Genomic DNA, 56,808 nt, shown 5'->3' on the forward strand with positions numbered 1-56,808 from the left:
ACCCATCAAGGTCGCCGTCGTGGATGACCATCCTTTGTTTCGTGAGGGCGTCACCCGCAGCCTCTCGGAAGTCAGCGATTTTGTCGTGGTTGGAGAGGGCGCCAACACAGGTGACGCGACCATGATCGCTTCCAATGCCCGTCCGGATGTATTGCTTCTCGATGTATCAATGCCCGGAAACGGGCTTTCCGTTATCGACGAAATCCTTTCCCTGAGCCCGGATACCAGGATCCTCATTCTCACGGCCTCGGAGGAAGTGGACACGCTGGTCGCAGCACTTCAGCGTGGAGCCAAGGGTTATGTCCTCAAAGGCGTCGGCGCGCGCAGCCTGGCCGAAGCAATTCGCACCGTCTTCAAGGGAACCCGCTACGTGTCGCCGACAATGTCGGCCAAGGTCATGGAATATTCCTTGAGCGGCCAGACATCGGACAAGGACACGCTCACCCCGAGGGAGCGCGAGGTGATGGACCTTGTCGCCCAGGGCCTTTCAAACAAGCATATAGGCTTGCGCCTCGATTTGCAGGAAAAGACGGTCAAGCATCACATGACACAGATCCTGACAAAGCTCGGCGTCACGAACAGGACGGAAGCCGCCTTGCGATGGCACGAAAAACACTAGCGCAGCAGCTGCGTGAGCCGCCGGCTGTCGGATGATGTCGCGCGGCGGTTGACGATTGTGCGCCCTTTCGAATCGCGCATGATGTAGCGTCCGCCACGAAGGGTTTCGGTTATCCCGTTCTTGTGACGGATATCGATGGAGCCGCCGGCATCTTCGGTTGCGCGTGTTCCTGTTCCTGCAGGCGTATTGCCCGTACTGCCGGACCCGCTCGTACCGGATCGGCTGTTCCCGCCGCCACTGTTGCCGTTTCCGCTCCCGCCGCCATTGCCATTGCCGCCGCCGTTGCCGTTACCGCCCCCCTTTCCGTTGCCTCCTCCGTTGCCTTTGCCATTGCCGTTCTCATTCTTGGCGAATGCTGCCTGGCTAGCGATCGAAGGGAACAACCCCGTAATCTCCACCTTCAGCGGCGCAAGCGTCGCAACGGCAAGAACACTTGTGCCGACGCTCTTCAGAAAATTGCGCTTGGAGATCATCCTTGCCTCGTGATTAGTCCTGACTAAGGAGGAAGGAGATTGACCGCTTGTTCTGGAATTGCAAGACGGTCAGACATAGGTACCAATTTCTATCGGACTTTGGTCCCTATTCACCCATAGAGCTCGCGGCCCAGCAGAAGTCCCAGCGACATCTGTCCGCCAGCCAAATCAACAGACATCCGAAGTATTTTAACCAGCGCGTTACCTCGGTCACGTTAAAATTAGGTGATCATGATATACCCTGACCACTCGCAGGTTTGAGGGAGGTATTTATGATCGAAAATTCGGAATGGCAGAAATGCAATGCTCCATTTTTTTCGCGCCCCACGATTGATGGAGAAAAAACCCGTTGGTTTATTGAGACTTGGCGCCGGCGTACAGTGTCAGGATGGGAGTACCGTCAGGAGCTTGAACATTACGAAGACGCGATCCCTCCATTCTGGGAGGACGATGGCATCTTTTACAACAAGCGGTAGTGCCGCAATCAAATGGGCCACCCCTCAAACACAGAACTTGACATAGGTCGGCCGTCGCGATGTCACCGATTGTGCGGGTCCGCCTTCATCTAATGCGTCGCCGTAAGGCTGCGCCGGGTTTCGGGCGGATCAGGAGAGCGGAGAAATACACTGACGTCGCGGCCCGTTGAAGGGCTGATAGCTGTTATCGGAGGTCCGATAGGAACTATAGCGGGCGGCGCACCATGCGCTGTGCGGATCGGGTGGCGCGCCAGCCGCCGGCAATCCCGCCGAACGCTCCGCCTCTCCGATCACGCAGGGCCTGCGGGGACCGCCGCTATAGGGCTGGTAGGTATTGTCAGACACATTGTAGGAACGGTAGCGCTGTTGGCACAGGCTGAGATGTCGGCCGTCGGCCATCCATTCCTGCTTCGGCTGCTCTATTGCCCCCGTCACGGTCGGATCTGGGGGCGCGATGGCTGCTACGCCAACCAGATTGGCGGGTGTTGAAGGCGAAGCTTCGGTTGCGGCCTGAAGTGGCGGAAGGCGCTCGTAATCCTGCTTCTTGGGATCGACGCGCGTGGGCGTCGTCGTCCAGAGCGGTGCATCAAGATTGGCGAAATGATGTGGCCTGGCTTCGTCGGACCCGCGAGACGCAATTGCGAGACCGCCAGCCACGACGGCCCCCGCCAGAGCCAGGCAGATGGACGGTACAGCAAGCGACTTCATCACGCGATCTCCCATTCCCGATCCCTATAGAAATCGGAAACGCCGGGTTTCAGTTCCGCGGACGGGACGAAAATCGTGTTTTTTTCTTGTTCGCCTGAAATGGTGGAACGGACTGATAGGATAGGAATTTATTGCCATCGCCCCTATTTTGACGGATAGCTGTTTTGTCCGGCGATCCGGTCGTGCCGCAGATTGCAGCCAGAAAGAGGAAGCATGTCGCAGAGAGCAGGCAGCGCCGACCTTCCCCTTCACGGAGGGCGCGTGCCACCGTGGCTGGGCAACCGCATGACGACGCTCGGCGCACTGATTGCCGAAGCAATCGTCCACCACTACGGACGCGAAGAATTCCTGCGCCGGCTCGCCCATCCCTTCTGGTTTCAGTCCTTCGGCGCGGTCATGGGCATGGACTGGCATTCTTCCGGCATCACGACAAGCGTGCTGGGCGCGCTGAAACGGGGACTGAAACCACGTTCGAAGGAACTTGGTCTCCATGTCTGCGGCGGACGAGGCGCGCAATCGCGCAAGACACCGGATGAGCTGGTCGCGATCGGCGATCGCGTCGGGATTGACGGTGCCGGCCTTGCCAAGACGAGCCGCCTGGTCGCCAAGGTGGACAGTGCCGCGGTTCAGGATGGTTTCGACCTCTATCTCCACGGCTTCATCGTCGCTGACGACGGCCATTGGGTGATTGTCCAGCAGGGCATGAATGGCGACAAGCGACAGGCGCGGCGCTATCACTGGCTTTCGGAAGGACTGGAAAGTTTCGTCAATTCCCCGCATGCGGCCATCGAAGGCCGCTCGCAGGGCGAGATCGTCAACCTGGCCGATCGGCGCGCGGAGAAATCCCGCCGCGGTCAACTCGATCTTCTCGCAACGCTTGGGCCGGAGCCGGAGCCGGCAGAACAGCCGATGTTGCCGCATCTCATCATGCCCGCACATCACGATGTGCGCGAGAGCGATATCAACATGAAGCGGCTGCACGGCAATCTTGCCGCGGCCGCCGATCGCGGGCCGGTCGATTTCGAAGATCTGCTTCTCGTGCCCGGTGTGGGTGCCCGTACGGTCAAGGCACTGGCGCTCGTTGCCGAGGTCGTGCACGGGGCGCCCTGTCGCTTTTCCGATCCCGCCCGGTTTCCCATCGCCCACGGCGGCAAGGACAGGCATCCCTTCCCCGTGCCACTGAAAGTCTATGACGAAACCATCAGCGTGATGAAATCGGCCGTCTTGAAGGGAAAGCTTGGCCGCGAGGAAGAATTGCAGGCATTGCGCCGGCTCGACGATCAGTCTCGCTCCATGGAGCGCTATGTCACCGGCCCGGACCTTAAGGAAATCGTCGCCGGCGAATTTCGGCAATCCTCCGATTTCGGCGGCCGCAGCGTCTTCGGCTGGGAGCTTCCGCCGGAGCCGACAAAGCGACGAGACAACTAGCCGATCAGCAGCTTGACCCAGGACTCGACGTCGTCGCCGCTGCTCATCTCCGGACGTACCAACCCGTCAATCATGAATGTCGGCGAGACATGAATGCCGTTCTGACGGGCATATTTGCAGTGCCATTTGATTTCGCGGTCGAGATCGGCAATGGCGAAGGCTTCTTTCAACGCGACACCGCTGTAGCGTTCCAGGCGTTCGACGAGCTGGTTCGGCGTAACATCCATGTTGGGACCACCCGCATGCCGTTCGAACTCGAACTCCTCGCGATGGGCAGCGACGGCCGCCATGACCTTCTTCGCAGTCTCCTTGCCGCCTTCCAGCGTGGATGCTGCCAGGATGCAGCGCACGACGACGCCGGAAAACAAGTGCCAAGGCTGGGATTGCAGGCGGATTTTGATGGTGATCTTGTCTTCACCGGCCAGTTCCAGCAGCGTGCCCAGCTTGTTGAACGTCCGGACGGAATAGGGACAGGTCGGCTCCAGGAAAGCCTCGAACACGCGCGCTCCCACACCCCAAACGAGCGGATCTGCGTGACAGGAAGTGGTCGTCATGTTTGCATCCTTCTGTTCCGGAACTTGTCGTCAGCCGGCTTTACCAGCGATGCAGGTGATACGGCTTTCCTATTGCAAATGAAAGACGGGATCGGCAGCTCGCTTGCATTGCCTCTCACAGGGTCGCCGCCGATCTCGCGGCCTGCTCATAGTAACCCGACAGAGCCCTCAAATGGGAAGCTATTCCGGAGAGATCGTCCTGAGAAAGGCCGGAGACTTTCGTCGCCTCCACCAGCAGCCGTTCGCGGATTTCCGAATAGCGGGCCAGCGCTTCCAGGCCCCTGTCAGTGACCTGGATCACTTTTTCCTTGCCGGATTTCCCTGTCTTGACCAGCCCGGCCGCATCGAGCTTCTTCACCGCATAATTGGCGACATGCGTGTCTTCGATGTCGAGAACGAGGCAGAGATCGGACAATGTTTTCGGCCGGTCGCGATGGCGCACCGAGTGGATGATCAAGATCTCGATCGGCGACAGGCTCGGCACGCCGGCCGCCGCCATGCAGCGCACGATCCAGCGATTGAAGGCGTGAGAGAAGAGGATCGATCCGTATTCGAGCTCCGAGAGGGCCGGCGAACTGCCGAGCGCCAGATGGGCAGACGACACGATCAGATCGCGGCCGGCCCTTTGTTCTTTTGCCTTGTCCATCGAACTCTCCCAATCCCTATTCTCAAGCGTTTCGCGGCCCGTATCCGCCCCCTGTCGGGGTCACAACCGTGAAGGCTTCGCCGGCTTCCAGCACCGTATGGGCAGCACCGATCAGTTCATCGATCGTGCCGTCATTGCGGCGCACATAGTTGCGGCCGGTCTGCCCGTCTTCGCCTCCCTTCAGCCCGAAGGGGGCGATGCGGCGATGACCGGACAGAATGGCAAATTCCAATCTCTCAAGCGCGCGGATCGTGCGCTGCGTGCCATTGCCGGCGTGCCACTGACCCCGCCCACCGGAATTCGGCCGGATATGGAAATCCTCGAGCACGACAGGGAAACGGCTCTCCAGGATTTCCGGATCGGTGAGGCGAGAATTGGTCATGTGCGTATGCACAGCATCGGCGCCATTGAAGCCGGGGCCTGCCGGCGCACCGGAGCAGATGGTTTCGTAGTATTGATACTTTTCGTTGCCGAAGGTCAGGTTGTTCATCGTGCCCTGAGCTGCGGCCATGGCGCCGACGGCGCCGATCAGGCAATTGGTCACGGCCTGGCTGACCTCGACATTGCCGGCGACGACGGCTGCCGGATAGGCCGGCGTCAGCATCGTGCCATCGGGAATGACGATGCGGATCGGCCGCAGGCAGCCGGCATTCATTGGAATATCCGCTTCGACGAGCACGCGGAAAACATAGAGTACGGCAGCGCGCGTCACCGGCGCCGGCGCATTGAAATTGTCGGGTCGCTGGGCAGACGTGCCGGTAAAATCGACCGTCGCTTCACGCTTTTTGCGGTCGATGGAGATCTTGACGACGATCTTGCAGCCCTGATCCATCTCATAGGAGAACTCGCCGTCCGGCAGGCGGTCGAGCACGCGGCGCACGCTTTCAGCAGCATTGTCCTGCACATGGCCCATATAGGCATCGACCACGTCCTCGCCGAAGAGCGTGATCATCTTCTTCAGTTCCGCCACGCCCTTTTCATTGGCGGCAACCTGCGCCTTCAGGTCGTTGACGTTCTGTGCCAGCGTGCGCACCGGATAGCGCGCACCGGTCAAGAGATCGGCAAGGGCGTCCTCACGGAACGTGCCGCGATCGAGCAGCTTGAAATTGTCGATATAGACGCCTTCCTCCTCGATATGCGTCGCGAGCGGCGACATCGAGCCCGGCGAGATGCCGCCAATATCGGCATGGTGTCCGCGGCTTGCCACCCAGAAACGGATGCGCGTGCCGGCATCGTCGAAGACGGGCGTGCAGACGGTCAGGTCAGGCAGATGCGTGCCGCCATTGTAGGGCGCATTGATCAGGAAGACGTCGCCCGGATGAATGACCGGATTTTCACGGATGGCGGTCGCAACAGACGCATCCATGGAGCCGAGATGAACCGGCATGTGCGGCGCATTGGCGACGAGATTGCCGTCCGCATCGAAGACCGCGCAGGAGAAATCCAGTCGTTCCTTGATGTTGACGGAATAGGCGGTGTTCTGCAGCGTCACGCCCATCTGTTCGGCAATCGACATGAAGAGATTGTTGAAGATCTCCAGCATGACGGGATCGGCCTTGGTGCCGATCGCCGCGCGTTCCGGCAGCGCCTTGATGCGGGTGAGCACGATATGATCGCGCGCCGTCAGCTTCGCCTGCCAGCCGTCTTCCACGACGATGGTCTGGTTCGGCTCGATAATGATGGCCGGCCCGGTCACGGTCTGGCCGGGAAGGATGCGATCGCGCAGGACGACTGCCGCATCATGGCTTTCGCCCTGCGAATGGAACTGGGTTCGCCGGACGGGCGAAGCCTCGCCCTCCCCCGCTTCGCCGCGATCGACGTCGATTTCGGCGGCCGCGCCGCCGATGCACTCGACCTCGACGGCCTCGACAACCAGCGGCTTGTTCTCGGCGACGAAGCCGAAGCGGCGCCTGTGCAGCAGCTCGAATTCCCGGCGAAGGCGCGTAGCATCGTCGTTTTGAGGGAACAATGCCTCGACGGCCAGCAGCGTATCAGTGCCGGCATAGCGGATATGGGCGCGCAATACCGTCTTGATCTTCCCGGCCTCGACGCCCTGCGCCGTCAGCTCCGGCTGGCATTCGCCCTGCAATTCCCTGCCAAGCGCGGCAATCGCTGCGGGTGCAGCCACGTCGAGCGGCACGCCGAGCGCTTTCTGGCGGGTGGAGCGGATATCGGCAAGGCCCATGCCGTAGGCCGACAGCAGGCCGGACATCGGATGCAGGAGGATGCTTTTCATACCGAGCGCATCTGCCACGAGGCACGCATGCTGGCCTCCGGCGCCGCCGAAGCAGTTCAGCGCATAACGCGTCACGTCATAACCGCGCTGGACGGAAATCTTCTTGATCGCCTCGACCATGTTGGCGACGGCAATGCGGATGAACCCGTCAGCCACTTCTTCCGGGCGGCGGCCGTCACCGATCTCGGCTGCCAGTTCGGCAAATTTCTGCCGCACCGTTTCGACATCGAGCGGCTGATCCTGGTTCGGGCCAAAGATCGCCGGAAAGAAATCGGGCAGCAACTTGCCGGCCATGACGTTGGCATCGGTCACCGCAAGCGGTCCGCCGTTGCGATAGCAGGCAGGGCCTGGATAAGCGCCGGCGGAATCGGGGCCGACTCGGAAACGGCCGCTCTCGAAATGCAGGATGGAACCGCCGCCGGCAGCCACCGTGTGAATCAGCATCATCGGCGCCCGAACGCGCACGCCGGCAACCTCCGTTTCGAAGGCGCGCTCATACTCCCCGTCGAAATGCGCGACATCGGTCGAGGTGCCGCCCATGTCAAAGCCGATCACATGGCCGAAGCCCGCCTGCTCGCCGGTCTTGGCAAGGCCGACGACACCGCCGGCGGGGCCGGAGAGGATGGCATCCTTGCCCTGAAACATATCGGCTGCCGTCAGGCCGCCCGAGGACATCATGAACATGACGCGGGCACCGGTCCTTGCAACATCGAGTTCATCCGAGACCTGGCGCACATAACGGCCGAGCACCGGCGAAAGATAAGCATCGACAACGGTCGTATCGCCACGGCCGACCAGCTTGATCAGCGGCGAAACCTCGTGGCTGACGGAAACCTGTTCGAAGCCGATCGCGCGGGCAATGCGCGCAGCCGCTGCCTCATGCTCGGGATATTTATAGGCATGCATGAAGACGATGGCGACGGCGCGGTAGCCCTTCGCGCGCAGATCGCGCAACGCTGCCTCGGTCGCGGTTTCGTCAAGCATTGTCTCGACCGTACCGTCAGCCAGAACACGCTCGTCAAGCTCAACCACATCCTGATAGAGCGCTTCAGGCTTGATGATCTCGGTCGCAAAGATCTTTTTACGCTCCTGATAGCCGATGCGCAGAGCGTCGCGGAAACCCTTCGTCGTTACCAGCGCCAGACGCTCACCCTTGCGCTCCAGAAGCGCGTTGGTGGCGACGGTCGTGCCCATGCGCACCTCACCGATCAGTCCGGCGGGGATCGCCTCGCCTGCGGTCAGGCCGAGATGCAGACGAATGCCCTGAACGGCAGCATCGCGATAGGCTTCCGGGTTTTCGGACAGCACCTTGCGCGCGTGAAGTGCACCGGCGGGATCGCGCCCGACAATGTCGGTGAAAGTGCCCCCACGGTCGATCCAGAAGTCCCAGCTACCAGCCGCAATGCCCGACAAAATCGCCTCCGCCGTTCGTTTCCGATATCACTAAGAAATTATCGATAAATCGTCAACGTTTTGCAGAAGACGGAGCCGCCGCCGTTGATCGCTGGCGGGCGCAGCAAAGGTCCAACATTGGAACGCAGAAAATCGAACGCCGCGGCCCTCAAGCCGCGGCGACAGACCCAGAAATAGCCAATGGCTGATGCCCGGCGCGCCGGGCGCCGGCAGCCCGGTCCGATCAGCGCGAAGTCAGATCGTCGGGCAGTTCGGCATTGTGATACTTGCGATAGATATCCCGCAGCACCTTGTTGTCGAAATTGGTCTTCACCCACTGGTCGAGCCAAGTCTTGAGACCGGTTTCGCCCTTCGGGATGCCGATGCCGAGAACCGTCTCCTTCTGCGTAAACTTCACCTGCAGCGGATGATCGGCCATCTTCCTGTTGATGCCGTTGATGACGGCAGACTGGCTGGAAACCGTATCGACCTGACCGGAAACGACCGAGGTGATCAGCGTCGCATCATCCTCGAAGCGGACGATATTGGCGCCCTTCGCGTTGGCGGTAATGTCCTGGTCGTTCGTCGTGGCACGGGTGACGCCGATGCGCTTGCCGTCAAGATCGGCATATCCCTTGATCTCGGCACTCGGCGGAGCGGCGACGACAAGGGCGAGCGTTGCATAGGGAACGGAATAATCGATCGCCTTCTTTCGCTCTTCGGTGATACCGAGCGAGGAGACGACCATGTCGGCCTTGCCGGTCTGGACCGACGGAACGCGGGCCGCATTGGTGATTTCCACCAGTTCGAGCTGGACGCCGAGATCCTTGGCGATCAGCTTGGCCGTCTCGATATCGGAACCCGACGGCTGCAGGTTTTCGTCGACGAAGGAATATTCCGGAATACCCATCGCGACCGCGATACGCACCTTGCCGGCTTTCTTGATATTGTCGAGCACATCGGCATGGGCAACGCTTGCCAGCGCCAGCAGGCCCGCACCCGCCAACAGTGCCAGTTTCGAAATCATTGTCTTCGGCATACTCCAAGTCTCCTCTACCTGATTGCCTCTGCCCGCTCTCTGCCGGGCCTCCTCTCAAACCTGCGCCGGCTCATCCGGGACAGGCAATTTCCTCCCACGATGACGGGGTCTAAAGCTCTGCGGCCATGAATTCCTTGAGTTCAGGCGTCTGCGGATTGCTCAGGATACCGGCGTCACCGGTCTCCCAGACTTTGCCGGTGTGCATGTAGATGACACGGTTGGCGGCGCGCTTGGCAAAGCCCATCTCGTGGGTGACGACGATCATCGTCATGCCGCCGCGCGCGAGATCCTCCATGACGCGCAGCACTTCGCCCGTGAGCTTCGGGTCGAGGGCGGACGTGACCTCGTCGAACAGCATCACCTTCGGCTGCATGGCAAGCGATCGGGCAATTGCCACGCGCTGCTGCTGGCCGCCAGACAGCTGCTCCGGATAGGCATCGATCTTTTCCGAGAGGCCGACCTTGGCGAGCACCTGTTTGGCGATTTCGAAGGCCTGGTCCTTACGCATGCCCTTCACGCGGCGCAGTGCCAGCATGATGTTTTCAGCGACCGTCATGTGCGGAAAGAGATTGTAGCTCTGGAACACCATGCCGATATCGCGCCGCAATGTCCTGAGATCGAGCTTCGGATCTTCGACACGATGGCCGCAGACCTCGATCGAGCCGTCCTGGATCGTCTCCAGCCGGTTGATGCAGCGCAGCGCCGTGCTCTTGCCGGAGCCGGACTGGCCGATCAGCGCCACCACTTCGCCAGCGTTGATCTCGAAAGAGACGCCCTTCAGCACTTCCAGCGCGCCGAAGCGCTTGACGACATTGGTGAGTTTAACGGCGACCGACATTGAGCTTCCTCTCGAGAGAGCGGCTCCAGACCGACAGCGGATAGCAGACAGCGAAGTAGAGAAGCGCTGCGATGCCGAAGACCAGGAAGGGCTGGAACAGGGAGTTGTTGATGACCTGCGCCGCACGCGTCAGCTCCAGGAAGCCGACGACCGAGGCGAGCGAGGTGTTCTTGACGAGCTGGACGAGGAAACCGACCGTCGGCGGCGTGGCGATCCTCAGCGCCTGCGGCAGGATCACGTCGCGCAACGCCTGCCAGCGCGTCAGGCCGAGGCATTCGGCGGCCTCGAACTGGGTACGCGAGATAGATTCTACCGAGCCGCGCCAGATCTCGCCGAGATAGGAGCTCGAATAGATCATCATACCCAGACCGGCCGCCACCAGCGGCGGCACCGAAATGTTCACCACCCCGAGACCGAAATAAAGGATGAACATCTGGATCAGGAGCGGCGTGCCCTGGACGATCTGGATGTAGATGAGGGCTGCGCGCCGCAGCCACAGGAAGCGCGAGATACGGCAGAGCATGACGAAGAAGCCGGCAATGCCGCCGAGCAGGAAGGCGAGCGCTGATAGCACGACCGTCCAGACAAGGCCGTCCAGCAGATAGATCAGGTGATTGAAGGAAAACCCACCGAGCATGGTAATCTCTAGAGCGACGTGCCGAGCCGGCGGCGGCGCGGGAAGGCGATGAGACCGAGGCCGTAGAAGCCCGCCCTCATCAGATAGGTGATGGCGATGTAGAGGACCGCGACGACGACATAGGTCTCCAGCGACCGGAACGTGTTGGACTGGATGTTGTTGGCGACACCCGTCAGTTCCTCGGCAGAAATCTGCGAAGCGATCGAGGTCGACAGCATCATCAGGATGAACTGGCTGGAAAGTGCCGGATAGACACGTTCGATCGCCGGCAGGAGAATGATGTCGCGATAGATCTGCAGCTTCGACAGGCCGAGCGCTTCAGCCGCCTCGATCTGGCTCGGATGGATCGAATCCATGCCGGCACGAACGATCTCCGCCGTATAGGCGCCGACATTGATGACCATGGCGAAGACGGCGGCCGCGATGATCGGCAGGCGGATGCCGACGGAGGACAGGCCGAAGAAGATGAAGAAGATCTGCACGATGAAGGGCGTGTTGCGCACAGTCTCGACATAGATGCCGACGAGGGTCCGCAGCGGGCCGATGTTCGAGCGGCGGGCGATGGCGCAGGCAACGCCGATCACCAGACCGATGACGACCGAAAAGACGGTGATCTCGATCGTAACGAACGCACCCGAGAGGAAATCGCTCCAATAGGGCAGCAAGGCCGCAAAATCGAACTGGTACTGCATGTCCTCCTCCATTCCGACCACGCCAATCCAATGACGCGACCTCGCCTTCCCCTGAGGAAGGCGTCATGTCTCCTTCCGGCTGTCGCGTCAGCGCGCCAGCCAGCCTCCATCGACGGGTAGAACCGTGCCGTGCACGTAGTCGGACGCAGCCGACGCCAGGAACACGGCAGCACCGCCGATGTCGCCGGGCTCACCCCAGCGGCCCGCCGGGATACGGGCCAGAATGCTCGCGTTGCGATCCGGATCTTCGCGCAGCGCCGTCGTGTTGTTGGTCACGAAATAGCCGGGTGCGATGGCGTTGACGTTCACACCCTTGCCCGCCCATTCGCAGGCAAGCAGGCGGGTAAGCCCGGCAAGGCCGCTCTTCGAGGCCGTATAGGACGGGATACGGATGCCGCCCTGGAAGGAGAGCAGCGAAGCGATGTTGATGATCTTGCCGCGCCCATTTTCAAGCATGTGGCGGGCAGCCGCCTGCGACAGGAAAAAGGCCGTCTTCAGGTTGACGTTCATCACCGCGTCCCAATCTTCTTCCGTGAAGTCGATCGCGTCGGCACGGCGGATGATGCCGGCATTGTTGACCAGGATGTCGAGCGCTCCGAAACGCTCCAGCGCCTCGGAAACGATCGGCTTGACCGGCTCGATCGTGCCGAGATTGGCCTTGATGACATGGAATTTCACGCCCGCCTTCGCGACAAGGGCCTCCGTCTCGTCCATGGACGAGCGGCCGACAGCCACGATCGAGGCGCCGGCTTCGGCAAGCGCGACGGCAATGCCCTGCCCGATGCCGGTATTGGCGCCGGTGACGACGGCGGTCTTCCCCGAGAGATCGAAAAGAGCCTGCATCGCCATCACCTGAGATCCCCGATGGCGATATGGTCCATATCGGTGAAGCTCTTGTTGTCGCCGGCCATGGCCCAGATGAAACTGTAGTTCTTGGTGCCGGCACCGGAATGGATCGACCACGGGGGCGATATGATCGCCTGCTCGTTGGCAACGAGCATGTGACGCGTCTGCTGCGGTTCGCCCATGAAATGGAAGACGCGCTGGTCGACGTCGAGGTCGAAATAGAGATAGGCTTCCATGCGCCGGTCATGCGTGTGGCTCGGCATTGTGTTCCAGACGCTGCCGGTCTCCAGGCTGGTGAAGCCCATGGTCAACTGGCAGGACTGGCAAACCTCCGGATGAATATACTGGTAGATCGAGCGCTTGTTGGCGGTAGCTGCCTCGCCCGGCGTCAGATGCCGTGCCTTGTCGCGGGTCAGAAGCACCGTCGGGTGGCTCGCATGAGCAGGCGTCGAGACGAGGTAGAATTTTGCGGGATTGCCGGCATCGGCACTTTCGAAAGCGACATCGACGGCGCCTCTGCCAATATAGAGGCAATCGTATTTCGCCAGCGTGTAGCTGGCGCCGTCAACCGTCACGCGGCCGGAACCGCCGACATTCAGCACACCAAGTTCACGCTCCGCGAGAAACGTGTCCTGACCGATCGCCTTGGGCGCCGTCAGCGCCAGACCGGTGCCGAGCGGCGCAGCACCGCCGATCACCATCCGGTCGTAATGCGAATAGGTCAGCCTGATGTCACCCGGCGAAAACACCGTTTCGACCAGGAAGTGACGGCGCAGCGTTTCCGTATCGAAGCCGCGGACCGCTTCGGGGTGGGAGGCGTGTCGTACGTCAATCTGCATTGGAATTGTCCTTCTCTCCTCCGGATGCCCCCATCTGCGGGGCATCCTCAATGAAATAGGCTGGGTCGAGCATCTCGGCCTTTTCGACTTCATGCAGCAGCTTGCCGAGATGGAACTCCATGGCGGCCTTCGCCCCGTCCTTGTCGCCGGCTCGCATGCAATCGATGACGGCGGCGTGCTCCTCGATGACACGCGCCAGGCGGCCCTGCTGCGGCAACGTCAGCAGGCGATAGCGGTCGCTGTGAACCTTGACCTGCTGGATGATCGCCCAGATGCCGGGAAAGCCCGCGATGCTGCTGATAAGCTGGTGGAAATTATTGTCGACGACGTGGAATTTCGCGACATCGCCTTCGCGATGGCACGCATCGAGATCCGAGAGATTGCGCTCCAGAGATCTCAGGCCGGCCGGCGTCATCTTCTCGACCGCGATCGAAACCGTCGTGTCTTCCAGCGCCTTGCGCACAAGGATCGCTTCGTAGAGCGCACGGCGCGGAATGCGGGAAACGAACGTGCCCGATTGCGGGAAGACATCGACGAGCCCGTCATCGGCAAGCCGGATGATCGCCTCGCGGATCGGCGTGCGGCTGACCCCGAATTGCGCTTCCAGCTCCTTTTCGTTCAGGAGCTCCATCGGCTTGCGGCGCAGCGAAACGATGTCGTCGAGAAGCGCATTATAGACGAGCGTTGCCGCCCTCGGAGCCGCCGCCCGCTGGTGCGAAAGTACCGTCACGCCCTGCAGGGAGCGCTTCTTTCGCGTGATGCCGGAAAGCGAACTCATCGCGCACGCTCGCCTGGAAGGATCGAAAATCTGGTGCTTGATGTCATCGGAAACCGCCTCCCTTCGGCCTGATGAAAGAAGTAATATATTAGTATCCAACTTCTGGCAAGCGGCTTTCGCGACTTGAACCGAACTTGACGGGAATGAGGATATCGCCCGGACCGGCTCGCTTCCTGATCGTATTTAATTTGTATTTTTCAATGCGTTACAGAGCCACACACCGGCAGCGCGTTGCCGCCGCCGCACGACTGCTGGCCGAAAGAGCCAGCTTGCGACCGATCGAAGCCTATCGCCGAAGTTTCTGGTGGCAGGACGCCTGGAGATCGATAGGATCATCGCGCATCCGCCTCCCGGGACCCTCATTCGGCCTTCAATCTGGAAAGCCAGCTTCACGAGAATTCCGGAGTTGCGGGTTTGGAAGAGGTATTTGAAACGTGGCGGAGGAGAACGCTTCATGAATTTCATCGACTTGAAAGACAGGGTCGCCGTCATCACCGGCGGCGCGCAGGGGATCGGTTACGCGATCGCCGAGAGGGTAATTCAGTCCGGCGGAAAGGTCGCTCTCTGGGATTCAAACGGCAGCCGCTCGACGGACAGTGCCAGCGCACTCGGTCCGAATGCCCGCGCATTCGAAGTCGACGTGACGGATTTCGATCTCGTCGGCCAAGTCGCTTCGGCAACAGAGGAGATTTTCGGGCGGATCGATTGCCTGGTGAATTCCGCAGGAATTACGGGAAAGGTAAAACCGACGATCGAATATGGCGCCACGGAATGGAGGAACGTCATCGACGTCTGCCTGACAGGAACCTTCAACTGCTGCCGCCATGTCGTTCCGGTGATGCTGAAGCGCAACTACGGCCGGATCGTCAACATCTCGTCGGTGGCCGGAAAAGAGGGCAACCCCAACATCGCAGCCTATAGTGCTGCGAAAGCAGGCGTGCTTGGCTTCACCAAATCCTTGGGTAAAGAGCTTGCAAAGACGGGAATCGCCGTCAACGCCATCACTCCCACAACGGCGAAGACGCCGATACTCGACGGCCTGACACCCGAATTCATCGAATACATGCGGGTCAGAATTCCGCGGGATCGTTTCGCGGAACTGTCGGAGATCGCGGCGATGGTCGCCTGGCTCCTGTCGGAGGAGAATTCTTTCACGACTGCATCGACCTTCGACCTGAGTGGCGGACGAACAACCTACTGAAGAAGGCCCATACTCACCGCCCCTCCAACGATGACGACATGTGAATGCACGGCGTTATGCGAGCGAAACACTGCGCGTTTCGGCATCAACGAACAAAGCGGCGATGGCTGCCAATAACAGCAGGCCGGCAAAAATGCCGATGGTCAGAACGAAGCTCTGCGTCACAAACAGCGCAATCAGCGATGGAGCGAGCAGGCCGCCAAGCCGCGCCATCGCCCCTGCCGCACCCATGCCAGTCGCCCTTGAAGTCGTCGGATAGAGTTCAGGCGTATAGGCGTAGAGCGCGCCCCATGTTCCAAGCAAAGCAAAACTCATGATCAGCAACGAGGCTCCGATCACGAGGCCGGACGATCCGAAGACGAAGAGAAGGCACCCGATCATCGACAGGATACAGAATGCCACCAGCGTCGGACGACGCCCCCATGCCTCGACGCCATAGGCAGCCAATGCATAGCCGGGTATTTGAGCCAGCGCTATAAGCACCAGAAAGCCGTATCCGCGAACAAAGCCGAAGCCATCACCGGCAAGTTTGGGCGGCATCCACGTGAAAATCCCGTAATAGGATATGGACACCAGAAACCAGATCGCGAGCATCAGAATGGTGCGCCGCCTCAACTCGCCGGAGAAAATGCCGGCACCTTTCACGGAAGGTGTTGACGAGACATCGATGCCTTCACCGAGCGGATTGCGGCCGTTGACAGCCGCGATCCGATCAACGATCGCCTTTGCTTCGTCGTTCCGTCCGGTGCGAAGGAGAAAGAGCGGTGATTCCGGCACGAAAAACCGGAGGCCGAAACCGATCAACGCCGGAACCGCAGTCACGGCAAAAATGAACCGCCAGGCTTCTGCAACGCCCGACAGGCTGAGTATCCAGGCGGCGAGTGCCACGACGAGTGTTCCCACCGCCCAGAAGCCCTCCAGCAGGACGAGCCATCTGCCACGGTTCTTTGCCGGCAGAAACTCAGCCATCATTGCATAGTCCACCGGCAACGTTCCACCGACGGCAGCGCCTGTCAGGAACCGCAAAACCAGGAGTATCGCGAAGCTGGGGGCAAATATCGACAGCGTGCCGAAGACGGCGTCGCTGAGGACGGTGGCAATCAACACCCGGCGTCGCCCGATCCGGTCCGCGAGCTTGCCGAATCCCAGAGCCCCGAGAAACATTCCCAGGAAGAAAGCCGTCCCGGTCTGAAGCGCCTGCGGCACGGTCAGTTCAAAACTCGCCGCGATCGACGTCGCCGTAAATCCGACCGCGATAACCTGCATCGCGTCGGCGGCCCACACCAATCCGAAGATGCCCATCAACCGGACCTGAAATCGGCCGGCACCCGCCTGGTCGAGCGCCTCATCAATCGTAATGGTGGCCATTCTTCTCCCCGCTCAGCCAAGGCATCGAGCCTGTCGGGTCCATACTCACGATCGTCACGAATAAGGCAAGTCAATGCGCCGCCCTTTCGCTCCCGTAGCCGATCCCGATATGGCGGACGAATTGGAAAACCCGCAAGCCGGTCGTCCATTTGCGGTATCGGCGGGCATCTCGCTATCCATCGGCTCCTGGTGAAAACCGTTTCAAGACGGGATCGAGGAGGCATCGCGCGAAATGTCCTGCGCCAACGTCTCCCGCACTGCCACTATCCTTCAAAGGAGCGGCAGCCGCTTGATGGCGTATCGCTGCGGCAATTGCCGATGTTCCTTTTGCAGCAGGCATGACAATCTTAAGAAATCATGCGGCATGAACCTCGCATCCCTGCCGTTTGTTTAAACATGGTTAATTTTTTCATTATAAACGTCTTATAGAAGGAACAGAGCGACACGTCCGCGTGTTGGCAGCATGCTGTGGAGGACCCTGAAAATGTTCAAGTTTTTCTCGATCAAGCCGTCGACCGAAGATTTCGGCGCCGATACCGGCACCTATGCCGATGGCATGACCGACCGCTACTACCGCGATCTGACCGGCCGCACCGAACATCGCTTCCGCTCCGCGCATGAACGCGACTACGGCGCAGCCCGCGAGATCGCCGAACATGCGCCGCATGGCATCGTCGGCAACTGACCGGCCTATCGCTTCCTGGCCGATTTCAGGCGTGCAGCGTTTCCTGCGGCGGCCTGCTCCGACTGCTTGCAAGAACAGTTTTGTTGCGGCCCGTTGCCTTGGCGTCGAGAAGGGCCGCGTCGGCGCGGCTGACAAGCGTATCGACGGTGCCTCCCGCAGGTGATGTCGCCACACCGATCGATACCGACACGGCTCCGATGATCTGACCGGAGTGCGAAAGTGCCGCCCCGCCGATCTGTGCCCGCACCTTTTCGGCGAATTCGAATCCGTCCTTCTCGCTGCAGTCAGGCAAAAGAACGGTGAATTCTTCCCCGCCGAAACGGAACGCGCTGCCGATACCGGCAACTGCGCTGCGCAGCACCTGCCCGACATGTTGCATGACCATGTCGCCGGCGTCGTGACCGAACTGGTCGTTGAACCGCTTGAAATGATCGATATCGATCATCAGGCAGGCGAGCTGCTCTTGAGCATTGTCGCGCCCGCGTCGATGCAGCGTGTCATCGAGAAAACGACGGTTGAAGAGAGCGGTCAGCGGATCGCGAATGGCAAGTTCGGTCAGCTTTTCACGAAACTGCAGATTGGCGACCGCCAATCCGACGTTCTCGGCGATCAGTTCCAGATAGAGACGGGCATTGTCCAGCACCGGCGTCTGCCCGTGGCGTTCCTCGAGATAGAGAAGACCGATCATATCGCCCTGCGCTGTCAAAGGGAGGCAGGAGGCCGCTACGCCACTCCCCTCGACATGCTGGCAGGACACGTCACTGTCGCCCGCGCCGCTCATATGCGGTCGGCCGCGCCGCAGACCCCAGCAGGCATTGGCCGGAAAGGCCGTCTGCGCGTTGACAGGCTCCAGCCATGTGCCGACCTGCGCAAGTGCGGACTTATCCTCGTTGAGAATATAGAGACTTCCGGCAATGCCCGGAAAGATCTGCGGCGCGAAGCGCGCGACCACTCCGGCCAGTTCCTGTTGATTTTCACAGGCCTGAAGGCGATGCATCATCTGAAGGATGAGGTCCTTGGTATGCTGGTCAGCCCGTCGCTCCGCGTCCAGGCGCTCGCGCTCAAGTCCGTTTTCCCGAAAGATCTGGATTGCCTCGTTCATCTCGCCGATTTCGTCGCGACGGCGGTCGTCAGGGACCTCAACCGCATAATCCTGCCGGGCGAGCCGGGTCACGATGCCGGTCATGCGGACCAGAGGCACAGCCACGCGACGCCGCAGGATAAAGTAGAGGACGGCAAGGAAGAGCAGGCCGGTCATCGCCAGCATGACCTTGGCAACAAAACTCCACTGATCGCTGCGCCGGCGCGCGTCATCGAGGGCCGCTCCCGTGCGCGTCGCCGTGATATCACGCAAATGACCGGCCGATTCCAGCAGGGCCGTTTGCAGCCGTTCGTGCTCCGGCCCGAAAAGCGCCTGTTGCGCCGCCTGCCGGTCGCCCTTCTGGAAGGTATCGACAGCGGCCGTCTCGACCGCATTGAGCGCCTCGGCCTGCCTGTCTATATCCGCAAGAATGCTCCGTTCCACGACGGATATGTCTCTTGCCGCAATCTGCTTGGCCGCCGTTTCGCGCTGCCGTTCGCTCTCCGTCTCCGCCTTGAAGGCATCGAGATGGCGCTGCTCGCCGCGCATGACGTAGAGCCGCGCCTCATCGCTGGAAACCTCGGCGCCTGTCTCAAGCTGTTCGGTCAGCGTATCGAGCGCGAGATGTTCCTCAACCGCGCGCCGCTCGTCCTCGGCACTGCGTGACGACATGATGAAGGCGGCAGCCGAAAGCGCCGTGAGGATCACGGTAATGCCATAAGCCCAGTTGGTGATCGTCCTTATTCTCATGGCGCCATGCTAACGAAATCGGGTTGAAGGACAACTAAAGGCATCTCTGACACACCGCTGTTGCTATGGCCGTTTGCGAGTAACAGCTGATGTTATTAGCGGGAAATCACTACCGAGAGGTATCGGGGCCGCAACCCGGTGGTCAATCACGGCAAACCAAAGCCGTTGCCGGGGAACGCGTCGATGCCGGGATTGGTTTCAGGCAGGATGATCGAAGAGCCGGGGCTGCGAATTCGAAGGGCGCGATTCGCCCGGTTGGCAGCTTGCAGATATGCGGATTGCAATGATGGCTGGAACGCAATGCGATCCGGCCGCAAATCCGACCGCAGTCTATGTCTGGACGCGGCGAGGACGCCCGCGTCCAGACAGAATTCCGATCAGACGAGATCGAAACGATCCGCGTTCATGACCTTGTTCCAGGCTGCAACGAAGTCTTTCACGAACTTGGCCTTGGCATCGGACTGGCCATAGACTTCCGCGAGAGCGCGAAGCTGCGAGTGCGAGCCGAAGATCAGATCGACACGAGTGCCGGTCCACTTGAGTTCGTTCGTCTTGCGGTCACGCCCCTCGTAAACGCCTTCCTTGCCGGCAACGGGCGCCCAGACGGTACCCATGTCCAGCAGATTGACGAAGAAATCGTTCGTCAGCGTTTCCGGACGCGAGGTAAGGACGCCATGCTCCGGCTTGCCCACCGTCAGCACACGCAGGCCGCCGATGAGCACGGTCATTTCAGGCGCGGTCAGCGTGAGCAGCTGGGCACGATCGACGAGCGCTTCTTCCTGCTTCATGAACTGCGGGCGCTTGCCGTTCACATAGTTGCGGAAGCCGTCGCTGCGCGGCTCGAGCGCGGCGAAGGAAGCTGCATCCGTCTGCTCCTGCGAAGCGTCCATACGGCCGGGGGTGAACGGCACGACGATATCGTGACCGCCGGCCTTCGCAGCCTTTTCGACACCGGCTGCACCGGCGAGCACGATCAGGTCGGCGAGCGAGACTTTCTTGCCGCCGGTCTGTGCCGCGTTGAAGTCCTTCTGGATGCCTTCAAGAACGCCGAGAACCTTGGCAAGCTGCGCCGGTTCGTTGACTTCCCAGTCCTTCTGCGGCGCAAGGCGGATGCGAGCGCCGTTGGCGCCGCCGCGCTTGTCGGAGCCGCGGAAGGTCGACGCGGACGCCCATGCGGTCGAAACCAGTTCCTGCACCGTCAGGCCGGAAGCAGCGACTTTAACCTTGAGATCGGCAATATCCTTGTCGTCGATCAGAGGATGATCGACGGCCGGGATGACGTCCTGCCAGATCAGGTCTTCTGCCGGGACTTCCTTGCCGAGATAACGGGCCTTTGGCCCCATATCGCGGTGGGTCAGCTTGAACCAGGCACGGGCGAAAGCGTCGGCGAATTGATCCGGGTTTTCGAGGAAGCGGCGCGAGATCTTCTCGTAGATCGGGTCGACGCGCAGCGCGAGGTCGGAGGTGAGCATCCGCGGCAGGTGCTTCTTCGAGGAATCGAAGGCGTCCGGGATAGTGGCGCCGGCGCCCTTTGCGACCCACTGATGGGCACCGCCCGGGCTCTTTTCCAACTCCCATTCATAGCCGAACAGGTTCCAGAAGAAATTATTGCTCCACTTGGTCGGGGTCGTCGTCCAGGTGACTTCCAGGCCGCTGCCGATGGCATCACGACCGACGCCGCTGTTGAACTTGCTCGCCCAGCCGAGGCCCTGGGCCTCGAGCTCGCTGCCTTCCGGATCGACACCGACAAAGGACGGATCGCCGGCGCCGTGGGTTTTGCCGAAGGTATGGCCGCCGGCGATCAGCGCCACGGTTTCTTCGTCATTCATTGCCATGCGCGCGAAGGTCTCGCGAATGTCGCGCGCGGAAGCGAGCGGATCGGGCGTGCCGTTCGGGCCTTCCGGATTGACATAGATGAGGCCCATCTGCACGGCGCCGAGCGGCTCCGCCAGCTCGCGTTCGCCGCTATAGCGCTCGTCGCCGAGCCAGGTGCCTTCCGGACCCCAGTAGAGTTCTTCCGGCTCCCAGACATCGGCACGGCCGCCAGCGAAGCCGAAGGTCTTGAAGCCCATCGATTCGAGCGCGACGTTGCCGGTGAGGATCAAAAGGTCGGCCCAGGAAATGCTGTTGCCGTATTTCTGCTTGATCGGCCAGAGAAGGCGGCGGGCCTTGTCGAGGTTGACGTTGTCAGGCCAGCTGTTAAGCGGTGCAAAGCGCTGCTGCCCCTGACCGGCGCCGCCACGGCCGTCGGTGATGCGATAGGTGCCGGCGCTGTGCCAGGCCATGCGGATGAAGAGACCGCCGTAATGGCCGAAGTCTGCCGGCCACCAGTCCTGCGAATCGGTCATCAGCGCATGAAGATCCTTCTTCAGCGCATCGAGATCGAGCTTCTTGAACTCCTCGGCATAATTGAAATCCTTGCCCATCGGATTGGAAAGGGCGGAATGATGGTGAAGCACCTGCAGGTCGAGCTGGTTCGGCCACCAGTCGCGATTGCGCCTGCCGCGTGCTCCGGAATGATCGACGGGACATTTGCCCGTGCTGTCAGGTTTCTGGTCCATAGTTTTCTCCTGTTGCTCCAGACGACCGTTCGACAGCCGCCCTATCCGTTAAACTATTGGGCCTGATTGCGTGCCCGGGCTTTGCCCGGTTCGATCGGGGTCGGCACGCATCCTCCCTCTTGTTCCTTTTTATCGGAAGCGTGTGATAATTTTAAGTTGGATTTACTGATGACCGCGATAAGCTTGCCTTATGACCAATGTGACACTCAAACAGCTTCGGTATTTTGAAGCCCTGGCGCGCCATGGCCGCTTCCGGCATGCGGCCGATGCCTGTGCAATTTCCCAGCCCGCCCTGTCGATGCAGATCAAGGAACTGGAGGAAGAGTTGGGCGGAGATCTCTTCGAGCGCGGCGCACGCGAGGTCAGGCTGACCGCCTTCGGGCAGCTGTTTGCCCTTCGGGTCCGCGACATTCTCCGGGCCGTGGATGAACTCGGCGACCTTGCCCGCGCATCGCAGGACAGGCTGCTCACACGGTTGAGGATCGGCATTATCCCGACCATCGCCCCCTATCTTCTGCCGGCAATCATCAGCGATCTGAACAGAACCTTCGACAATATCGAAATTCAGGTCCGCGAGACGCTGACGGCGCGGTTGGTCCACGAAGTGGCGCAGGGCGAGCTGGATCTGGCGGTCGTGGCATTGCCGATATCAGAACCGTCGCTGACCGAGATCAAGCTGTTCGAAGAAGAGTTCCTGCTTGTCCGCAGACGCGAAGACGAGGGCAAACCGGTGCCGGAACCGGAGGCCCTGCGGGAAATGCGCTTGCTGCTGCTGGAGGAAGGGCATTGCTTTCGCGATCAGGCGCTATCCTTCTGCGGCATCGAATCCACACGTCCGCGGGAAATCATGGAAGGCAGTTCGCTGTCTACGCTGGTGCAGATGGTCAGCGCCGGCATCGGCATCACCCTCATCCCCGAAATGGCAGTGCCCGTGGAAACGCGATCGGCTGATGTGTCCATCTCCCGGTTCCGCACCCCGCAGCCGCTGCGGACGATCGGGATCATCTGGCGAAATTCAACGCCCCTGGTCAAACAGCTCCTGCAGATATCGGAAGTCATCCGCCATTCGGCCGCAGGCCTGCGTCAGTCCTCACTTCCCGTACAAGCCGGTTTCGACGGCTGATTCCGGCTGTTCCACTGGCCAGTCCGCAGGCTGCGCTCTAGCTTCCCGCACTTGAACCGATCGCAGGTAAGATAAGGGGAGCGGCCGAATTGGATCTGGTAGACCTGATGCCGATAACACCCGGATGGGTGGACATTGCCGTTCGTCTGGCCGCAACGATCATAGCCGGAGCATTCATCGGCCTCGACAGGGAGCGAGGGGGGCATTCCGCAGGATTGCGCACGACCATCCTTGTCGGACTCGCCGCCTGTCTCTCGATGATCCAGGCGAATATTCTCCTGGCGACGAGTCAGAGCGCAGAGGGATCGATGGATATTCTGCGCTTTCCCCTCGGCGTCCTGACCGGTGTCGGCTTCATCGGCGGCGGCGCCATCCTGCGGCGTGGCGATATCACGACAGGTATTACGACGGCGGCAACCTTGTGGCTCATCACCGTAATCGGTCTCTGCTTCGGCGGAGGACAGATCGTCATCGGCGCCATCGTCACAATCCTCGCCGTGCTGATCCTCTCTCCCCTCAAGCATGTGGATCGCTGGATTTCAGGCGATCAGAAGGGCACCGTAGCGATCAGGCTGGAAAGGGGCGCGGGAATTCCCGATGTGAAGGCTGCGGCACCGGATCTTTCCGAGGCGATTTTCACGGGCTTGAGGGATATTGAAGACGGGCATCGCGAACTGGTCTACGAGATCAGGTGGAAGTCCGTTCGTGGCGTCCCTGGCGCCGATCAGATTGCCGGATCCCTGGAAAAGAGCTTCCATGTGATGCGGTTCGAACATCGCGCCTCAGCGACATAGGCTACCCGCTCGAGCCCCCCCGTGACGGCCGTCGCTCAGCTTGCGCGTCGCGGCGGCCAATCCTTGAACACGCCCCGCCGGCCTCAACCGTTGGGCAGCCGGTAACCGGGCGGCAGATGTCCGATCTTGACGTGAAAGAGCTTGGTCATGCCTTCGCGCATTTCGGCTTGATCGACATAGCCCTTGTTGTTCGGATCGATGACAGACCAGCGATTTTCGGCGCCGATGGCATCAAAGGCATGGCCGTTCTGATCTGCAAAGCGCGCCTGGCCTGCCAGATATTCGTCCCTCGTGACCTTGCCGTCCTTGTCGATGTCGGCCCATTGCATCTGCGAGCTGGCGAGGCCGTCGTAGAATTGCGCGATACGCTCCTCCTCGCTCGGCAGCGACGATTCATCGACCGTCCTTTTGGGCGCAACCTCGATGTTCTCGTCGTTGACGGAAGGCGCCTTGCGGGGCTTCGGTACGAAGAGGCTATAAACTGAATTATCCGATCCTACTCTCATCGCTATAATATCCTTTCTGGCTGCGGAACGGGGCCAGAAAAGGCAGCAGGGCTTATCCAGACCTTGCCAAAACAACGAATTGGCGTGTTGTGTTACAATTGAAATCAAAAGCTGCGCGCTTCATGTCCGAAATGCGCAGCAGGCACGCCCCTGAGCCAATCGACGAGCCAAACGATCGTTTGCGTTGACCCGACAGCCGGATGGCGGGAGGCTGGTGCGTCGATAGAATGGAGAATGATCTTGCCGTTTCTTGTCCAGAACAACAGCCGGATGCAGCGCTACGAACTGCCGATCAACGGCGATGCGATGGCGATGGCCTATTACAGGATGGAGGGCGACAAGGTCGTGCTCACCCATACCGAAGTTCCGTTCGAATATTCCGGCGCAGGAATCGGGACGAAACTCGCTGACGGTGTCTTTTCGCTGATCCGGAAAAGCGGTCTGAAGGTCGTTCCGCAATGCGAATTCATGGCGCATTATGCTGCAAAGCACCCCGAATATAAGGATCTGATCACCGGCTGATCGCTGATCCCTTCGGCATCCGGACGTCGCTACGGCCGCATCCAGTGCGGCCGCAACCTCACCGATTTGGAGTTATTGCAGCCCGGCCTTGTCGAGACCGTAGAGCTTGTCGGCCGAACCCGGTACAGCCTTGACCGCAACGCTGATGCGGTTCCATGCGTTGATTGCCATGATCTGGAAAGTCAGGTCGGACACTTCCTTCTCGGAAAGCTGGCCGCGAACCTTCTCGTAGAGTTCGTCCGGAACGCCGGTGTCGGACAGCTTGGTAACGGCTTCCGTCCAGGCAAGCGCTGCACGCTCGCGGGGGCTGAAGAGCGTCGATTCACGCCATGCCGCGACGTGATAGAGGCGAAGTTCGCGTTCGCCGTGGATCTTTGCTTCCTTGGAATGCATGTCCACGCAGAAGCTGCAGCCATTGATCTGCGATGCGCGGATTTCGACCAGATCGCGGATCGTCTGCTCGATGGAACTGTCTTTCAGCTCCATCGTGAAGGCGGTGAGCTTCTTAACGAGTTCCGGCGAAAGTTGCGCGTAATTCAGTCTTTGCGTCATGTCATCCTCGTCCTTCGAAAATGCTGATGTTGGGGGCGGACCGCCAAGGCAAACGCCCACGCGCGGTCGTATGATGAGTAACAAGCGCGGTAAAAAGCGGTAGCTAACCATCGGTTGGGGTATAGGCGCGCCATGTCCGCCGCCCTCTCACCCCTTCGCAGCGGACTGCCCGAACTATTTCGTTATGGTTGTAACAGAAGGCCAGCCCGCGGACGGGCCGGCACGGTGAAACCGTTGCAGCGGATTTGCGATCAAGTATCTGATATACAATTAGTTATTTGAACATCGACGTGCAGCATCCACCTCGAACGGCGCAACAATTTTTGATTGATAGCGCCAGTTTCAAGCAAGTTACCGCCCATAGCCCGGGAGCAGTAACAACAGTCTGAGACGGCTGTATTTGCAGAGCGATATTGCGACAACCCGAGCAACGTTCGGGAATTCCTGAAGGCTGCCAATGAATGGCAATGGGCCGGGAGCAATGCCTATTCAAACCCTCTCATATCACCAAAGGAAAAAAGACATGGTTTCTCCAGTTGGCCTCACGCGTTACTACAGCGCCCGAATTGCACTGGGTGTTCTCAAGGATGGAAGTTCGTCATCCGATGAGGGCAATTCCAACAGCACCGCGGGGCGACTTCTGGATTCGCTCGGCATCTCGTCCGGGGGTGCCGGCGCGCTCGATTCCAGGAGCTTGATGCAGCTCATGTCGATGCTTCAGAACCAGCAGAACAATCCCTATGTCAGTGACGAGTACCCACCGGCGGAACCCCCGTTCACGACGATGGGCTCCAGGGATTTCATGACGGCGCTGAAGGACAAGCTCTCTCAAGCCGGCGACGATCCCGCCAGCTACATCAATTCGCAGGACATGCTGCAGGCGCTTAAGGACGGCACCCTGAAGATCACCGACCCGGTCAATGGCGAGACCATCATCGGCTGGGATCCGTCCGTGAAGGGAGCGACCGCCAACAAGCCGGAAACGGTCGGCAAGGATGAGTGGAGCGCCTTTCTGAACGAGCACCTGAAGCGCGGCCCCGATGGATCTTTCGAACGATCGAAGAACGGCGCCTATATCGACGCGAAAACCGGCGAGAATGCCTATTTCGGCAAGGTGAACGGGAAATACTACTACTTCACCTGGCCCGCCGAGGGCGCGGCTGGGGCAGACAAGCCGGCAACAAACTAAGCGACGAACGAGCAGGCGGGGGACCGCCGGGTATCCGACGGTCCAGAGAATTCTCACGTCAATGCGTGCTTCTGCATCTCGGCTTCAATGAAGTCGGAGAAGAGCCGCAGGCGGTAGGTCGGCATCCGTCCGAAGGCATGCACGGCCTGGAACGGCGGGCTTTCCAGTTTGGCACCGGGCAGCAGCTGGACCAGCTCGCCACGATCCAGCTCATCCTGAACGATGCATTTCATCAGATAGGCCGCACCCACGCCGCCTACCGCCGCCATGCGGATCGCAGTACCCGTATCGAGATCCACCTGGCCCGCCGGCATCATCGTCGCGCCATCGGCAAAGCGGATCGGATACGCATTGCCGTCGATCGCATAGCGCGCGAAAGGAATGTCGCGCAGCCTGTCCGCATGGTCGATCGGCCCCCATGTCTTGACGAAGGACGGCGAAGCGACCAGGGCCATCTCCAGATGCACGAGCGTTCGCATCATCAGATCGCTTCCTTCGACCTTGCCGACGCGGAAGGCGATGTCGTAATTTTCGCGGATCAGATCCACGTGCCGATCAGTCGTTCCGATATCGAGCGTGATTCCAGGATGCTGCGGCACGAAACGCGTGAAAATCGCCGGCAGGAGCAGTCTTGCGAGTTCGCTCGGCAGACTGACGCGGAGATGGCCCGTCGCCCCATGTTCCGGCTGAAAGATATCGCCGGAATCGTCGATTTGCCGCAGAAGCGGTGAAATCCTCGCATAGAAGTTTTCACCGTCGGGCGTGAGCGTCAGGACGCGCGTCGAGCGACGAAAGAGCTTCAGTCCAAGCAGGCTCTCCAGCCGGGAAATGCTCTTCGACACGCCCGACGGCGTCGTCCGAAGGTTCCTCGCCGCGGCGCTGAAGGAGCCTGTTTCCACGGTCTTCACAAAGGCGACCAGCCCCGCCGTCTCGCCCAACAAACTACGCATCTATCTATTCGTCCCCGATTCCAGAATTGACAAACGATGCATCGGCACAGGGCTGCATCAGGATGTCGGCAGCGGTCTATATACGGTCACGGAAATCAACCGGCGAGCGGACGGCAGGCAGAATGCCGTCCGACAAGGGCGCCTTCATTCGGGCATCCGCCACCATCAAGCCTGGGATCATCTGGCGCAACTCGGCGCTGCCCAGTTCCTCACGGCCGCGGTGGCGACGCAAGGATCAGCCATGCGCATGATTGCGGAATACCGCTCGAATGGCCTGCAGCAGGTAGGATCGCCGGTGGTCATGCTGCATGGCATGATTGCCGACATTCCCGCTCAATGCCTCCCGATGGGCGAGATTGGCCGCAAGATCTTCAGCGAGTTCGGGGCGCTCGTGGAGGAGTGGTGCAAAAGCCTCCTTGCCGATTTCATAGACCGTCACCCGTGTTACCGCCCGCAGCGCATGGCTCTCCCCTATGCCCGCAAGAAAGCCTCCTTCGCCGAAAAAGTCGCCCGGCGCCAGCCGCGCCGTCTCCCTGTCGTCCTTTCGCATCGAAACGATGCCCGCCTTGATGATCATAAGGCTGGAGAGGGCGTCTCCCTCCTTTGCGATCCCTTCCCCGGGAGAGAAGGTGCGCTTGACCGCCGATGCCGCAAGCACCGTTATTTCGTCGGCGGTGAGCACCGAAAATACCGGTATCGCTTCGATGAGACCTTGCGCCGGGGCGGCGCCGGCGGCCGATAGATTCTGCGCGGAATCCTCGTTTGCCGTGATGACCTTGCTGAGCGGCATTGCAAGCTGAAGTCCGCTGGACTTGCAATGACGGTAGACAAGATCGATCACCTCGCTGCGGGCGACGCCTCGCTGAAGCGGGCTGGTGACCTGAAAATAGAGTTCGACATGAACCGCGCTGGCATCGATGCCGACGAGCGAAACGGCCGGCGGCGGATCCTTGATGATGGAATTGCAGCTATCCAGCACCGTCTGCATGATACCAAGAATGACATGCGGCATGCGTGTCGGGACAATCCGGATCGAGAGTGTGATCAGGTGGTTTTCGTCAGGCTGGCTGATATTGGTCAGCCCGAGTTTGGCAAGCACGCTGTTCGGCAGGACGACGATATTGTGAGCGGCCGTCAGCAGATGCGTCGAGCGCCAGTCGCTTGCAACGACACGTCCTTCCGTGCCGTCGCTGAGCAAGATCCAATCGCCGATGACATAGGGACGTCCGAGCGTCAGAGCAATTCCGGAAAACACGTCGCCCAGCGTGTTCTGCAAGGCGAGACCGAGGATGATGGCAATAACACCCGATGTCGCCAGCAAGGTGCCGATCGGGACACCGAAGACGAACGCCATCACCGACAGGGCGACGCCGAGATAGACGACCGCGACCAACAGGTCCTGAATAAGCCTTGCCTCTCTCGGCCTGCCGTCCAGCACGATGTAGATGCGCAGGAAGCCGACGACGGCCCAGGAGAGATGAACCCACCAGAGGATCTTGGCGGAGACAAAGAGCGCACTCATGCTTTCCAGATGCGGCGGATCGAAGCGAAACGGGACAATCCGCGCGAGAATCAGGACGATCGTCATCGCGGCAAAAAACAGGATCTGGACGATGAGGCGCGCGTTTGGCCGAGAGCGCCCCTGCAGATGCCATACGACGATGCCCGCCACGCCCAGGACATTCAGAAAGATAACAAACGAGACGATTTCCTGCGGCATGCGGTTTTCTCATCGATAAAAGTACGGGGAAAGATGCGCATCCGCCGTCTGGAACGTGGCGACCGGACAGTCGCAAGGCGATCGTTTTCGAGTTCGCGCTCCTGTCGGCTTATGCCGGAGCATGGTCAGGCCTTGGCGATAAGCGCATGACGCGAAGCATAGTCATTGGCCCGTCTGCCCAGCTACTAAAACAAAAGTGGGCTTGACATGACTGTCAGGCTTCCGTGGGGCATGAATCTGCTCGGAATCCCGATCGGCAGGAAACCATTGATCGACTCCGCCGGGTTTAAATTGCCAGCGAGGGGCAAACTTCGGTTTAGTTGAAAGGCAGGCGCCATCTGTTACCATAGGCTGCAGGCTGGGTTCATCATGGAAAACAGGCAATTGCTCGGGCCGCTATTGGCAGCAACGAGGTCGGGGCCTGAAGAATGGAGCGTGCACGCCCTGGGAGCGGACGTGTTTTCATTTTCCATGATGCCAGCGATTTGCAGGGCGTACCGATAATCTCGAAATGCCGGATGAACCGGCGCAATGGTCAGAGGTCTTATGCAACCCGGGCAAAAAACGACGATCGCGATCATAGACGACGACCAGTGTCTGTTGGAATCGCTCAAGGATCTGTTCGAAACCACAGGCGTTGAAAGCCGGACCTACACGTCCGCGGACGCTTTCCTCAGGTCCGGCGACATGCATCATGTGAAATGTATATTGGCGGATGTAAGAATGCCCGGAACCAGCGGCCTCGAGCTGCTCTCTGCCATCGTCAGGGATGGTGGCCCGCCGGTGTGCATCATGACGTCCTTTGCCGATAGCCGCACGGAAGCTGCCGCGAGATCTTCCGGTGCGGCTGCGTTTCTTGAAAAACCGCTGAACTCCAAAGACCTGATGGAATTCGTGGCCTCTGCTGCAAAGCCCTAACCCGATCATGGAATATACTTCGCCAATTTCCTTCGGGACTGCGAAGCCGTTGGTCACTATGCTCACCATCTGCGCAGCAGCGACAACCGGGGGCTCGAGCTTGAGCCCGGACGGGGGCGCTGGCGATGAATGAGGAACAAATGCGTAATCTTGACGGCACGAACCGCCGCTCGCTCGTGAACTGGCTGATATCGGGCATTCGAGACGAGCAGCAGATCGAGCCCATATTTCTGCAATTCTGCGACCGTCTCGTTTGCTGCGGCGTCTCTCTCAGCCGCGCCAGTCTTCATCTTCGCGTTCATCATCCCCAGTGGCTCGGAACACGCGTGGTCTGGGTCAAGGATCACAGGCAGGCAGATATCACGACGATCGGTTACGACGTCGAGGCGACCGACGCTTTTCTCAGAAGCCCCTTTCGCGTCGTCATCAGGAGCGGCGTCGAATTACGGCAGCGGCTTCAGATCCACGGACCGCATCAGTTTCCCGTCTTCGAAGAGCTGAAAGCGGAAGGCCATACCGACTACACCGCATGGCCGCTCGACCATACCCAGGGCAAGAGGCACCTCGCGACGTTTTCGACGAGCGAGCCCGGCGGGTTCACGGACGAGGAGATAGCGCTTTTTCGGGAAATCCTTCCCCTGTTTTCATTGGTCAGCGAAATCCGCCTCAAGAACCAGCTGGCACTGACGCTGCTGCAGACCTATGTCGGACCGCATGCCGGCGAACAGATTCTGGATGGAGCGACGACGCGCGGAAGCGGCATGTCGGTCAATGCCGCCATCATGATCTGCGATCTGAGGAACTTCACGAAGCTTTCCGACCGCCGGCCGCGCGACGAGGTGATTTCCATCCTGAACCAGTATTTCGACGCCATCGCCGATCCGATCGAAAGGCATGGCGGAGAAATCCTCAAATTCATGGGCGATGGGCTGCTGGCGGTCTTTCCCCTTGAACAGGCCGGCGCCTGCAGCGATCTGCTGCAGGCCGTCTTCGAGGCGCAGGAAGCGATCACGAGGCTCCAGGGAACAGCTCGCGGATACGAGATGCGCTACGGCACGGGCATTCATCTCGGAGAGGTGATGTACGGCAATATCGGCTCCAGGAAACGCCTGGATTTCACCGTGATCGGTCCCGCCGTGAACATCGCCTCTCGTCTTGAGGCCCTGACGAAGGAACTGCATCGCCCTGTCCTGATATCGGCGGACTTCGTGCGGATCGCGGGCTGTGCGGATCAGACGGAATGCCTGGGGGCCTACAATCTCAGAGGCTTCGAGCAGCCGGTCGAGGTCCATGCGCTTCGCCTGTCATAGACCGGGCCCTGACATCGCATCGCGAAGCTTCGTTCATCGCCTGAGCCTCGGGCGCTCGTCCACTGTCACGTTGCAATCCAGAATATAGCCGGTTCCGCGCGCCGTCCTGATCAGGCTCGGGTTTGAGGGGTCCGTTTCCAGCTTCCGTCGCAGTCGCAGGACCAGCGCATCGATGCTTCGGTCGAAGACCTCCTCCGAATGGACACGGCTCGCCGCGAGCAACCGTTCACGCGACAGGACCTGTTTCGGTGCATTGAGGAATGCGACGAGGAGATTGAACTCGGTGGCGGTCAGCTTCGTTTCGCCGAGACCCGGTCTCGCAAGTGTCCGCTGGCGCATGGAAAGCGTCCAGTCGCCAAACATATAGGCGCGGCGCTCGCGCCCGGCCTCGGGCACGAGCCTGCCGCGCATCGCCGCCTTCAGCCGCGCGAGGAATTCTCGCAGGCCGAATGGCTTGGTGATGTAGTCGCTTGCGCCGAGCTCAAGCCCGAGCACCTTGTCGGCCTCCTCGATGCGGTCGGCGCTGGTGATGATGACAGGCGCGGTCGAGAGCGCCGCCAGCCGCTGCACGATCTCAAGGGCGTCCTCTCCCTTGAGATTGAGGTCGATGACGAATGCATCGGCCATTTCCATCGAGAGCATGTTCTGCAGTTCCTCACTGCTGCTGACAGCGGTAACGCGAAACGCCTGCTGTGCGAGAAAATCACTGATGAGACTACGTGCGGCGTGATCGTCATCGGCAACGAGGACATGCTGCATGGGCTTCTCCATCCGGCAATGCGAGGAGGCACAGCTCAGCCAGATATAACAATGACTTGCGACCAGTTTGTCGTGAATGGCGCCCCTCCCCGTTCATAGTCGAAGAGACCCCGCCGGACGATCAAACGTCCGTTTAGGTTTCACCGGGAATTCTGCAGGCTTACGGTGATCCTGAACGCCATTCGTCAAATCCTCTGACGATCGGACCGGGGGCTCGGGCTACGGACAATCGCAGATGAAACTCACGTATAGCTTCCCACAAATTGCATAACAGATAGCGTTATCCCGCCTGACTCGACGGCAATATTCCTCCCAAGACGAAATTTCGCGGCGCCCATCAAGCATCGCGGAACAAGGAGACGTATATGGATCCGCAACAATATCGGCCGACGCGCCGAGATACGATGACGGGGGCGATTACACTTGCTGTCGCTGCCGCAACATTAAAATTTTCTCCGCCTGCAATGGCCGACCAGCCGAAGAAATCGAAGGAAGAACATGCCATGAGCAACGAATACGTCACCACGAAAGACGGCGTCCAGATCTTCTACAAGGATTGGGGTCCGAAGGACGCGCAACCGATCGTCTTCCACCATGGCTGGCCGCTCAGCTCCGACGACTGGGATAACCAGATGCTTTTCTTCCTCGGCAAGGGTTATCGCGTCATTGCGCATGACCGCCGCGGGCACGGTCGCTCCAGCCAGGTCAGCGACGGTCACGACATGGACCATTATGCCGCCGACGCCGCAGCTGTCGTGCAGCACCTCGACCTCCGCAACGCGATCCATGTCGGCCATTCGACCGGCGGCGGCGAGGCAACCCACTATGTCGCGCGTCACGGCAAGGGCCGTGTCGCCAAGCTCGTCCTCATTGGCGCCGTCCCGCCGATCATGGTCGAGACGCCGGCCAATCCGGGCGGCCTGCCGATCGAAGTCTTTGACGGCCTGCGCGCAGCTCTGGCCGCAAACAGGTCGCAGTTCTACACCGATCTCGCCAGCGGCCCGTTCTACAGCTTCAATCGCCCGGGCGCCCAGGTCTCGCAGGCCATTGTCCAGAACTGGTGGCGCCAGGGCATGGCCGGCGGCGCCAAGCCCCACTATGACGGCATCAAGGCTTTTTCGGAAACGGACTTCACCGAGGATCTCAAGTCGATCGAGGTTCCGACCCTCGTTATGCACGGCGACGACGACCAGATCGTCCCGATCGCCGATTCCGCCCTGCTTTCGGCCAAGCTGCTCAAGAATGCCACGCTGAAGGTCTACAAGGGCCTGCCGCACGGCATGGCGACAACGCATGCCGACATCGTCAATGCGGATCTGCTGAGCTTCTTCCAGGCCTGATGATTTGGGGCGCCGTCCAGGCGCCCCTTTCAGGCTGCATGAGGATGGGCTTCAATCCTGTCCCGTCCGAAAACTGCCGGCGGGCAATATACCCCAAAACGATCAAAGCCCCTTGCGGGGCTTTGACTATTCCTTGCGGCTTTCGTGGTGGTCAGTGACCCGGAGGCGGGGTGGCCGTCTTGACCCACTCGGAGTAGCGCGTCCGGCCGATCCGCGCCTGGCTGCCCGGCATAAGAGAACCTTCCTTAAGCAGAGCACCGAAATAGCGGGTCTGATCATCGGAGATGACCTCGCGCTTGTCGCCGATCTGCCGCATATAACGGGTGACGGCATCCGCAATCGTGATCGGTTCCGGACCGGCGATTTCGACGGTGGCGTTCAGCGGATTGCCGAGGACGACATCGACCAGCGCGTCGGCAACATCGTCCGAGAAGATCGGCTGCATCATGGCCGGCGAAAGGTGGACCTTGTCGCCCTGCACGCCAGATTGGGCAATGCCGAACATGAATTCGAAAAACTGCGTCGAATGAACCAGGGAATAAGGGATCCCGGATTCCTTGATGATCTTCTCCTGGGCCAGCTTGGCGCGCATATATCCGCTGTCAGGAAGCCGTTCGGTGCCGACAACGGAGAGCGCAACATGATGTTTCACGCCGGCGGCTGCTTCAGCGGAGGCGATGTTGCGGCCCGCGGTCTGGAAGAATTCCATCACTGCCTTGTCTTCGAAAGACGGCGAGTTGGAGAGGTCGACCACGACCTGTGCGCCCTTGAGAACGTTTGCGAGCCCTTCGCCGGTAATCGTATTGACACCGGTTGCCGGAGAGGCGGCAATTGTCTCGTGGCCCTTGGCCTGGAGGCGTTTGACGAGCTTCGAACCGATCAATCCGGTTCCGCCGATAACGACGATTTTCATAATCTGCTCCTTCTTGCTGTACCAAAGTGTTGAAAATGCGCTTCGCCACACAGGCGAGACGGGGCAGCCGCCAGTTCAGGCCGGCTTGTCCGGACCGGACGATGCGCGAGTGGTGACAAGACCGATGCGCGCCTCGAGAAATTCAGGCGATTTCTCTGTAGAATGAACAGGTTGCGCCATCGCTTCGGTCCTGGGTTCTAGTGCATGGATGCTGCCGTCTCGGATCGGCTACCCGGATCTAAACCTAAGCGATTGCTGTCGGACGCATAGCCAAACATACGTTGGGGATCTGTCGGCGGCCTATGCGGTTGACCGGGGTTCAGCAGGAAATGCCCGGCCAGTAACCGGCAGCCATGCCAGCTTTCCGCAAGGCGTTTAACCCCGCTGCAGCTGCTCGACCTTGCGCACCAGATCCGCAAGCGATCGGCACTGCATCTTGCGCATGAGGCTCATGCGATGAAGCTTGACCGTCATTTCGCTGATGCCGAGCTGATAGGCGACCTGCTTGTTCATCAAACCGCTCGCCACCGCATGCATGACCTCCTGCTCCCGCGGGGTGAGGCTATCGGCAAGCGTCTGAACACGTTTCAATTCTTCGTTCGACTTGCGGCGTTCGTCATCCAACCTGATGGCGTGATCGACGGCATCGAGGAGAACCTGGTTGATGAAAGGCTTGGTGATGAAATCGGTCGCCCCTGCCTTCATTGCCCTGACGCTCGTGGGAACGTCCGCGTGGGCCGTAAGGAATATGAGCGGCAGCTTGCTGCCAAGCGCCAGAAGCTGGCTTTGAAGATCGAGGCCCGAGCCCCCCGGCATTCGCATGTCGACGACAATGCAGCCGGGCGCGTTTACATCAGCCCATTTGAGAAATTCGTGGCCGCTTGAAAAGGCTGATGCGCGCTTGTTCGTAACCGTGAAGAGATCGACGAGGGCGCTGCGCATCTCTGCATCGTCGTCGATGACGTAAACGATCGGCTCGGCACTCCTGTCCGTCTTTACCTGAGCGTTCTGCATCGAATTACCTCTTTGGTATCTGGGAGATCCCGGCCGTGACTGCGCCTGTATCCCTCTCGCCACCCTTGTCGGCTCCCGGCGGCAGACCATGCCAGCCGCCGGAGCAAATAGATCGCCGCGCCGGTCTGCATGGTGCCAACCTGCTCAACGAGACGCCAATTGATACCATAGGACAGGCGACGGCGGACGGTACACCTTGGTTTACCATCGCCTGCCGCCGCAAGGAGAACTGCTTGGCCGCCAAAGCCAAACAAGACCGGCAGCAGAGGCTGCCGGTCTTGCCTGCTCGACGACGCAAGCCGGATGGGTTGGACGCTCGACTGCCATTTCGTTGGCCGCAGGATGAAACCGGAAAAACCCTGCGTTCATCATCCCCATCGTGCCCGGTTAACACGGCTCACGGGACTTCAGATACCGATCGATGCCGTGGCTGGCATCCCTAACATAAGTTTTGCCAAACCTTGGTTTGGGCCGACCCTATCCCGCCGGACATTCAACCTTTTCTCGCTGGGAAATAGCAACGCGTGCGCTACCCTTTCTGGCGGTCAACCCAAAACTTCGTTTTATCGATCCGATCCCGCAAACAGTTATCCTTACCGGCATGTCGGTCACTTCCCAGGGGCGTGAGATGAAGATTACGGTTGTCGGTGCGAGCGGGATAATGGGGTCCAAGATCGTTCGCGAACTGGAGCGGGCGGGGCAGACCGTCAATGGAGTATCGACCAGCACCGGCGTCGATGCCTTTAGCGGCGATGGAGTGCAGGCGGCGCTTGCCGAGGCGGACGTGGTGATCGACGTCACCAATTCCGGCTCATTCGGCGATTCAAACGCGCTCGACTTCTTCAAGCAGGCGGGCAAGAACCTGCTGGCAGCCGCGAAGCATGCCGGCGTCGGGCACTACCTTGCCCTGTCCGTTGTTGCGACGGACCGGCTGGTGGAGAACGACTATTTCCGCGCCAAGATGGTTCAGGAAAATCTCATAAGGGCTTCGGGCCTGCCTTACACCATCGTCAGGTCCGCCCAATTCTTTGAATTTTTCGACGGCATCATCAATCTGGCAGGTGACGGCAATGATCTGCGCCTGTCCCCCTCCCTGGTAAGACCGATCTCAGCGGATGAAGCCTCAACCTTGATTGCCAGGATCATGGTCGGCGCGCCCCGCAACGACATCGTCGAGATCGCCGGTCCGGAAGCCATCCAGCTGGATCAATTGGCCCGCGAGATCCTGACGGCAACCGAAGATCCGCGATCGATCGCGATCGATCCAGACGCGCCGTTCTTCGGTGTCGAGCTTGCAAGAACGACACTGCTTCCGGGAACAAATGCCGTTGCCGGAACCGTCACGTTCCACGACTGGCTTTCCCGATCGATGATGGCCGCCTAGCGGCGACGCCTCTGCGGAGGGCAGCAACCGGGAGCGAAAAAGGAGGCACTGAGAAGCGCCTCCTTTTCTTGTGGCCGGAATATGCGCTCTACGCCCGGATGCCTGCAACTCCCTGCCGGCTCGATGAGGCAGCCGCCTGCTGAACCGCCCATAGCGTTGCAAGGATCCCGAATATCGCGGGCAGGCTCACGGCCGGGAAGTCACGCAGGATCACCGACGAAGAGCAGATCCCGACAGCGACTTCCCAAAGATGGAACGCTGCATGCGCGATAAGCCAGAGCGTCGCAGCGGCCCACATCTCGACCCGACGGTTCGGCTTCCAGGCGCCAAAGGCAAAGGCAAGCGCAATGAAGCCCTGGATGATGCCGATATCGCGAATGAAATGCTGGTTGAACATCCCGGTATCGGTGACGCCGGGGATAAAATAGTACCAGCTTTCGGGATCGTAGAGCATGTAAAGGGCGAGCCAGCCGGCAAGCAATATGTTGAAACCGACCATGCCATAGACAATGAATTTCGTGACCTGCATCGCAACCTCCTTGGATAAGCGGACCTCAAAATTAACATTCGAGGCCAGGGCTTACTTCCCAAACCAAGGTTGGGGCGGACTGCGATGCGGCAGCGAAGAGCCGTGCGGCGATCACCATCCGGCCCTCGTGGGTTGCACATTCATCGAAACGCTGCCGTGGGCTGCGCCAATCGGCGGAGCCCACGCAAGAACAGGACGAAGTTTCGGCCCTACTTGGCAGAAGCCGCATCCTCGATGATCTTCGCAACCTTGTCGGGATGAGAAACCATCACGACATGCGACGCGCCCTTGACCACGACAGTTTCCCTGGAATGGGCGCGTTCGGCCATCCAGCCGAGGGCCTTGGCGGGAATGTTCTTGTCCGCATCGCCATAGATGAACCAGGAAGGAATGGTCTGCCACGCTGCGCCGGGCGCACCTTCTGTCAGGGCCGCTTCAGTGATCGGACGCTGCGTCGCGGCCATCAGCTTTGCCGCCTTTGCCGGAACGTCGGCGGCAAACTGGTCATGAAACCTGTCCTGCCGGATATAGAGATCCTTTCCGCCATTCGCCAAGGCCACCGGCTCGGCAAGCGTCGGCGCGAGCGTGCTGCCGGGGAACTTGCCCGAGAGGTCAGCGGCAGACTCGCCCTTCTCAGGGGCAAAGGCAGCGACATAGACCAGTGCCTCGACATTCTTTGTCTCCACAGCGGCCTCGCTGATGACCGACCCGCCATAGGAATGGCCGACAAGCACGACCGGGGTCTTGATGCCGGCGACGATGCGGCCGACATAATCACCATCGGATTTCACGCCGCGCAGCGGATTGGCGACGGCAACAACCGGATAACCATCCTTTTCCAAACGAGCGACAACCTCATTCCAGCTCGACGCATCGGCAAAAGCGCCGTGCACGAGCACCACCGTCGGCTTTGCCGCGGGTTCTGCGGCTGCGGGAACGGCAAGAACCGCCAGTGCGCCAAGTGCGAATACGGATTTCAGGATTCTATGCATGGGTTGGTCTCCTTTATTGAATTGCGCACAATTTAATATGGCGCAATTATATGTCGACTCACGTTTTGTTCAACTGATCGCGAGCAACTGGTGAAGGAGCGCTCCGGATGCCGGGTCAGGCGCTGCGATCACCACCGTGAGCAGCCGTATGGTTGTATTGGCCAGCCCTCTGCCGCAAGCCAAACCTCTGTTTTAGATGCGAGTTCTCAGAGCGGCACTGACGCGGGAACTGCGCCCGCGAACCACTTTCCGGGCGGTTTTGCCGGAGCTCTGCCGGGCTATGAGATTTGCTTGTCCGGCCGGCGAGAGAGCCGTCCGGACAAAGATTTGGCGGGCCTGAGTCAGGCCACGCCCATGCCGCCATCGACATGAAGTTCGATTCCGTTCACGAATGTGCCTGCGGACGCGAGGAAGAGTGCTGCCTGAGCCAGTTCTTCGGGGCGTCCGAGACGTCCCGCCGGTATCAGATCCGCCATCTGCTGCTCGAACTGCGGGCGGTTGCTTTCGCTGACGCCGAGTTTTCCCAGAATCTCGGTTTCGACAGGACCGGGGCTCAGGATGTTGACGCGGATCCGGCGCGACTTGAATTCAATCGCCCAATTGCGGGCAAACGCGGCGAGCGCAGCCTTGGTGCCGGCGTAAACGGTGTGGTTCGGCAAGACCTTCGTCCCGGCCAGTGAACTCGTCACGATGATGTTTCCGCCGTCGCGGATATGGGGAGCGATGGTCTGGACGCCAAAGAAGACGCCGCGCGCGTTGACCGCAAAATGCTGGTCGTACTCGGCCTCGCTGACAGTCTCTGAAGCCGCGAGATTGATGACGCCCGCATTGGCCATGTAGACATCGATGGCGCCAAAGCGCTCCTTTACCTCGGCCGCGAGCCGGTGATGGAAATCGATGCTGGCGACATCGCCGCAAATTCCGATTGCGCCGCGGCCGATCTCCCGGACCGCTCCATCGACGACATCCTGGCGGCGTCCGGTGATGACGACTGTCGCGCCCTCCTCGGCGAAGAGCCGCGCCGTCGCTTTTCCTATGCCGCTATTGCCACCGGTGATGATGGCCACCTTATCCTTCAGGCTTTGCATCTGAATTCTCCTTGTTGACGCGCAGGAGATAATCGGTCGCACCGGCCTCTATTAGCCGGGCCAGAGGACAAGGAACTTTGCCTGGAACAGACAAATGGGCCGATGACTGCATTCAGTTTGCCGCCCGGCGGCGGCGATCTGCAGGCGGATAGGAGGCGGCGGCTGCCGAAGGCGCGTCCTTCCCGCATGAATTGCTTCCGTTTTCCGCTATATCGTAGGATAAATCCTGCTGCAGGCATGAAGCCTGCAAGACGCGAACGTGTCGCCGGGAGCAGGGGATGATCGTCAGCCGGAGCGTCAGGGCATTGCGCAAACGGGAACGGGCGCTTGCCGAACTCGTCGACAAGGTGCCGTCTCACATCTGGCGGCTGACGGCGGACGGCGAGCCGATCTTCTTCAACAAACGGATGATCGACTACCTCGGTCTGGATATCGCCGATATCCGCCAGCCGGGCATGAGCGGGCTGGACGCAATGATCGAAATGGCGATCCATCCCGATGACGCCGCGCGTTTCAGGACCACGCTCCGGCACTGCTTCGCCTCCGGGGAAAGCTTCTCCACGCGGTACCGCCTGCGTCGTCACGACGGCATCTATCGCTGGATGTCGAGCCGCGCGGATTCGATACACGACCGTCATGGACGCATCAGCCAGTGGTACGGCCTCTGCCACGATATCGACGATCAGATCCGCGCCGAAGAGGCGCTGCAACGCAGCGAGCGGCACCTTCAGCGGCTCATCGACGCCCTGCCCGTGCATATCTGCAGTTGGACGCCGGCAGGTGAGGTCTCCTATGTCAGCCGGCGCTACATGCGGGAACTGGGCCTTTCCAAAGCGAATTTCGAGCAACTCGCGAAGGCAGCGCTGGACCTTGTCCATCCCGAGGACCGGCTGGAGGTACAAGGCAGGGCCGCTCATTGCATCCGAGCAGGCGAACCGTTCATGATGCGATACAGACGGCACGGGCCGGACGGTTTGTTCCACTGGACGGAAGGCCGCTTCGAGCCTCTTCGTGACCAGAACGGTGCCATCGTGGAGTGGTACGGCCTGTCCATCGATGTCGAGGATCAGGTTCGTGTTCAGGATGCCCTGCGCCTCGCCCAGCAGAATCTCGCGCGCGCAAGTCAGGCGGCGAGCCTTGCCGAGCTTTCCGCCTCGATCGCCCATGAGATCAGTCAGCCGCTCGCAGCCGTCATATCAAGCTCGGATGTCAGCCAGCGCTGGCTTTCGGAGCAGCCGCCCAATATCGAACGGGCGCAGAAAGCAGTCGAGCGCATCTCGGAAAGCGCCCATTCCGCCGTCGAGGTCGTCGGTCGCATCCGCGCTTTGTTCAAACGCTCCGAAACGACGAGAGATTACACCGCCCTCGACAGCGTGGTGAGAGAAGCCCGCGACCTCATGGCCGAGGAGGCGCTGCGGCGGCGGGTGCGCATGGATGTCGAGCTCGAACGTAACCTGCCGCCGATCGCCTTCGACCGGGTTCAGGTTCAGCAGGTTCTGATCAATCTTATCCGCAACGGCCTGGAAGCCATGGATTCTGCCGGCGACGACCGCGTTTTGCGCATCCGCGCCCGTCGTGCGACCAATGCGGTGCAGATCGAAATCAGCGACCGCGGGCCGGGCGTCGAATTCCCCGACAGGATATTCGAGCCCTTCTTCACCACCAAAGGACAGGGGATGGGCATGGGACTGGCAATCAGCCGCTCCATCGTCGAATCTCACGGCGGACGATTGAGCGTCGAGCAGGCCGACCCGCACGGCGCGACATTTATCTTCACCCTGCCGGTCGACGTCGGACAGGCCGTTCACGCCTGACACGTAAAACTGCTGCATATTCCCGCAGGAATTGCTTCAGCTGCCGCGGTATTCGCTGATCGCGCGCTCCAGCCACGACATGAGCAAATCGGCATTGACGGGCTTTTTCAGAAAGGCGATCGCACCGGCCTGAAAAACGGCGGCCTCGACGTCCTTGTCCCCATGCGCAGTCATGATGATGACAGGCGGATGCGATGGCATTCTGCTCAATGCCTGCAGCATCTCGACGCCGGACATTCCCGGCATTCTCACGTCGGCGAGGATACAATCGACAAGCGAATAACCTCTTCCTGTGAGGAATGTCTCGGCGGACTCGTAGAGCTCGCATTCGTAACCGGCCGCCTCGAGCAGATCCTTGAGGGATTCCCTGAGGTAGCGATGGTCATCGATGACGGCGACAATCTTGTTGGGGGAACTTGCCATTGCGTCAGCACAATTCTTCTTTTTCGGGCAATGAGCTAGGCGCCACGCAGGTTACTGATACAGTTTGAGATCCGGTTGCAACATGTCAAATTTGCGAACAAGCTCCGCCAGGGAGCTCGCCTGCATCTTTTTCATCATTCTTCCCCGATGCAGTTTCACCATGATTTCGCTGATCTGCATTTCATGCGCAATCTGCTTGTTCATCAGCCCGGCTGCAACATGGTGCAAGACCTCCCGCTCACGCGGGGTAAGCCTGGCCTCGCAGTTCTTTACCTCGGCGCGGACGGCGGCCTCTTTGCGGTTCTCCGCATCCCGCCTGATCGCTTCGGCGACTGCGGCAATCACGGCGCTTCCGGCAAATGGCTTGATCAGGAAATCCGTCGCTCCTGCCTTCATCGCCTTTACGGTCAGCGGAATACTTCCATGGCCCGACATGAAGACGATCGGCATGGTGTTGCCGGCTGCGGCGAGCTGGTCCTGGAAGTCCAGGCCGCTGATACCGGGCATCCGCACGTCAAGGAGGATGCAACCCGCCTGCCCCATATCGCAATTCTCCAGGAAATCCGAAGCGCTCTCGAACGCGACGGCCTTCATCGCCACAGACTCGAAGAGATCCACCAGCGAGGCCCTGACAGGGCCTTCGTCGTCAACGATACAGACAATCGGTTCGTCCTTCGTGCTGACTTGATCGATCGTCATGGCTTTCTGCGCCTCCAAACGACGGCCTTGCATATCTCCCCACTGCCGACACCACGGCCAAGCCCGAATTCGACACTGCCTCGCTCCGCAGCCTCCACGCCGGAATCGCATCCGGCTTCGCGATGGCCTGCCTGCGATATTAGCATGCGGAGCCTATCACAAAAATACGCCAAGGGTTTAGGTTAAGCGACGGGACCGATCCGCGGACCTGCCAGATTCTCTTGTGATTGCAGGCAGATAGTTTCGACAGTCACGGCGGACTGACCAGTTTGGCGCGGCCGCGCGGAACTGCCGCAAGGCACACTTTCGTTGCCCCTGCGCACACCTTCGTATAGCTCGCCAGCCCGCAAACCGCCTGTAAGCTGATCCTGTCGAAGATCGATCAAAGGCAATGATCATGAGACATGACCCAAGCTCCCAATACAGGCCCCTCGAGACGCCGAGGTTTCCGCTACTGGTCATTGCCGGCCTGATTGCCGGGATATTGCTTTATCTCGGCTGCGGCGCGACATCGGCGCCGAGGGCAGCCGCGAAAGTCTACGTACCGCTTGCGACATCCTCATCAGCGCAAGCCGGGCCGGTGAGTGCGTATTTTTCCGTGAATGGCGCAACGTTCGCCTCGTCACCCGATCGTCGGCCGACGCCGCTCAGGCTCGCGTCTCGTTAGCACCCAAAGGCTGGGAACGAAGATGCAAGACCCAGACGCATAAAATCACGCCCGGCGCCATATATATTTGGTTTAATCGCTCCCTCCTTCAATTTCCTGATCTGCGACTGTATTCTCATGCCGTTCCGGAAAGCGGCATGTCTGCCGGCAATTGGAGGATCATGCATGGGGGTGACCACCTCCAAAGGGTCGAAAACGCCGGTCGCGATTTTGGTTGATGACGATGCGACCGTATGCGCGGCGCTGGAGAACCTGCTGAATTCGGTTGGCATCGACGCAATGACGTTTTTATCGGGCCGGGAATTTCTCGAAGCAAAGCTGCCCGACCGCCCGAGTTGCGTCGTGCTGGATGTCCGCATGCCCGGCATCAGCGGCCTGGATCTGCAGCACCACCTGACGCGCAACGGCGTCGCGACACCCGTCCTGTTTCTCACGGCGCACGGCGATATCGCAATGAGCGTGCAGGCGATGAAGGCCGGTGCGCAGGATTTCCTCACCAAACCCGTGCGGGACCAGACCTTTCTCGATGCCGTATCGAAAGCCATCGCGACCGATATCAGCCGCAGGAACGCATTGTCTGCGGCGGACAAATACGTTTCCCTGTTCGAAACCCTCACCGTACGCGAGCGCCAGGTTCTGAAACTCGTCGTCTCCGGCGAGGTCAACAAGCAGATAGCCTTCTCCCTCGGGATCAGCGAATTTACGGTGAAACTTCACCGCAGCAATATGATGAAGAAAATGCAGGTCAGTTCGGTGGCGCAGCTTTTCAATGTCTGGCAGGCGCTGCCTTCGCATGTTCGAATGAACGATGGCTGAGATGATGCGTCAGCCCCGGCTCACGAGAAGATAACGACAGCAAGAGCAAAGAGGACTTCCATGCAGCTGACATCGTCAAAGGAACGGATCGTCACGGCCATGGCTGTTGGCGGAAGTGGTATCCTGCTGGCAGGGCTTTTCGCGGATCCCTCCGGCATTCTCGTCGCAATGGTCGCAATCTGGCTCTTTACAAGCTGGCGCACCGGTCTGGCCGTGCTGCTCATCGGCTGTTTGCTGACAGCGACAGTCGTTCTCTCCCCTGCCAATTTCGGCAATGACGAACCGGCCCGCGTCGTCATGTTTGCCTGCTCGGCCACCGCTCTGTGGTTTTTTATCAACGTCTTCAAGCCGCAGAGCCTTTTCGACCGCGTCTACAAGAATATTCAGCCCAATATCGAAGATATTCCGGGCTTCGGCTGGTCGGCCTATCCCGACGGTCGCCTGCGCTTCCTGAACCCGAAAGCGCTCGATTTCGTCGGCGTGAGCGCGGAAGAAATGAGCAGGATCGCCAAGCTCGACAATCATTCATGGTGGAGCCTCTTCGTGCATCCCGATGATGTCGAGGGATGCAAGGCAAGGTGGGAGCACAGTCTCAAGACCGGCGAGCCGATCTTCGAGGAGCAGCGCGTGCGACGCGCGGACGGGACCTACCGGTGGCTTCGCGATTCCGCCATCGCCTCGCGCGACGAACACGGCCGCATCACGGCCTGGTTTGCAACGTCCGTCGATATCGACGATCAGCGAAAGGCGGAAGCGGCCCTGCGGGAAAGCCAGCAGCAGCTGCAGCAGATGATCGACACCGTGCCGGCTCTCATCTGGTGCGCCAGCCCGGCGGGCGAAACCTCCTACATCAACAAGCCCCTCATGCACTGGACAGGGATTTCGCTTGCGGGCAACGATCGCGCCGACACAAGACGGTTCGCGACAGCGATCATCGATGCCATTCATCCCGAAGATCGGGCGCTGTTTCAGCAGAGCCTATCGCGGGCCTTCGAGACCGGCGAACGTTTCGCCCTGAAATATCGGCAGCGGCGCTTCGATGGCGCCTATCGCTGGATCGACGGCAAGGCCGAGCCGCTTCGCGATGCCGACGGCCAGATCATTCAGTGGTACGGCGTCTGCCTCGACATCCATGACGAAATGGAAGCCCACGAAGCAGCCCGCCAGCGCGAAGCGGAACTGCGCCTGATCGTCGATACGGTGCCGTCCCTGATCTGGCTCATGACCCCCGAAGGGCTTCCCTGCTATCTCAACAAGCGCTTCTCCGAATGGGCCGGGCTCAAGGAGGGCGACATCCATTTGAAGACGACGGAGCATGTCGCCGCGCAGGCGGAACTCGTCCATCCCGACGATCGCGCCGCAGTGACGGAAGCGTTCAGGAATGCCATCGCGACGGGGCAGCCCATCAACCACAAAGGGCGGCTTCGCCACCGGGACGGTCAATACCGGTGGATGGATTCACGTGTCGAACCCCTGCGTGATGAAAGCGGCAAGATCATTCGCTGGTACGGCGTCAATCTCGACATTGACGACGAGGTGCGTGCGCATGAAGCATTGCGCCAGTCCGACGAGAGGCTGGCAAGGGCGCTGCGCGCCGCCAGCATGTCCGAACTTTCCGTCTCGATCGCCCATGAACTCAACCAGCCACTGCAGGCGGTCGTGGCCAATGCGAATGCGTTCCGCCGCTGGCTGAGCGCGGAACCACCGAACCTCGAACGCGCGCTGCGTTCCGCCGACTGGATCGTGCGCGATGCCGATGCGGCAGCCGAAGTGGTCAGCCGCATCAGGGCGCTGTTCGGCAAGACCGCCTACCCCAGGACCGCCGTGGATCTGAACAAGCTGATCAACGATGCCTGCGAACTGATCGCCGACAAGCTCGCCTCCAACAAGGTGAAGCTCGATATCAATCTCGATCCCTATCTGCCTGCGACCAGCGTCGATCATGTGCAGCTGGAGCAGGTCCTGCTCAACCTCATCCGCAACGGCATCGAAGCGATGCACGATATCGAGCCGACGGCGCGAACCCTGAAGATCGAATCGAGGCTGCGGGCCGACGATACGGTCGAGGTGAAAGTGATCGACCAGGGCAGCGGGATCAGCGACACCGAGAAAATTTTCGAGGCGTTCTACACGACGAAGCAGGAGGGGATGGGCATGGGTCTTGCGATCTGCCGTTCCATCATCGAATCCCACGGCGGGCGCTTGTGGGCCGAGAACGGCGCTCACGGCGGTGCATCGATCACGTTCAGCCTGCCCGTGCGCGACCTCCAGGCCAAGCCGGCGCCACGCGAAATCCATGCCAGGCCGGCAGTCAGGGAGCTCGAAGCCCTGTCTGCGTGACCGTCAGGAGGTTCGCATCCCGCCTGGTTTTCGCGGTCGGTAAATCGCAGCGGCAGGGATCCGGACTACCGGATGGCGTCTTGCGAGGCGCTTTGCGTTGCAAGCTGATGGCGCCATTGGCTGGGTGTCGTTCCGACGAAACGCCGGAACAGCCGGCTGAAATGCGCATGGTCCGACAAGCCGCAAGCAAAGGCGATATCACCCATTTCATGCTCGGAGGCGAGCAGCAATGCCCGCGCGCGTTCGATCCGCTGCTGCATGACGAAGGCATAGGGCGACATGCCGAAGCTGATGGAAAAGGCGCGACGGAAATGGCCGGGGCTGAGCCTTGCCGCCGCGGCCAGATCGTCGACGCGGACCGGTCCTTCCAGTCTTGCATCGACATAATCGGTGACGCGCTTGACCTGCCAGCCGGTGAGCCCGGACCTGCGGCGGCTCTTCTCCGGGGTATTTGCCTCCTCGGACGAATGACAATACCTGGATACCACCAAAACAGCCTGCTTCAACCTGATCTCACCATCCATCGGACCACCCCCTGCAACTGGCGGGATCGCCATGTCCAGATGAACTTTGATCGTCCGGGAAATCCATAAGGTGAAGGTCTAGCGCACTAGGCCGAAAGGATAGGTTTCAGGCGTGTTATAGCTCGATGCGCGGGTCGGCGAGCGTCTGCAGGATCTCCACGACAATGCCCACCAGGATGTAGAATGTTCCGAGCACCATAGTGACACCGAGAACCGCCGGAAGGTCGGCGCTGGCCAGGGACTGAACCATATAGAGCCCGAGGCCGGGCCACCCGAACACAAGCTCGACGATCAGCAGGTTGCCGAACAGAAGCCGTATCTGCAGACCGATCATCGCCAAAGCTGGCGAGGCGGCGTTGCGAAGACCATGGCGCAAAACGACTGTGGCCTCACGAAGGCCCTTGCCCCGCGCAGTGGCGATATAGGCGTGCTGCATCACGTCATGCAGCGCGCTGGTGAGGCTGCGTCCCACCGAGACTGCGATCGGCAGCGCCAGACAGCAGGCGGGCAGCAGCAGATGGCGGATCGCATCCAGGCCGAGATCGCCCCTCCGGTCGATCAGCGCATCGATGAGATTGAAGCCGGTTGGACCGCCGACATCGCTATCGCTCATTCTGCCCGATCCGGGCAGCCAGCCGAGCCGGAACCAGAAGACATAGACGATAAGCAAGGCGGACATGAAAATCGGCACCGAGCCCGCCGCTATGAAGAGCAGCCGCAATCCTCCCGCGCCGCCGACAATATGCGGCGATATCGCAAGAATGGCGGCCAGCAGAAGACCGATGCAGAGAGCCGCCAAGGACAATTCGAGCGATGCCGGCAAATATTGCCTGATATCGGCGGCCACCGGTTGACGGGTCCTGACCGATATCCCGAGATCGCCCTGCGCAAGCCGCGACAGGAACCGGCCGTACTGGACGATGACGGGGTCGTCGAGGCCGAGTTGCTGGCGAAGCTCCTGCACATTCGACAGAGGCGTCAGCGGCCCGGCGATGGCGCGCGCCGGGTCGGCTGGAATGATGCTTTGCAGGCAGAATACCGTAAAGCTCATCGCCAGGAGAGCGGCAGCAAGGCCCAGGATTCGCCTGACGAGATAGGCCAGCATCTCCTAGGCCCCTCGCAATGCTGTCCTGAGGCCGTCTCCCGCAAGATTGGCGAAGAGGCAGATGAGAAAAATGACGGCAGCCGGCAATGTCGGCAGCCACCAATAGGCAGAGAGGCTATCGAGCGCCCTGGACGTCATCGACCCCAGTTCGGGTGCGGGCGCCGGCTGGCCGAGGCCGATGAAGGACATGAGCGATATCGTCATGATCACGTTGGCGATGTCCAGCGTCGCGGCGACCAGCAGGGCCGGGACGGCACCGGGGAGAATATAGCGCAGCAGCAGGCGCGGCCCGCGGATACCGGCCGCCCTTGCGGCCTCCACATGCGGGCGGGCGTTCAGCCGGCGCAGCTCGTCGCGCGATATGCGCGCATACCACGGCCACCAGGCAATGCCGATCGCAATCATCGTATTCATCAGCCCCGCACCGAGCGTCGCGATCACCGCCAGTGCCACCGTTGAGGGCAGGATCAGGAAAAAATCGACGACCCATTGCGCCAGCATGTCGAGCTTGCGGCTGATGAGGCCCGGTATCATGCCGACGCATCCACCGACGACGAGGCTGATGGCAACGAGGGCAATTGCGGGCAGCCAGGTGTACTGGATGCCGAGGATGATGCGGGAAAACAGATCGCGCCCGATCTCGTCCGTCCCGAACCAGTGGTCCCACGACGGCGGCAGATAGGCCGCCGCAACCCGAAGCTGGGGATTGAACGGCGTCAGCCAGGTCGCGAACACGGCAACGATCGTGATGGCGACCACCCCAAACAACCCAATCCGGTCGATCCAGCCGATGCGTCCGAGGACGACGGGCCAGCGAACGAGACGTTCCTCGGGAAGCTGTTCAGGAACGGTCATCGCCCTGCCCGCCCGTGTTTGCATGTGTTTTCGATAGCGAAGCAAGAATGGCGGCCATCGGCCGAGGATTGAACCCGGCAGTAACCGTGTCGGGGTCTCCTTCCCGCATTATCCTGCCCCCGTCCAGTACGACGATCCGATCGGCGACTATCCGGGCGGCAGCCAGATCATGGGTCACGAACAGCACAGCGATGCCGAGCCGCCGTCTGAACTCGCCGATCAGGTTCAGCGTGGTGGCGGCAAGCGACACGTCGAGCGCGCTGATCGGCTCGTCGCAAAGCAGAAGTTTCGGAGGCACAACAAGGGCGCGGGCAAAAACGGTACGCTGGCACTGGCCGACCGACAGGCTGGCCGGCAGTGAGGATATCAGCTCCTCATCGAGACCGACCAGATCAAGGGCAGCGGAGACCTTGCGGAGACGTTCCGCCTTGTCGAGGCCGAGAGGGCGCAACCGATCGCCGATCTGTTCGCCGATCGGCAGCCAGGGCGTCAGGGAAGAAACCGCATCCTGAAAAATAACCTGCGGCGCCTCTTCGATCCGGATGATTTCGCCGCTATCTGGTGCCAGCAGCCCGGCCGCGAGCCTGAGGATCGTCGATTTGCCCGCGCCGCTTTCACCGAGCAGGGCGACGCATTCGCCGAGCCCGACCCGGAGATTGACCGATTCCAGTACCCTCCGCGGCCGGCGCCGGCCGAATGGGCCGACGGTCACTGTGAAACTCTTGCTGACATTGGTCAGCTTGAGCGCTTCAGCAGGTTCCGTCACGGCCGCGGTTGGCCAGACTTCCGTAGAACAAAGCTGCCGTGCGCTGGATTGCGCAAGGTCGGGGAAGAAACAGGCGACGGAATGGCGAGCAGCCGAAAGCGGCATCAGTTCGGGCCGACTGGTGATGCACGCGTCCCGGATGGCGGGGCAACGGGAAGCGTAACCGCAGGCATTTTCGGGATCTGCCAGGCGCATCCGTTCGTCCGGCAGGGTCGGGAGAGAGCGCTGACGATCCGTGTCGAAATCGAACTGGGTCGCAAGCAGGCCGGCCAGATAGGGATGGCCGGGCTTGGCCAAGACATCGCGAGTGCTGCCGATTTCCAGGACACGCCCCTTGTAGAGCACGAGCATGCGGTCTGCGAGCGAAGCTGCAGCCGTCAGGTTGTGCGTTATGAAAAGAATTGCGGTCTGCTGTTCGCGCGCGATCTTGCGCAACAGTTCGAGAATCTGGCCTTGCAAGGCGAAATCGAGCGCGGTGATCGATTCATCGGCAATCAGCAGCTTCGGTTGAGCCATCAGCGCCATCGCGATCAGGATACGCTGACGCTGGCCGCCCGACAGACGATATGGAAACGTATCGAGGATCGCATCCGCATCCGGAAGTCCGGCCCGACCCAGCCAATGCCTGATGAAACCGTCGTCTCCGCCGGCAGATTCCCGCAGCTGACGGCGGATCGTCATCGTCGGGTTGAGCGCCCCCATCGGATCCTGCGGAATGGCACGAACGAGCCCGTGACGGGCAGCCCGCAACACCCGCGGCCTTGCGCCCACGATCTGCGTGCCGGCGACACGAATGGAGCCGCTGATATCGGGTTGGCCGGACGCCGGCAGCAGGCCCTGGATTGCCGCGCCGAGCGTGGTCTTGCCGGAGCCGCTTTCCCCAACGGCCGCGATAATCTCGCCTGGCATGACCTCGAAGCTGATATCGTCGAGCACCAGGTGATCGCGACCGTTTCGCCGGAGGACGACACGGAGATCAGCGATGGAAAGCGCAGCGTCGGTCACAGCGTCAGCAACTCCCTCAGCTTGAACAGCAGCCATGAATCCTGCCGAAAGCCGCCCGTCCGACCATCAGCGCCTCACGCTTGAAAAGTCGATACTGCCTCTCGGGAAGACCGGGCGAAGGCCCAGGTCCTTCAGGCCCCTGCGATGGACGACCACATCGTCGACATCGACGAGCGGAATGAAACGGCCCGCATCGAAATACATGCGCCCTGCCCTCTCATAGAGTGCGTTTCGCGCGGCCACATCCGTCGCCGAGGCACCTTCAGCGACAACGGCGTCGGCCTCCGGAAGCGTGCTGCCGTAAAGGTTGAGCGGCGCATCGCCGGTAAAGAACGCTTTTGCCTGATTGTCCGGATGGGCGGCGTCCGGAGAGGCGATGATCAGCAGCATATCGGGGGCCGCCGGGTCGCCCTTCATGGCATAGGCTGCCCCCGGCGGCATGATACGGGACGTTGCCTCGACGCCAATCATCGACAGCTGCGCGATCATCAGGTCGGCGATACGCCCGTAGCTCGGATTGGCGCTATAGAGCCCGATGGTCAGCGCAATCGGACCATGCTTGGCGATGGCAGACTTCGCCGCGTCGAAATCGGTCGGAAACTGCACCGGCTGCGCCGGATCCAGCATGATGTTCGGGTAGAGCGATTTCGAGACATGGGCATATTGGCCAAAGGCATCGCTTGCCCACAAATTCGGGTTGATCGCGGTCAGGACCGCCTTTCGGACCTCGGCGTCATCGAGCGGCGATCCCGGTTTGATGAAGGCTTCGAATTGCGCCATGCTGGGTGCGGACGTTATCTCCAGATCGGCCGGCAGGCTGGCGAGCTGCGCAAACGGGAAATTGGCCGGAACGCTGTCGATTTCGCCGGCCTTCAGCTTGAGAATTTGTTGCCCGATATCTGGAATGACGGGAAATTCCACCTTGCTGAAATAGGGCTTGGCGCCCCAATAATCGTCGTTGCGTGCGAGCACGTAGCGTTCGCCGCGCTTGAATTCGGCAAGCCTGAATGGCCCGGTGCCGACCGCGTGATCGGTCAGCCACCCTGTCGCAAAATCCTTGCCGGCGTGACCGGAAAGTGCGGTCGGGCTGATGATCTTCGCTCCCCACGGGCTCGCAAGGCTGTCGATGAAGGAGGGCTGCGGGTGTCGCAGCGTGATGACGACGGTGGACCTGTCCGTTGCCACGATATCGGCCATGTTGGCGAGCGTATAGTTCTGTACAAACCCGCCGTCGCGGCGGCGCTTGAACGAGGTGACGACAGCCTCGGCATCCAAGGCAGTTCCATCATGGAACTTGACGCCCTCGACGAGGTGGAACGTGTATTTGAGGCCATCGCCGGACATCGCCCAATCCCCGGCCAGTGACCCGACAATCCTGGTCGAGCCCGCCTCGTATTTGACGAGACCTTCGTAGATGCTGTCCAGAACGGTCAGTCCGGCGACCTCGAAGCCATTGTCCGGATCGAGGGTGCCGATGTCCGACGAATAGGGAATCCGCAGGACGTCCTGCGCATGAGCGAGGGCAACCGAAGTCAGGAATCCAAGCAAAAATGCGAGCAGGCGAAAGCCGACGAGGCGGTTGAAACGTGAGGATATCGAAGCGGACAGGAATTTCGGCATTGCATGATCCGTGATTGCGTCACTTCCGGCGCGGACAGCGGCAGCGCGAGACAGGAATTACCTGCCGTGCCAGCCGTTGCCCAACGCCAGCGTCATCGCGATCATAGCGGAACACGACTGAAAAGCTTTGAAGATTCCGCGCCATAAATATCTCTGCTTTGACCGGAGACGCAATGCCGCGGATGCATTCTCACCGCCCGGCCGCCGCCCCGGCCCGCAATCCGACACTCCTCAGATAGGCTTCGAGTGCCGTCACCTCCCCTTGCGAGATGATCGCGCCGACATAACCATCCGGACGAATAAGAATCCGGTCGCCCGGCGCAGCCTCGTAGGTGTCGCGGAACCGGTTCTCGCTATCGGTGTAGTCTCCACCTTGCCCGATGCGGTGGATATGCAGTGCTTTGAGCGGTTGGACGGCGACCGTCTCTGCTTCAAATTCCAGCAGAGTCCAATGGGGTCCCTTCAAGAGGTCGAACAGCCGTGCAGGTTGACCTGCGGCCCCCTTCAACAGGACGTCGGGCGCGCGATTGCCGGCAAGGACGCGCGCCTGACGCCGGGGAGCGTCAAGGGACAGGCTGGAGCCGACATAGCCGATGTCCAATTGTCGAACCTCCCGGCCGCGCCTTATGTCGCCGCGCTTCATATCTTCGAGCAACCTGACGGCTAGCCCCAGCATGCCTGCCGCGACCGGGCGGCGCTCTTCCTCATAGCTGTCGAGAAGCGTCTCCGGGGCGCCTGACAGGACCGCCGCGAGTTTCCAGCCGAGATTATAGGCATCCTGAATACTGGTGTTCAGGCCCTGCCCGCCGGTTGGCGGATGGGTATGGGCAGCGTCCCCCGCGAGAAAGACGCGCCCGACACGGTAGCTGTCGGCAAGCCGCGCATTCATGTTAAATGCCGACGCCCAGGAGACTGATCGGATGAGAATATCCGTACGGCCGGTGCGTTCGGCAGCCAGCGCCGAAAGCCCTTCAGCCGAAAGATCGATGTCGCCTTCGAGAGGCACGGGTCCCTGCAGCTGGAAGAGCCCTGTTTCGGCCAAGGGGCAAAAGGATATTTGCGTCTCCATCGACCCCTCATTGAAGCGATGCCAGACATCGCTGCCGAGGCCCGTCAGTGTCACGTCGGCAACAATGGCGCGAACATCAAGCGTCTTTCCGGGAAAGCCGATGGCGAGCGCCTGACGCACAAAGCTCCGGCCACCATCAGTACCGACAAGATAGTGTGCGCGGACTGTCTGCTCTTTTCCACTATGCGCCAGCCGTGCGGTTACACCCTGCCCATCCTGTTCGAAGGCGATCAACGCGCAGCCGAACACCGGTACATGGCCGAGTTCGGCAAGGCGCTCGCGCATCGCCCTCTCCGTCAGGAATTGAGGTACGAGCAGCGGCACTCCGTAGGGTTCCGACGGGATCGGCTCATGGGTCTCGACAAGCGGGAGATCTCTGACACTGCCATCATTGCGATATTCACGCTGACGCGGGTAGCAATTGCCCGCTGCCGCAATCTTGTCGACGATGCCGAAGTCCTCGAACCCTTCCAGGGTTCGCGGCTGAATTCCTTTGCCGCGCGAACCTCGAAACGGATCATTCATCTTCTCGACCAGGCGGAAGGACACGCCCCGTCGGGCCAGATCGATCGCCAGCGTCAAGCCGGCTGCCCCGGCTCCACAGATCAATACATCGACTGCGTCATCTTCCATCATTGATGCGGCTCCTTTTGTGTGTATTATGCACATAATAGGAGAACGGGAATGCCGTCAACAAAAAATGTGCAAAATACACATATCGCGACTCGTATCCGCGAGCTTCACGTGGCGTTGCTTGAGATCGTCAGCATCATGAACCGGCCGCAGAGGGACGAGGCAATGGTCAGGGAGGCAGGGATTTCGCTCGATCGCGCCCTCTTCCCTCTGCTCGTGGGCATTGAGAGACTGGGACCGATTGGCGTCGTCGATCTGGCCGACCGGGCCGGCCGCGACTACACGACGGTCAGCCGCCAAGTCGCGAAGCTGGAGAACCTCGGCCTCATCCAGCGTCAACCGAGCAGGACGGACCGGCGCGTCACCGAAGCGGTGGTCACCGCGAAGGGCAAATCGATGACGGACCGCGTCGATGCAGCGCGCGAGAGGATAGGCATCGAGATATTCAAGACATGGGATCCCGATGATCTGGATAATCTGGTCCGCCTGATGCAGAAGTTTGCCGATGCCGTGAAGGATGATCCGGTCAAGGGCTGACGCATGCCGCGCAGATGAGCAGGGTCGAGCCGCCCTGTCAGATCGACATATCCTGTCGGTGCAGCCGGAAGGAGGCGAGGCGCCGGCGGGACGGCAGGCGCCTTGAGGCTCTCGTTTGAGCCGGTCTACCAGCAGGTGAAGCCGGCATCGACGTTGACGATTGCTCCCGTCATCAGGCTTGCCGCGCCGGACGCAAGAAAGAGAACCGCGCTTGCGACCTCCTCGGGCGCGCCCATGCGCCCCATCGGCGTGTCGGCAAGCCAGATCGGAATCCGCTCGCGATTGGCCTCGACTGCCGCGACCATCGGCGTTTCGATATAGGTCGGGGCAACCGCATTGATCCTTACCCCGTGCTGCGCCCATTCGGCGGCCATGGAACGGGTGAGGTGGTGAACGGCAGCCTTGGAGACGTTATAGGCGGTCTGCGGCTGCGGCCGGTTGCAGATGATGCCCGACATCGAGCCGAGATTGACGATCGCGCCCCGTTTCATCGCCACCATATGGCGGCCGAAGGCGCGCGAGCACCAGAAGACGCCGTTGACGTTGACATCCATCATCCGCAGCCAATCGGCGTCCGTGACGTCCTCTGCGGCAATCCCGTTCTGGCCGATCCCGGCATTGTTGACCAGGATCGTCGCCGGACGACCACCCTCGGCAAGTTCATTGGCAATCGCCTCCATGCGGGCGGAATCGGTCACGTCGCCGACACGAAGTTCGACATCATATCCTTTATCCTTGAGCGCCAGCGCCTGTTCTGCATCGGCCTCGTTGCGCTCTATGACGACGACGGCTGCACCGGCTTCGGCGAGCGCGTGTGCACAGCAAAGCCCGATGGCGCGCCCGCCGCCGGTGACGACGGCGCGCTCGCCGTCAAGACGGAATTTCTCCTGATAGCTCATGGTTTGCTCCTCAGATATCGAACGCGCTCGGGAGAACGACGATGTCGCGGATCGTCACGTTGCGCGGACGCGTCAGCATGAACATGATGGCGTCGGCCACCTCCTTGGGCTCGATCAGGGCGCCGGCCTCCTTCGCCTTGCGCAGGTTCTCCTCCGGCCAGTCGGCAAGCAGCGCGCTGATGACGGGTCCCGGCGAAACCGAGCCGACACGAATGCCGCTTTTCAAAAGCTGACGGCGCATCGTCTGGACGAAGCAGTGCATCGCCCATTTCGACGGCGAATAGACGGGCTCCCACGGGACGGGCGAATGGCCTGCGACCGAGCTCGTGACGACGATGTCGCCGCTGCCGCGTTCGATCATATGCGGAATGACGGTCCGGACGTTCTTGATGACGACATTGACGTTGAGGTTCAGCATCCGGTCGATCGCGTCGAGATTGGCATCCGCAAGGTCGCCGCCGATATAGGTGCCGGCATTGGCATGCAGAATGTCGAGCTGCCCTACCTTCGACGACACGCGGTCGAGAAGCTGGGCACATGCCTGCGCATCCAGCAGGTCCAAAGCGAGAGGTATTGCCCGTACGCCAAGGCGCTCGCTGGCTGCCGCCAGCGCCTTCTCGTCGCGGTCGACAAGAACGACCGTGGCGCCTGCTGCGATCATCGCCTCCGTCGACGCCATTCCGATACCGGACGCGGCGCCCGTGATCGCGGCGACCTTCCCTTTCAACTCGTTCATTCCTTCCTCCTTGGTTGGGGCGGCCTATCTCGCTCCGCCGCATGCTGCATGATATTCGGCAAGGCTCTTCGTCACCCGCCAGACCAACAACGCCTCCGGGTCGAGCGGCGCATCGGAAAACTGCTCGGCAGCCGGCATGTGCTGCCAGAAGAGCGGGCGCGGTACGGATTTTCCCGCAAGCGCGCCGCAAAGACGTGCGACCGCGGATTGCGCCTGCTCGGATGTCCAATAGTAGCGAATGCGATCGGACAGCGAATAATGCCGAAGCCAGCGCCGCTCGTCCTCGCTGCCGTGATAGTGGCGGCTCCAATTGTCCCGATGCGCCAGCATCAGGGCCTCCATCGCGGCATATAGCGGACGCTCGCCATAATCAGGCACGAGGTCGGATGCGATCAAATCCAGCCCGTAGAGGGCTTCGCGCAGGACGAAGGTCAGTTCCGGCCCGACCTTCAGGATCGGAAAACCGTCTGCGACGAGCGCGGCCAGCGGACCGATGCCCTGATAGTCGGTGGAATGCGCCTCAAACACGAATTGCGGCTCGTCGTCGAGCACCTGCTTCAACGCCTCGATCTTGCTGCGGTCGTAGCTGACGACATTGTGGTTGCCGAATTCGACGCCCGGCTGCACCACAAGGCCGATGGCGCGCGCAAAGGCTTCCGCCAGACCGGCTTCGGCGAAGACACGACGATGGACGTCGATGGTGCGCCTGGCGGCCGAAGCGGCAGTCGGCTCGATCGCAGTCAATGCATGATCGGCGCCGCCAGGAGGAGGAACCTCGGTGCCGATGACATAGACCGGCATGGCAGCCCCTGCCCGCCTTGCCGCGGTCTCCGCGACAGCGGCAAGGCGG

General features: G+C 60.7%; 53 protein-coding genes (2 of these 53 running past the window's edge). 17 read left to right on the plus strand and 36 right to left on the minus strand.

The window, feature by feature from the left end; all coding sequences use genetic code 11:
* Positions 1-619, plus strand: the 3' portion of a protein-coding gene (locus ACU8HS_RS22205) for a response regulator (protein ID WP_112753809.1). The gene continues 5 nt to the left of window position 1, outside the view; 619 of the gene's 624 nt are visible here — the last part of the coding sequence; its start codon lies off the left edge, out of view; the stop codon is at positions 617-619.
* On the opposite strand, the gene ACU8HS_RS22210 is transcribed toward ACU8HS_RS22205, so the two are convergent.
* The gene (locus tag ACU8HS_RS22210; protein WP_162718946.1) at positions 616-1,092 is read right to left on the minus strand and encodes a hypothetical protein; all 477 of its coding nucleotides are present in this window, start codon (positions 1,090-1,092) and stop codon (positions 616-618) included. The two genes, ACU8HS_RS22205 and ACU8HS_RS22210, sit on opposite strands and share 4 nt — an antisense overlap.
* Positions 1,093-1,364: 272 nt before the next feature.
* Here ACU8HS_RS22210 and ACU8HS_RS22215 point away from each other — a divergent pair, with 272 nt between their 5' ends.
* Positions 1,365-1,568, plus strand: coding sequence for a hypothetical protein (locus ACU8HS_RS22215; protein ID WP_112570104.1), 204 nt, complete (start codon positions 1,365-1,367; stop codon positions 1,566-1,568).
* Positions 1,569-1,697: 129 nt separating this feature from the next.
* Here ACU8HS_RS22215 and ACU8HS_RS22220 read toward each other — a convergent pair whose 3' ends face one another.
* Positions 1,698-2,276 (minus strand): BA14K family protein, encoded by a 579-nt coding sequence (locus ACU8HS_RS22220; RefSeq protein WP_447016204.1) that lies wholly within the window; start codon positions 2,274-2,276, stop codon positions 1,698-1,700.
* Between the two features lie 213 nt (positions 2,277-2,489).
* On the opposite strand from ACU8HS_RS22220, the gene ACU8HS_RS22225 reads away from it, so the two are divergent.
* On the plus strand, positions 2,490-3,704 hold the full coding sequence (locus tag ACU8HS_RS22225) for a DUF763 domain-containing protein (RefSeq protein WP_447016205.1): 1,215 nt from the start codon (positions 2,490-2,492) through the stop codon (positions 3,702-3,704).
* Here the strand turns inward: ACU8HS_RS22225 and ACU8HS_RS22230 are convergent.
* The 10 genes from ACU8HS_RS22230 to ACU8HS_RS22275 all read right to left on the minus strand — a co-directional run bounded on the left by ACU8HS_RS22230 (position 3,701) and on the right by ACU8HS_RS22275 (position 14,201).
* Positions 3,701-4,258 carry a DsbA family protein gene (locus ACU8HS_RS22230; RefSeq protein ID WP_447016206.1) on the minus strand — a complete coding sequence of 186 codons (558 nt, stop codon included), beginning with the start codon at positions 4,256-4,258 and terminating at the stop codon, positions 3,701-3,703. The genes ACU8HS_RS22225 and ACU8HS_RS22230 overlap by 4 nt on opposite strands.
* Before the next feature lie 115 nt (positions 4,259-4,373).
* Positions 4,374-4,904 carry a winged helix DNA-binding protein gene (locus ACU8HS_RS22235; RefSeq protein ID WP_112570109.1) on the minus strand — a complete coding sequence of 177 codons (531 nt, stop codon included), beginning with the start codon at positions 4,902-4,904 and terminating at the stop codon, positions 4,374-4,376.
* Positions 4,905-4,926: 22 nt separating this feature from the next.
* Positions 4,927-8,553: a hydantoinase B/oxoprolinase family protein gene (locus ACU8HS_RS22240; RefSeq protein ID WP_447016207.1), complete on the minus strand. Its 3,627-nt coding sequence runs from the start codon at positions 8,551-8,553 to the stop codon at positions 4,927-4,929.
* Positions 8,554-8,776: 223 nt separating this feature from the next.
* On the minus strand, positions 8,777-9,571 hold the full coding sequence (locus ACU8HS_RS22245; RefSeq protein ID WP_112570111.1) for a transporter substrate-binding domain-containing protein: 795 nt from the start codon (positions 9,569-9,571) through the stop codon (positions 8,777-8,779).
* Positions 9,572-9,680: 109 nt separating this feature from the next.
* Complete coding sequence (locus tag ACU8HS_RS22250; RefSeq protein ID WP_113413704.1) at positions 9,681-10,409, minus strand: amino acid ABC transporter ATP-binding protein; 729 nt, start codon at positions 10,407-10,409, stop codon at positions 9,681-9,683.
* Positions 10,393-11,046, minus strand: coding sequence for an amino acid ABC transporter permease (locus ACU8HS_RS22255; protein WP_112570115.1), 654 nt, complete (start codon positions 11,044-11,046; stop codon positions 10,393-10,395). Before ACU8HS_RS22255 ends, ACU8HS_RS22250 begins: the two co-directional genes overlap by 17 nt.
* Positions 11,047-11,054: 8 nt before the next feature.
* Positions 11,055-11,738: an amino acid ABC transporter permease gene (locus ACU8HS_RS22260; RefSeq protein WP_112570615.1), complete on the minus strand. Its 684-nt coding sequence runs from the start codon at positions 11,736-11,738 to the stop codon at positions 11,055-11,057.
* A gap of 87 nt (positions 11,739-11,825) precedes the next feature.
* Positions 11,826-12,581, minus strand: coding sequence for a 2-dehydro-3-deoxy-D-gluconate 5-dehydrogenase KduD (kduD, locus tag ACU8HS_RS22265; protein ID WP_113413782.1), 756 nt, complete (start codon positions 12,579-12,581; stop codon positions 11,826-11,828).
* Positions 12,582-12,586: 5 nt separating this feature from the next.
* Positions 12,587-13,423, minus strand: coding sequence for a 5-dehydro-4-deoxy-D-glucuronate isomerase (gene kduI / locus ACU8HS_RS22270; protein ID WP_113413705.1), 837 nt, complete (start codon positions 13,421-13,423; stop codon positions 12,587-12,589).
* Positions 13,413-14,201: a GntR family transcriptional regulator gene (locus ACU8HS_RS22275; protein ID WP_447016208.1), complete on the minus strand. Its 789-nt coding sequence runs from the start codon at positions 14,199-14,201 to the stop codon at positions 13,413-13,415. The genes kduI and ACU8HS_RS22275 overlap by 11 nt, the downstream gene beginning before the upstream one ends.
* A 454-nt stretch (positions 14,202-14,655) precedes the next feature.
* Here ACU8HS_RS22275 and ACU8HS_RS22280 point away from each other — a divergent pair, with 454 nt between their 5' ends.
* Complete coding sequence (locus ACU8HS_RS22280) at positions 14,656-15,402, plus strand: SDR family oxidoreductase (protein WP_113413707.1); 747 nt, start codon at positions 14,656-14,658, stop codon at positions 15,400-15,402.
* 54 nt (positions 15,403-15,456) lie between these two features.
* Here the strand turns inward: ACU8HS_RS22280 and ACU8HS_RS22285 are convergent, their stop codons facing one another.
* Positions 15,457-16,770, minus strand: coding sequence for an MFS transporter (locus ACU8HS_RS22285; RefSeq protein ID WP_113413708.1), 1,314 nt, complete (start codon positions 16,768-16,770; stop codon positions 15,457-15,459).
* 484 nt (positions 16,771-17,254) lie between these two features.
* Between ACU8HS_RS22285 and ACU8HS_RS22290 the strand changes: the two genes are divergently transcribed.
* Positions 17,255-17,455 (plus strand): hypothetical protein, encoded by a 201-nt coding sequence (locus ACU8HS_RS22290; RefSeq protein WP_112570125.1) that lies wholly within the window; start codon positions 17,255-17,257, stop codon positions 17,453-17,455.
* A 25-nt stretch (positions 17,456-17,480) separates the two neighbouring features.
* Here ACU8HS_RS22290 and ACU8HS_RS22295 read toward each other — a convergent pair whose 3' ends face one another.
* Positions 17,481-19,286, minus strand: coding sequence for a diguanylate cyclase (locus ACU8HS_RS22295; RefSeq protein WP_447016209.1), 1,806 nt, complete (start codon positions 19,284-19,286; stop codon positions 17,481-17,483).
* 377 nt (positions 19,287-19,663) lie between these two features.
* Positions 19,664-21,847: a catalase/peroxidase HPI gene (katG, locus tag ACU8HS_RS22300; RefSeq protein ID WP_113413710.1), complete on the minus strand. Its 2,184-nt coding sequence runs from the start codon at positions 21,845-21,847 to the stop codon at positions 19,664-19,666.
* Positions 21,848-22,037: 190 nt separating this feature from the next.
* Here katG and ACU8HS_RS22305 point away from each other — a divergent pair, with 190 nt between their 5' ends.
* Positions 22,038-22,970 (plus strand): hydrogen peroxide-inducible genes activator, encoded by a 933-nt coding sequence (locus ACU8HS_RS22305; RefSeq protein ID WP_112703518.1) that lies wholly within the window; start codon positions 22,038-22,040, stop codon positions 22,968-22,970.
* Between the two features lie 89 nt (positions 22,971-23,059).
* Positions 23,060-23,764, plus strand: a complete 705-nt coding sequence (locus ACU8HS_RS22310; RefSeq protein ID WP_447016210.1) for an MgtC/SapB family protein — start codon at positions 23,060-23,062, stop codon at positions 23,762-23,764.
* Positions 23,765-23,847: 83 nt separating this feature from the next.
* On the opposite strand, the gene ACU8HS_RS22315 is transcribed toward ACU8HS_RS22310, so the two are convergent.
* Positions 23,848-24,270, minus strand: coding sequence for an EF-hand domain-containing protein (locus ACU8HS_RS22315; protein WP_112753833.1), 423 nt, complete (start codon positions 24,268-24,270; stop codon positions 23,848-23,850).
* Positions 24,271-24,510: 240 nt separating this feature from the next.
* Here ACU8HS_RS22315 and ACU8HS_RS22320 point away from each other — a divergent pair, with 240 nt between their 5' ends.
* Entirely contained in the window at positions 24,511-24,792 is a 282-nt protein-coding gene (locus ACU8HS_RS22320; protein WP_447016211.1) for a GNAT family N-acetyltransferase, read from the plus strand.
* A 72-nt stretch (positions 24,793-24,864) separates the two neighbouring features.
* Here the strand turns inward: ACU8HS_RS22320 and ACU8HS_RS22325 are convergent, their stop codons facing one another.
* Positions 24,865-25,344 (minus strand): carboxymuconolactone decarboxylase family protein, encoded by a 480-nt coding sequence (locus ACU8HS_RS22325; RefSeq protein WP_112570137.1) that lies wholly within the window; start codon positions 25,342-25,344, stop codon positions 24,865-24,867.
* A gap of 523 nt (positions 25,345-25,867) precedes the next feature.
* Here ACU8HS_RS22325 and ACU8HS_RS22330 point away from each other — a divergent pair.
* Positions 25,868-26,533 carry a hypothetical protein gene (locus ACU8HS_RS22330; protein ID WP_447016212.1) on the plus strand — a complete coding sequence of 222 codons (666 nt, stop codon included), beginning with the start codon at positions 25,868-25,870 and terminating at the stop codon, positions 26,531-26,533.
* Positions 26,534-26,586: 53 nt separating this feature from the next.
* Here the strand turns inward: ACU8HS_RS22330 and ACU8HS_RS22335 are convergent, their stop codons facing one another.
* Positions 26,587-27,483: a LysR family transcriptional regulator gene (locus tag ACU8HS_RS22335; RefSeq protein ID WP_447016213.1), complete on the minus strand. Its 897-nt coding sequence runs from the start codon at positions 27,481-27,483 to the stop codon at positions 26,587-26,589.
* Between the two features lie 235 nt (positions 27,484-27,718).
* The gene (locus tag ACU8HS_RS22340; RefSeq protein ID WP_447016214.1) at positions 27,719-29,203 is read right to left on the minus strand and encodes a cyclic nucleotide-binding domain-containing protein; all 1,485 of its coding nucleotides are present in this window, start codon (positions 29,201-29,203) and stop codon (positions 27,719-27,721) included.
* 531 nt (positions 29,204-29,734) lie between these two features.
* Between ACU8HS_RS22340 and ACU8HS_RS22345 the strand changes: the two genes are divergently transcribed.
* Both ACU8HS_RS22345 and ACU8HS_RS22350 read left to right on the plus strand, forming a co-directional pair.
* Positions 29,735-30,121 carry a response regulator transcription factor gene (locus ACU8HS_RS22345; protein WP_447016215.1) on the plus strand — a complete coding sequence of 129 codons (387 nt, stop codon included), beginning with the start codon at positions 29,735-29,737 and terminating at the stop codon, positions 30,119-30,121.
* 140 nt (positions 30,122-30,261) lie between these two features.
* Positions 30,262-31,431 carry an adenylate/guanylate cyclase domain-containing protein gene (locus ACU8HS_RS22350; protein WP_447016216.1) on the plus strand — a complete coding sequence of 390 codons (1,170 nt, stop codon included), beginning with the start codon at positions 30,262-30,264 and terminating at the stop codon, positions 31,429-31,431.
* A gap of 33 nt (positions 31,432-31,464) precedes the next feature.
* Here the strand turns inward: ACU8HS_RS22350 and ACU8HS_RS22355 are convergent, their stop codons facing one another.
* Positions 31,465-32,190, minus strand: coding sequence for a winged helix-turn-helix domain-containing protein (locus tag ACU8HS_RS22355; RefSeq protein WP_447016217.1), 726 nt, complete (start codon positions 32,188-32,190; stop codon positions 31,465-31,467).
* Between the two features lie 503 nt (positions 32,191-32,693).
* On the opposite strand from ACU8HS_RS22355, the gene ACU8HS_RS22360 reads away from it, so the two are divergent.
* Entirely contained in the window at positions 32,694-33,530 is an 837-nt protein-coding gene (locus ACU8HS_RS22360; protein ID WP_447016218.1) for an alpha/beta fold hydrolase, read from the plus strand.
* Positions 33,531-33,681: 151 nt separating this feature from the next.
* Here the strand turns inward: ACU8HS_RS22360 and ACU8HS_RS22365 are convergent, their stop codons facing one another.
* Together ACU8HS_RS22365 and ACU8HS_RS22370 are read right to left on the minus strand one after the other, a co-directional pair.
* Entirely contained in the window at positions 33,682-34,443 is a 762-nt protein-coding gene (locus ACU8HS_RS22365) for an SDR family oxidoreductase (protein ID WP_377312540.1), read from the minus strand.
* Positions 34,444-34,818: 375 nt separating this feature from the next.
* Positions 34,819-35,457, minus strand: a complete 639-nt coding sequence (locus tag ACU8HS_RS22370; protein WP_112703510.1) for a response regulator transcription factor — start codon at positions 35,455-35,457, stop codon at positions 34,819-34,821.
* Positions 35,458-36,085: 628 nt separating this feature from the next.
* Between ACU8HS_RS22370 and ACU8HS_RS22375 the strand changes: the two genes are divergently transcribed.
* Positions 36,086-36,841, plus strand: coding sequence for an SDR family oxidoreductase (locus tag ACU8HS_RS22375; protein WP_447016483.1), 756 nt, complete (start codon positions 36,086-36,088; stop codon positions 36,839-36,841).
* An 88-nt stretch (positions 36,842-36,929) separates the two neighbouring features.
* Here ACU8HS_RS22375 and ACU8HS_RS22380 read toward each other — a convergent pair whose 3' ends face one another.
* The 3 genes from ACU8HS_RS22380 to ACU8HS_RS22390 form a co-directional block, all read right to left on the minus strand.
* Positions 36,930-37,370, minus strand: coding sequence for a hypothetical protein (locus ACU8HS_RS22380; RefSeq protein ID WP_112753846.1), 441 nt, complete (start codon positions 37,368-37,370; stop codon positions 36,930-36,932).
* Between the two features lie 209 nt (positions 37,371-37,579).
* Positions 37,580-38,362, minus strand: coding sequence for an alpha/beta fold hydrolase (locus ACU8HS_RS22385; RefSeq protein WP_112753848.1), 783 nt, complete (start codon positions 38,360-38,362; stop codon positions 37,580-37,582).
* Between the two features lie 341 nt (positions 38,363-38,703).
* Complete coding sequence (locus tag ACU8HS_RS22390) at positions 38,704-39,450, minus strand: SDR family NAD(P)-dependent oxidoreductase (protein WP_447016484.1); 747 nt, start codon at positions 39,448-39,450, stop codon at positions 38,704-38,706.
* Positions 39,451-39,728: 278 nt separating this feature from the next.
* On the opposite strand from ACU8HS_RS22390, the gene ACU8HS_RS22395 reads away from it, so the two are divergent.
* Entirely contained in the window at positions 39,729-41,264 is a 1,536-nt protein-coding gene (locus ACU8HS_RS22395; protein ID WP_447016219.1) for a PAS domain-containing sensor histidine kinase, read from the plus strand.
* A 36-nt stretch (positions 41,265-41,300) separates the two neighbouring features.
* On the opposite strand, the gene ACU8HS_RS22400 is transcribed toward ACU8HS_RS22395, so the two are convergent.
* Both ACU8HS_RS22400 and ACU8HS_RS22405 read right to left on the minus strand, forming a co-directional pair.
* Positions 41,301-41,687, minus strand: coding sequence for a response regulator (locus ACU8HS_RS22400; protein WP_112703506.1), 387 nt, complete (start codon positions 41,685-41,687; stop codon positions 41,301-41,303).
* Between the two features lie 51 nt (positions 41,688-41,738).
* Positions 41,739-42,386, minus strand: a complete 648-nt coding sequence (locus tag ACU8HS_RS22405; protein ID WP_377312544.1) for a response regulator transcription factor — start codon at positions 42,384-42,386, stop codon at positions 41,739-41,741.
* An 832-nt stretch (positions 42,387-43,218) separates the two neighbouring features.
* On the opposite strand from ACU8HS_RS22405, the gene ACU8HS_RS22410 reads away from it, so the two are divergent.
* The gene (locus tag ACU8HS_RS22410; RefSeq protein ID WP_112570167.1) at positions 43,219-43,869 is read left to right on the plus strand and encodes a response regulator transcription factor; all 651 of its coding nucleotides are present in this window, start codon (positions 43,219-43,221) and stop codon (positions 43,867-43,869) included.
* Positions 43,870-43,929: 60 nt separating this feature from the next.
* A complete protein-coding gene (locus tag ACU8HS_RS22415) occupies positions 43,930-46,209 on the plus strand; it encodes a PAS domain-containing protein (RefSeq protein ID WP_112753854.1) in 2,280 nt (759 codons plus the stop codon).
* Positions 46,210-46,274: 65 nt separating this feature from the next.
* On the opposite strand, the gene ACU8HS_RS22420 is transcribed toward ACU8HS_RS22415, so the two are convergent.
* The 6 genes from ACU8HS_RS22420 to ACU8HS_RS22445 form a co-directional block, all read right to left on the minus strand.
* On the minus strand, positions 46,275-46,697 hold the full coding sequence (locus tag ACU8HS_RS22420) for a helix-turn-helix domain-containing protein (RefSeq protein ID WP_162712747.1): 423 nt from the start codon (positions 46,695-46,697) through the stop codon (positions 46,275-46,277).
* A 151-nt stretch (positions 46,698-46,848) separates the two neighbouring features.
* A complete protein-coding gene (locus ACU8HS_RS22425; RefSeq protein ID WP_112703501.1) occupies positions 46,849-47,838 on the minus strand; it encodes an ABC transporter permease in 990 nt (329 codons plus the stop codon).
* A 3-nt stretch (positions 47,839-47,841) separates the two neighbouring features.
* Complete coding sequence (locus ACU8HS_RS22430; RefSeq protein ID WP_112755393.1) at positions 47,842-48,693, minus strand: ABC transporter permease; 852 nt, start codon at positions 48,691-48,693, stop codon at positions 47,842-47,844.
* Positions 48,680-50,464: an ABC transporter ATP-binding protein gene (locus ACU8HS_RS22435; RefSeq protein WP_447016220.1), complete on the minus strand. Its 1,785-nt coding sequence runs from the start codon at positions 50,462-50,464 to the stop codon at positions 48,680-48,682. Before ACU8HS_RS22435 ends, ACU8HS_RS22430 begins: the two co-directional genes overlap by 14 nt.
* 66 nt (positions 50,465-50,530) lie before the next feature.
* Entirely contained in the window at positions 50,531-52,084 is a 1,554-nt protein-coding gene (locus ACU8HS_RS22440) for an ABC transporter substrate-binding protein (RefSeq protein ID WP_113413722.1), read from the minus strand.
* 190 nt (positions 52,085-52,274) lie between these two features.
* Positions 52,275-53,789: an FAD-dependent oxidoreductase gene (locus tag ACU8HS_RS22445; protein WP_447016221.1), complete on the minus strand. Its 1,515-nt coding sequence runs from the start codon at positions 53,787-53,789 to the stop codon at positions 52,275-52,277.
* Positions 53,790-53,837: 48 nt separating this feature from the next.
* Between ACU8HS_RS22445 and ACU8HS_RS22450 the strand changes: the two genes are divergently transcribed.
* Positions 53,838-54,323: a MarR family winged helix-turn-helix transcriptional regulator gene (locus tag ACU8HS_RS22450; protein WP_113413724.1), complete on the plus strand. Its 486-nt coding sequence runs from the start codon at positions 53,838-53,840 to the stop codon at positions 54,321-54,323.
* Between the two features lie 125 nt (positions 54,324-54,448).
* Here the strand turns inward: ACU8HS_RS22450 and ACU8HS_RS22455 are convergent, their stop codons facing one another.
* The 3 genes in view from ACU8HS_RS22455 to ACU8HS_RS22465 are tightly spaced (at most 24 nt apart) and all read right to left on the minus strand, a layout consistent with a single transcriptional unit that may run on beyond the window.
* On the minus strand, positions 54,449-55,222 hold the full coding sequence (locus tag ACU8HS_RS22455) for an SDR family NAD(P)-dependent oxidoreductase (protein ID WP_112755385.1): 774 nt from the start codon (positions 55,220-55,222) through the stop codon (positions 54,449-54,451).
* A 10-nt stretch (positions 55,223-55,232) separates the two neighbouring features.
* The gene (locus ACU8HS_RS22460; protein WP_447016222.1) at positions 55,233-55,958 is read right to left on the minus strand and encodes an SDR family oxidoreductase; all 726 of its coding nucleotides are present in this window, start codon (positions 55,956-55,958) and stop codon (positions 55,233-55,235) included.
* 24 nt (positions 55,959-55,982) lie between these two features.
* Positions 55,983-56,808: the 3' portion of a class II D-tagatose-bisphosphate aldolase non-catalytic subunit gene (locus ACU8HS_RS22465; protein WP_447016223.1), read on the minus strand. 449 nt of this gene lie beyond the right edge of the window; 826 of the gene's 1,275 nt are visible here — the last part of the coding sequence; its start codon lies off the right edge, out of view; its stop codon occupies positions 55,983-55,985.

The sequence above is a fragment of the Rhizobium sp. KDH_Rht_773_N genome, from assembly GCF_052946295.1.

Coding starts and splice junctions, on each gene's coding strand:
- ACU8HS_RS22210 (WP_162718946.1), bottom strand. CDS start 1,092: ATGATCTCCAAGCGCAATTTTCTGAAGAGCGTCGGCACAAGTGTTCTT.
- ACU8HS_RS22215 (WP_112570104.1), top strand. CDS start 1,365: ATGATCGAAAATTCGGAATGGCAGAAATGCAATGCTCCATTTTTTTCG.
- ACU8HS_RS22220 (WP_447016204.1), bottom strand. CDS start 2,276: ATGAAGTCGCTTGCTGTACCGTCCATCTGCCTGGCTCTGGCGGGGGCC.
- ACU8HS_RS22225 (WP_447016205.1), top strand. CDS start 2,490: ATGTCGCAGAGAGCAGGCAGCGCCGACCTTCCCCTTCACGGAGGGCGC.
- ACU8HS_RS22230 (WP_447016206.1), bottom strand. CDS start 4,258: ATGACGACCACTTCCTGTCACGCAGATCCGCTCGTTTGGGGTGTGGGA.
- ACU8HS_RS22235 (WP_112570109.1), bottom strand. CDS start 4,904: ATGGACAAGGCAAAAGAACAAAGGGCCGGCCGCGATCTGATCGTGTCG.
- ACU8HS_RS22245 (WP_112570111.1), bottom strand. CDS start 9,571: ATGCCGAAGACAATGATTTCGAAACTGGCACTGTTGGCGGGTGCGGGC.
- ACU8HS_RS22250 (WP_113413704.1), bottom strand. CDS start 10,409: ATGTCGGTCGCCGTTAAACTCACCAATGTCGTCAAGCGCTTCGGCGCG.
- ACU8HS_RS22255 (WP_112570115.1), bottom strand. CDS start 11,046: ATGCTCGGTGGGTTTTCCTTCAATCACCTGATCTATCTGCTGGACGGC.
- ACU8HS_RS22260 (WP_112570615.1), bottom strand. CDS start 11,738: ATGCAGTACCAGTTCGATTTTGCGGCCTTGCTGCCCTATTGGAGCGAT.
- kduD (WP_113413782.1), bottom strand. CDS start 12,581: ATGCAGGCTCTTTTCGATCTCTCGGGGAAGACCGCCGTCGTCACCGGC.
- kduI (WP_113413705.1), bottom strand. CDS start 13,423: ATGCAGATTGACGTACGACACGCCTCCCACCCCGAAGCGGTCCGCGGC.
- ACU8HS_RS22275 (WP_447016208.1), bottom strand. CDS start 14,201: ATGAGTTCGCTTTCCGGCATCACGCGAAAGAAGCGCTCCCTGCAGGGC.
- ACU8HS_RS22280 (WP_113413707.1), top strand. CDS start 14,656: ATGAATTTCATCGACTTGAAAGACAGGGTCGCCGTCATCACCGGCGGC.
- ACU8HS_RS22285 (WP_113413708.1), bottom strand. CDS start 16,770: ATGGCCACCATTACGATTGATGAGGCGCTCGACCAGGCGGGTGCCGGC.
- ACU8HS_RS22290 (WP_112570125.1), top strand. CDS start 17,255: ATGTTCAAGTTTTTCTCGATCAAGCCGTCGACCGAAGATTTCGGCGCC.
- ACU8HS_RS22295 (WP_447016209.1), bottom strand. CDS start 19,286: ATGAGAATAAGGACGATCACCAACTGGGCTTATGGCATTACCGTGATC.
- katG (WP_113413710.1), bottom strand. CDS start 21,847: ATGGACCAGAAACCTGACAGCACGGGCAAATGTCCCGTCGATCATTCC.
- ACU8HS_RS22305 (WP_112703518.1), top strand. CDS start 22,038: ATGACCAATGTGACACTCAAACAGCTTCGGTATTTTGAAGCCCTGGCG.
- ACU8HS_RS22315 (WP_112753833.1), bottom strand. CDS start 24,270: ATGAGAGTAGGATCGGATAATTCAGTTTATAGCCTCTTCGTACCGAAG.
- ACU8HS_RS22325 (WP_112570137.1), bottom strand. CDS start 25,344: ATGACGCAAAGACTGAATTACGCGCAACTTTCGCCGGAACTCGTTAAG.
- ACU8HS_RS22330 (WP_447016212.1), top strand. CDS start 25,868: ATGGTTTCTCCAGTTGGCCTCACGCGTTACTACAGCGCCCGAATTGCA.
- ACU8HS_RS22335 (WP_447016213.1), bottom strand. CDS start 27,483: ATGCGTAGTTTGTTGGGCGAGACGGCGGGGCTGGTCGCCTTTGTGAAG.
- ACU8HS_RS22340 (WP_447016214.1), bottom strand. CDS start 29,203: ATGCCGCAGGAAATCGTCTCGTTTGTTATCTTTCTGAATGTCCTGGGC.
- ACU8HS_RS22345 (WP_447016215.1), top strand. CDS start 29,735: ATGGTCAGAGGTCTTATGCAACCCGGGCAAAAAACGACGATCGCGATC.
- ACU8HS_RS22350 (WP_447016216.1), top strand. CDS start 30,262: ATGCGTAATCTTGACGGCACGAACCGCCGCTCGCTCGTGAACTGGCTG.
- ACU8HS_RS22355 (WP_447016217.1), bottom strand. CDS start 32,190: ATGCAGCATGTCCTCGTTGCCGATGACGATCACGCCGCACGTAGTCTC.
- ACU8HS_RS22360 (WP_447016218.1), top strand. CDS start 32,694: ATGAGCAACGAATACGTCACCACGAAAGACGGCGTCCAGATCTTCTAC.
- ACU8HS_RS22365 (WP_377312540.1), bottom strand. CDS start 34,443: ATGAAAATCGTCGTTATCGGCGGAACCGGATTGATCGGTTCGAAGCTC.
- ACU8HS_RS22370 (WP_112703510.1), bottom strand. CDS start 35,457: ATGCAGAACGCTCAGGTAAAGACGGACAGGAGTGCCGAGCCGATCGTT.
- ACU8HS_RS22375 (WP_447016483.1), top strand. CDS start 36,086: ATGAAGATTACGGTTGTCGGTGCGAGCGGGATAATGGGGTCCAAGATC.
- ACU8HS_RS22380 (WP_112753846.1), bottom strand. CDS start 37,370: ATGCAGGTCACGAAATTCATTGTCTATGGCATGGTCGGTTTCAACATA.
- ACU8HS_RS22385 (WP_112753848.1), bottom strand. CDS start 38,362: ATGCATAGAATCCTGAAATCCGTATTCGCACTTGGCGCACTGGCGGTT.
- ACU8HS_RS22390 (WP_447016484.1), bottom strand. CDS start 39,450: ATGCAAAGCCTGAAGGATAAGGTGGCCATCATCACCGGTGGCAATAGC.
- ACU8HS_RS22395 (WP_447016219.1), top strand. CDS start 39,729: ATGATCGTCAGCCGGAGCGTCAGGGCATTGCGCAAACGGGAACGGGCG.
- ACU8HS_RS22400 (WP_112703506.1), bottom strand. CDS start 41,687: ATGGCAAGTTCCCCCAACAAGATTGTCGCCGTCATCGATGACCATCGC.
- ACU8HS_RS22405 (WP_377312544.1), bottom strand. CDS start 42,386: ATGACGATCGATCAAGTCAGCACGAAGGACGAACCGATTGTCTGTATC.
- ACU8HS_RS22410 (WP_112570167.1), top strand. CDS start 43,219: ATGGGGGTGACCACCTCCAAAGGGTCGAAAACGCCGGTCGCGATTTTG.
- ACU8HS_RS22415 (WP_112753854.1), top strand. CDS start 43,930: ATGCAGCTGACATCGTCAAAGGAACGGATCGTCACGGCCATGGCTGTT.
- ACU8HS_RS22425 (WP_112703501.1), bottom strand. CDS start 47,838: ATGCTGGCCTATCTCGTCAGGCGAATCCTGGGCCTTGCTGCCGCTCTC.
- ACU8HS_RS22430 (WP_112755393.1), bottom strand. CDS start 48,693: ATGACCGTTCCTGAACAGCTTCCCGAGGAACGTCTCGTTCGCTGGCCC.
- ACU8HS_RS22440 (WP_113413722.1), bottom strand. CDS start 52,084: ATGCCGAAATTCCTGTCCGCTTCGATATCCTCACGTTTCAACCGCCTC.
- ACU8HS_RS22445 (WP_447016221.1), bottom strand. CDS start 53,789: ATGATGGAAGATGACGCAGTCGATGTATTGATCTGTGGAGCCGGGGCA.
- ACU8HS_RS22450 (WP_113413724.1), top strand. CDS start 53,838: ATGCCGTCAACAAAAAATGTGCAAAATACACATATCGCGACTCGTATC.
- ACU8HS_RS22455 (WP_112755385.1), bottom strand. CDS start 55,222: ATGAGCTATCAGGAGAAATTCCGTCTTGACGGCGAGCGCGCCGTCGTC.
- ACU8HS_RS22460 (WP_447016222.1), bottom strand. CDS start 55,958: ATGAACGAGTTGAAAGGGAAGGTCGCCGCGATCACGGGCGCCGCGTCC.